Origin of the sequence: Microvirga sp. (assembly GCF_014699075.1) — a bacterium.
Taxonomy (GTDB): Bacteria; Pseudomonadota; Alphaproteobacteria; order Rhizobiales; family Beijerinckiaceae; genus Microvirga.
In genome coordinates this window covers 1-55,218 of sequence record NZ_JACXAB010000023.1, presented here as the reverse complement: position 1 = coordinate 55,218, position 55,218 = coordinate 1, and the positions used below count along the sequence as shown (strand labels likewise).

Genomic DNA, 55,218 nt, shown 5'->3' with positions numbered 1-55,218 from the left:
CGAGGCTGACGTGCACGACGCGGTCTCCGCCGCCAAGCGAGCCTTCTCGAGCTATTCCCGCACCAGCCGCAAGGAGCGGATCGACCTCCTCGAATCCATCCTCAGTGTCTACAAGAAGCGCTACGATGACATTGCGCTGGCAATCTCACAGGAAATGGGCGCCCCGACATCTCTTGCCAAGCAGGCGCAAGCCGGGGCTGGGCTGGGGCACATCCAGCAGGGCATCGCGGCCCTGAAGACGATGGAGTTCGAGGAACTCATCAACACCACCCTGGTGGTGCGCGAGCCCATCGGGGTCTGCGGCCTGATCACGCCCTGGAACTGGCCGCTGAACCAGATCTCCTGCAAGGTTGTGCCAGCCCTGGGTACGGGCTGCACCATGGTGCTGAAACCTAGCGAGGTTGCGCCGATCTCGGCGATCGTGTTCACCGAGATCCTGCACGAGGCCGGCGTCCCGGCTGGCGTTTACAACCTGGTCAACGGCGACGGTCCGACGGTGGGTCATGCCATCTCCAGCCATCCCGGCATCGACATGGTGTCGTTCACCGGCTCGACCCGGGCCGGCATTCAGGTAGCCAAGGCGGCTGCCGACACTGTTAAGCGCGTGCACCAGGAACTCGGCGGGAAGTCGCCCAACATCATTCTCGACGATGCCGATTTCGAGGCGGCGATCACCCATGGCGCTCGCGGCTGCTTTCTCAACAGCGGCCAATCCTGCAACGCCCCGACCCGCCTCCTCGTCCCGCGGAACCGCCAGCAAGAGGTGGCGGCCATCGCCCGGCGCATTGCGGAAACAACCGCCGTCGGCGACCCGCGTTCACCCGAGACCACTATCGGCCCCGTGGTGAGCGAGGTCCAGTTCAACCGCATCCAGGATCTTATCGCGGCGGGCATTAGGGAAGGTGCAACCCTTGTCACGGGCGGCCCGGGGCGGCCGGAGGGGCTGAACCGCGGCTACTATGTCCGCCCCACCGTCTTCGCCGACGTGACGAACGACATGACCATCGCGCGCGAGGAGATCTTCGGGCCCGTGCTGTCGATCCTGCCCTACGAATCCGAGGACGAGGCCCTCGCGATCGCCAACGACACCATCTATGGCCTGTCGAGCTACGTGACCTCGGGAGACCCGGAACGGGCACGCCGCATCGCGCGCGACATTCGCGCGGGCATGGTTCACCTCAACGGCGCGGGCGGCGACCTCGCCGCCCCGTTCGGCGGCTACAAGCAGTCGGGCAACGGGCGCGAGTGGGGCCGCTACGGCTTCGAAGACTATCTCGAAGTCAAGTCCATGTTCGGCTACAACCCCGCGCAGAAGGCATCCTGAGTGCGACGGCTCTGAACAAGCGGCCCGCTTCGTAAAGCGGCGGCCGCGTCTTCCCCAGGACGATGCGCCGGTCGGATGACGGCGCGTCGTCCTCCAAGTCACGACAACAAGGCACAAAAGGCACAGACCCCGCGAGCGGTGTCGAAGGGAGCAGGACATGCAGCAAGCCGACATCATCATTTCCGGAGGCCGCATCTTTTCGGGACTGGCGGAAGGATTCGTGGATGCGCTCGCAATTGGCGGTGATCGCGTGCTGGCTGCGGGCCCTGCCGACGAGGTCATGTCCCTTCGCGGTGACGGCACGCGCTTGATTGACCTCGACGGCCGCGTCGCCATCCCTGGCCTGAACGACGCTCACATGCACCTGTTGCTGCTGGGTCTTGGCATGAAGGAGGTGAACCTCCGGGCCGAACAGGGCGTGCGGAGCATCGACGAGCTTCTGCGGCGCATTGCCGACGATGTGAAGACCAAGAATCCGGGCCAGTGGGTGGTCGGTGCAGGCTATGACCACAACGAGCTTGCGGAGCGTCGGCATCCCACAGCGGACGAGCTCGACCGGATCGCACCGGACAATCCCATCTACATCAAACGGACCTGTGGCCATATCGCCGTCGTCAACGCGCAGGCGATGCGGGCGGCAGGGATCGGGCACAACACCCCGAACCCGGACGGAGGGTTGATCGAGAGGCGGGACAACAGGCTCACCGGCCTGTTGGCGGAATCGGCCATGCGCCTAGTCGTCGCCGCGATGCCGAAGCCCTCGAAGGCCGAACTCGTCACGGCCATCGAGCACGCAGGCCAGTACATGCTCGCGCAGGGCTTCACCAGCGTGATGGATGCCGCCGTGGGCATGGCGGCCGGGATGGATGAAATCGAGGCTTATGAGGAGGCTGCCCGATCAAACCGCCTTCCGGTACGCACGTGGGTCTGCATCTATGGCAATCCGGACGGGATCGCGGATGTCGCCCATGCGGCCGGCCATCGCTTCGGTCGGGAGGTCGGCCGGCTGCGCTATGGCGCGATGAAGGTCTTTGCCGATGGCAGCGCCGGCGGCCTCACTGCGGCGATGAGCGAGCCTTACAGTGCCGGAGAATCGGACAACCGGGGCCTTTTCTGCTTCTCGGAGGAGGAAATGCACAGGCTCCTAGCCCGTTACCACGACCTTGGCTATCAGCTTGCGATCCATGCCATTGGCGATGCCGCGATCGAGCAGGTTCTGTCTGGCATGGAGAAGGCCGCTTCGGCGGAGAAGCCGATCCAGGGACGCCGCCATCGGATCGAGCATTGCGGCTTCCTGAGCGATGATCAACTCGCCCGGATGGCGGCGGCCGGCATCGACCCTGTGCCCCAGCCGATCTTCATCTACGAGTTCGGCGACCTCTACATCCACAACCTCGGCCAGGACCGCGCCGAAGCGAGCTACCCGATGAGGCGATGGCTGGACGCAGGCTTGCACCCAGCTGCCAGCTCGGACGCACCGGTCTCCGCGACCGACCCCTTCAAGAACCTGTTCACGATGGTCACCCGCAAGTCAAAGAGAGGCACCGTGATTGGAGAGCGGGAGCGCCTGACGATGGAAGAGGCCGTCCACGCCTACACCTATTGTGGAGCCTTCACGCAATTTGCGGAGGGCCAAGTGGGACGCCTAGTGCCCGGACAGGCAGCCGACATCGCAATCCTGTCCCACGACATCTTCGCCGTCGAGCCGGAGGTCGTAGAGACGCAGGCCCGTTGCGACATGACCATTCTCGGTGGAGAGATCGTTTTCGACCGGTTGGGGCAATTCGCGAACGCTGCCGCGTGAGGGGTGAACCGGGCCTGCCCCTGAACAGCAGGCGGCGCGCATCTCAAGCGGTGCGGAGCGCTAGCGCCGCACCGGAGTGCGCCTCCCCTCGCTCGCTCCCGGTCCGGCTGGAGCAGCGTTCGCCAACACCAACATTGAGGCAAGTGAGAATAAGATGAACGGTGCCGACCGCCTGTGTGACGTACTGCTGGCCCATGATGTTGAGGTGTGCTTCGCCAATCCAGGCACATCCGAGATGCACTTTGTGGCGGCCCTCGACCGCAAGCCCCAGATGCGTTGTGTGCTTGGGCTCTTTGAAGGCGTCGTCACCGCCGCCGCTGACGGCTATGCCCGCATGGCCGACAAGCCGGCGGCGACCCTTCTCCATCTCGGTCCAGGCCTCGCGAATGGCCTCGCCAATCTCCACAATGCGCGGCGCGCCCGCACGCCGATGATCAACATCGTGGGCGACCATGCAAGCTATCACCTGCAGCATGACGCGCCCTTGACCAGCGACATCGAGAGCCTAGCCCGCCCCATGTCGCACTGGGTCGGACGCGCCGCCAGCCCGGACGATGTCGGCCCGGCCACGGCGGCAGCCTACCGGGCGGCTATGTCGCTCCCCGGCGTCGCGACGCTGATCCTCCCGGCGGACGCCGCCTGGGGCGAGATTACGCCGTCGGCCATCGAGCGCACCGAGGCGCCCGCTCCGGCACCGGTCGCGGCAGACGCGACCCGCGCCGCCGCCGCCGCAATCCGCTCGGGCCGTCGCACCGCCCTGCTGATGACAGGCCACGCCCTGCGCGCCGAGGCCCTGGAGATCGCAGGTCGCATTGCCGACACCGCCGGCGTGCGCCTCCTCGCTCCGATGTCCAATGGACGCATCGAACGGGGCCTCGGCCGGGTTGCCATCGAGAAGGTCCCGTATCCCGTCGACGAGGCCCTGGAAGCACTGCGAGACATCGACTGCCTCATCCTGATCGGCGCGCAAGTCCCGGTGGCGTTCTTCGCTTATCCTGGAAAGCCCGGGCGCCTCGTTCGGGATGATTGCGACATCATCGAGTTGGCGCGCCCCGGCGACAACGCCAGGCACGCGCTCGCTTGGCTCGCCGACGAGGTCGGCGTGACACCCGGGACCCCGGCACCCGTGGTGCAACGCGGGACCCGGCTCGATCACCCCCGCTCAGGACGCCTGACGGCGGATGCCATTTCGATCGCCGTCGCCGCCCTGATGCCGGAGAACGCCATCATCTGCGATGAGGCGGTCACATCGGGCCGTCGCTTCTTTCAATCTTCCCGGCACTCAGCCCCACATGACTATATACAGCTCACCGGTGGAGCCATCGGCATCGGCATTCCGCTCGCGGTCGGTGCCGCCGTGGCCTGCCCTGATCGCAAGGTGATCGGCCTTCAGGCGGACGGGAGCGGCATGTATACCGTGCAAGGACTATGGACCCAGGCCCGTGAGAATCTCGACATCGTGACGATTGTCTTTGCCAATCGGTCCTACGCAATCCTGCAAGGCGAGATGCGCAATGTCGGCGTGCAGAACTTCGGGCGCAATGCACAGCGCATGCTGAACATCGACGATCCGTCCCTCGATTGGGTGTCGCTGGCGAATGGCACGGGGGTTGAGGCGGGACGCGCCGAGACAGTCGAAGATTTCCTGAGGCTCTTCGAAAGCGCGCTCTCTCGCCACGGCCCATTTCTCATTGAAGCCGTCATATGAGGCACCTCGACACCATCGGCCCCACAGGCGGCCGCCACGTTTCATGTCCGCCGCTTGTCGTTTCAAGGGATGCTACATCCCGAACTCCTCTTCTGACGGCACTTGCGGTGGCGCTCATTTCCCACTCTTACTGACCACCAAAGGAGTCTTTCCGTGAACGACCTGGAGCGGCGCATTCAGCGTCTTGAGGACATCGAAGACATCAGAAGGCTGAAAGCTCTCTATTCGAAATACGCGGACGACAAATATACCGATTCCCACGAGAGAAAGCCCGAGGCGGAACTTGAGGAACTGGCGCGCCGGCAGGCCTCGCTGTTCACGGAGGATGCGGTGTGGGACGGCGGCGCACATTTCGGCGTTCATCACGGGCGGGAGGCAATCTACCGCTACGTCCGCAAGGGAGGCTGGACCTTCGCGATGCACTATTTCGTCAACCCGATCATCGAGGTTGACGGGGACTATGCGCAGGCGACGTGGATGCTCTGGCAGACATCGACGCTCACCGAAGGTGAGGTTCCGGTGTTTATGGCAGCGGTGGAGGACGACGAGTATGTCCGGACGCCGGAAGGCTGGCGCATGAGCCGCATGAAGTTCACGCTCAAGTTCATGACGCGGTTCGACGTGCCATGGTCGGACGTCCGCAATATGCCGTTTTCGCTGCAGCAATCCACGAAGACCAGTCCATCGCGCACCTGACGGAGCCGCCTGTCTCTTCAAGCCATGGCGCGGGAGATCGGAGGAGACCCGGTCGCTGCGCCGTCGCAGCGCTGTCCCAATCAGGAGACTTCGAGATGACCGAACCGATCTTTTACATTGTCGAAGTCGAGATGCCCGACCACGGTCTCAAGGAGTTCATGGAGTGGTATGCGGGCGTTCACGCCGCTCATCTTTACGAGGCGGGCTTTACGACCTGCGCATCCTATAGGGCTGTGGCCGGCGGTCTTCCGATCGTGGATGTCTACCAGGGCCCGAGTTGGGATATCTTCGAGCGTGAGAGCTTCAACCGCTACCGCGGGATTGCTGCCCAGGATTCCTATCGCCCGGAGTTCCTGACGTCGGCTCGAAACGTGCGGACGGTGTACACGCACCACGGTTGGTCGAGCGCTGCCGCAGCAACCGCGTCGCGCCCGCTCAACGCCGATTGGCTGACGGTCTGGCGGTTCTCCGGGGATGGGGAGAGTGGAGAACGGGTAGCCGACTGGCTTGCTCGTGAGGGGGAAGCCCGACTGCTCGACCTCGGAATAACGCAGATCAGGCTGATCCACAGAGCGAAGGACGCTCCGACGGGGCAGTCGCCCCGCCCCTCCTGGGCGCTGATCGGCGAGTGGAATACGCGCCCCCCTGCGAATGCCCATCCGGACATCCTCCTCTCGGGGTTGGTTCCGCCGGTTGCTGACGAGGAGATGTTTATGGGCTTCCGCCTCTATTCCTGGGCAGATGATCGCGCCGTGCGCGTCGCAGCTCTCCAGATGGCGAACGAGCGCGCTCGTTCGCCTAGGACCTAAGCCGGACTCCAGGGGGAGCATCCGCGCGGCAGGAAGGCGCGCAGGCACCAGCGTTGTTCCGGGTCAGATCTGTCCGACGTTTGCCGAAATTCTCGTCGCGCTCCAGCCTCCATCCACCCTCAGCACCTCTCCCGTGATGAAGGAGGCGTCCTCCGAGCAGAGGAATGCTGCCGCTCCCGCGATGTCGTCCGGCTGACCGGGACGCCCCAAGGGCGTTCCGCCCAGCATGAGATTGCGGTAGACGGGATCCTCCAGTCGGGATCGGGTCATTTGCGTCTCGATCAGCCCGGGCGCGATCGCGTTCACGCGGATCCCCTGCGGCCCGTAATCGGCTGCCATCTGGTGCGTCAGGCCGATCAGCGCCGCTTTCGAGGCAGCATAGGCCGCGGTACCGCTATAGCCGACGATGCCGTAGATCGAGCTGATGTGGAGGATGACACCCGACTTTCGGGGCAACATGTGGCTCAGCGAGGCGCGAGACAGCCGGAAGGCCGCACCGAGGTTGACGTCCAGGATGCGCTGCCAGCTGGCGTCGTCTGTCACGGCAACACTGCGCGCGCCGCCGACACCTGCGTTGTTGACCAGAATATCCAATTGGCCAAAGCGCTCCAGAGCCTCATGGATGGCATGATCGGCGGCCTCGGGATGAGCGAGGTCGCAGCTCAGATAGGCAGCTTGCGGTTCCCGGAAATCCGCTGTCGTCCCCGGCTCCGGCCGGTCCTGCTGGTCGACCATGAGGACCCGGCACCCGTCCCGCAGGAAGCGCCGTGCGATCGCCGCCCCGATGCCGCGGGCCGCGCCCGTGACGATAGCGACCCGCCCTGTCATGCCAGCCTCCCCCCGTCGACAGGCAGCGCAACGCCGGTGATGTAGCCGGCCGCAGACGAAGCCAGAAATGCAATGGCCATGGCCACCTCTTCTGCCGTGCCGAGCCGTCCAAGCGGATGGAGCGCCGCCATCGTCTGGCGTTGCGCCTCCCGATCCTGATCCGTGAATGTGCTCTCAAGCATGTCGCCGTCGATGGAGCCTGGGCAAACCGCGTTCACGCGGATGCCTTTGCCGGCTGTGCTCAAGGCCAGGGAGCGCGTCATGGAGGCAACGGCAGCCTTCGACATGGCGTAGGCCCCTAGGCGACGGGAGCCGACCAGACCCGCGGTTGATGCGACGTTGACGATGGAGCCCCGCCCCGCGCGCTCCATGATCGCCACTGCCGCGCGGCAGCAGAGAAAGGTTCCTTTGACATTGATTGCTGTAATGCGATCGAAATCGTCGGCGGAGCAGTCCTCCAGCGGGCCTACATGCCCGATTATGCCCGCACTGTTGACCAGGATATCAAGGCCACCGCCCGCCGCGATAGCGTCAAAGGCGGCCGAAACGTCTTGCTCGCTGCTGATGTCACAGACACGACCCCAAGCGACGCTCTCGGCCCGCTCCAGGCTGTGGCAGGTGGCTTGGAGGCGACCGGCATCGCGGTCGAGCACGACAAGGCGGGCGCCCCCCCGGGCCAGCACCTGCGTCGTGGCGAAGCCGATCCCAGACGCTCCCCCCGTGACGACCGCCGTGAGGCCGGCAAATGGCTGATCCGCGAAAAATTGCGTCATTTTCGATTCCTGTGGCGGCGGGGAAGACACGCGACCGCTCAGGCCTGCGCTTTGCAAGAGCGAGGCGCAGCTCGCTTGTTCTCAAGCCGGTGACGGCCGTTGGAGTGGCGACGCCCGGGCCCGGGCGTCGCCATCAGGCACTAGCCCACCTTGCGCGCCCGCCGGTAAGTCTCGTTCACGCCGATCGCAGAAACAACGGTATCCGTGAAGCGCTTGTCGATCAGGGTCGGGAAGTCGACCTCCACGAGCCATGCCATCGGGACCTCATCAGTCAGGATCTTTTGGACCTCGCTGTAGGCCTTCTGGCGCTCCGCATCCGACAGAGCAGAGGCGCCCGCGGCGAAAAGCTCGTCGACGCGAGGGTTCGTGTAGCCCGTGTTGTTGCTGTAGGCGACGCCCTTGCGGATGTTGCTGGACACAAAGAAACGAGCGACGCCCAGCGCCGGGTCGCCGAACTGGTAAGGATAGTTCGACGTCATCTGGAAGTCCCAGTTCGCATAGCGCGAGGTCCAACCTGCAGGATCGGCCGACTCGATCTCGACAGCGATCCCGACCTTGGCCAGCGACTGCTTCACATATTCCGCGAACCGGGCCCAGGACTCGCCCCAGGGCAAGCGCAGGAACTTTACCTGCGTGCGCACGCCGTTGGCGCCCGGCTTCAGCCCCATGTCGTCGAGCAGGGCCTTGGCTTTCTCCAGGTCAAAGGCGTAGCGCGTTACATCGGCATCATAGAAACGCGTCTTGCTGTTCAAGGGGCCGGTTGCGACGCGCCCCTGCGAGAAGAAGATCGTGTCCAGAATGGCCTTGCGGTCCAGAGCATAGTTGACGGCTTGGCGGAAGCGCTTGTCGTCGAACGGCTTGACCCGTGTGTTGAACTCGATACGCGCGACCGGTGCATAGAATTCATAACCCTTCGTGATCAGCTGGATGTTCGGCAAGCTGGCCAGGCGCTGCACGTCGAAAGGCTCTAGATCCTGGAACTGGGTCTGCTGCACGCGTCCCTGTTCCAGAGCAAGAGCGCGGGAGCCCGCATCCGGCAGGATATGGAAGTACATCTCATCGAGGTGCGGCTCGCCCTCGCCATGATAGTCCGGGTTGCGGACGAGGCGGATGAAGGAGCCCTTCTGCCATTCGGCGAGCTTGAAGGGACCCGTTCCAATCGGCTTCGCGTTGTTCGGATTGGTTCGATAGTTCGTCCCCTTGTAGAGGTGGGCCGGAATCATCGGCGCCGTCGACATTTCAAACGCCATCAGGAACGGAGCGAACGGCTTTTTGAGGGCGAACCGAACGGTGTGAGGATCGAGAGCCTCGATGGTCTCGCAGTTCTCGAAGATCACGCGAGCGCGAGGGTGAACCTCCATCAGGAATTCCTTGGTCGTGAAGACCACATCGTCCGCCGTGAAGGGCTTTCCGTCATGCCACTTGGCATTCTCCTGCAACTTGAACGTGTAGGTCCGGCCATCGGGCGAGATCTCCCACGATTTGGCGAGGCTCGGCCGCGGAGTGAAGTCGAAATCGTAGGTCAGGAGGCTCTCGTAGATCTTGCCTGCCACCGTCTGGGTTGAGCCGTTCTGGTCGAGACCAATGAAGAGCGTCGGCGGCTCCGGGAACGCGATGACATTCAAGACCCCGGCTCCCCCTGCGGCCAGCGCGGGTCCGGGCAGCAGGGAAAGCAGCGATGTGGCGGAAGCTCCTGCCAGCAGCGTGCGACGGGTGAGTGCTAGATCTTTCATGTGTCCCTCTTTCTTCTTGTTAGGCAAAGCTTCTCGTCGTGGAATCTCCGCCGGGTGAATGGTGCCATTCACGACCCGGCACGGCATCGATCAGGCTGCGCGTGTAGCTGTCACGCGGATTCCGGAACACGGATGTCGTCTCGCCGCTTTCGACCACCCGCCCCTTGTGCAGCACGAGGACGCGGTGGCAGAGCTGTGACGCGATGCGCAGGTCATGGGTGATGAACAGCATGGCGAGTTGAAACTCCTCGCGAATATCGCGGAGCAATTCGAGCACCTGCGCCTGGACGGACACGTCGAGTGCGGAAACGGCCTCGTCCGCCACCAGGAGATCCGGTTCGACAGCCAGCGCCCGCGCAATGCCGATCCGCTGGCGCTGTCCCCCCGAAAACTCGTGCGGAAAGCGATCGGCGGCCGCCTCATCGAGGCCGACCCGGATCAGGAGACGGTTCATGCGCTCACGGGCGGTCTTTGCATCAATCCCATGGGCCAAAGGCCCAGCCATGATGCTCTGGCCAACCGTGTGGCGGGGGTTGAGCGAGGCGTAGGGATCCTGAAAGACAATTTGGATCTTGGAGCGGAACGGCCGGAGCTGCGAACGCGACAGCTTGGCGAGGTCGGTGTTCTTGTACTCGATGGATCCGCCATTCGGGTCGATGAGGCGCACAAGGCATCGCCCCGCAGTCGACTTACCGGAGCCGCTCTCTCCTACCAAGCCCACCGTCTCGCCGCGACGGATGTCGAAGCTGATATCATCAAGGGCCTTGAACTCCCTGACGGGCGTAAAGAACCCGCCCTGGGTGACGTATGTCTTGTTCAGGCCACGGACCCGAACCACGGGCTCGGCTTCCGGTGACGGCGGCAGCGGCTTCTCCCGGAACTGCGGCACGGCCCGGATCAAGGACTGGGTATAGGCGTCCGCTGGTTGGTCGAGCACCTCCCGCGCCGGGCCGATCTCAACGATGCGGCCGTGCTGCATCACGGCGACCCGATCCGCGATGTCGGCAACGACGCCGAAGTCATGGGTGATGAATATCACGCCCATTCCTTGAGACCGCTGAATCCCACGGATCAGTTCAAGGATCTGGGCCTGGGTTGTGACGTCGAGAGCTGTCGTCGGCTCGTCCGCAATCAGAATCTCGGGTTCGAGCGCGAGCGCCATGGCAATCACGACGCGCTGCCTCTGGCCACCCGACAGGCGGAAGGGATAACGGCGCGCCAACGCCGCGGGCTCCGGCAACCCGACAGCGTTGAGAAGCGACAGCACCCGTCCCGGACGATCCGCCTTCGGGATGCCGTGCGCCTCCAGAACTTCCTCGATCTGATCGCCGACCTGCATGACCGGGTTGAGAGCGGTCATCGGCTCCTGGAAGATCATGCCGATCCGAGATCCGCGGATGGTGCGAAAGCGCTCGTCGCTCATCTGCAGGAGGTCTTCCCCCCGAAACAGGATGCGGCCCGATTGCACCTTCACGCCCGCGTCAGGCAGCAGTCCCATGATCGCGGAGGCGGTCATGGACTTACCGGAGCCGGACTCGCCGACGATGCAGAGGATCTCGCCAGGGTTGAGGTTGAAGCTGAGGCCCTCCACCGCATTCACCCGGTCGCCTGCGGAGGGAAGCGCAATGGTAAGGTTCTCAACCGACAGAAGCCGTTGGCTCATCATGCCCGCCCCTTTCTGGCCAGTCGTGGGTTGAGCACATCGTTGAGGCCCTCGCCTACGAGGTTGATCATGAGCACGACGAGCACGATGACCAACCCGGGAAAGAAGCTCATCCACCATGCCTGCCTGATGACCGTCCGCGAGGCGCCAATCATGTACCCCCAGCTCATCATGTTGGGATCGCCCAAGCCCAGGAAGCTGATGGCTGCTTCGGTCAGGATGGCCGACGCCACCATCAGGGAGCCCATGACCAGGACGGGCGACAGTGTATTCGGCAGGATCTGCCGCAGGATGATGTGGCGGTCGCTCTCACCCAGCGCGATGGCCGCCTGCACGAACTCGCGGCCGCGCAGGCTCGCGAACTCTGCCCGCACCAGTCGCGCCACGGGCGGCCAACTCACGATGCCGATCGCCAGGATGATCGACAGGATCGACGGGCTGAGGATCGCGACCATGACCAGGGCAAAGATGAAGGTCGGGATGGTCTGAAAGAATTCCGTGACCCTCATGAGCGCGTCGTCGGCAAGTCCGCCGTAATAGCCGGCGATGCCGCCCAAGGTGACGCCGAGCACGATCGCGCAGGCGGTCGACACGATCCCGACGATGAGGGACACGCGAGCCCCATAGGCCAGGCCCGCCGCGATGTCCCTCCCCATCATGTCGGTGCCGAGCGGGAATTGCGGATCTGTAAAGGGCGGGAGGAACGGGCGGCCCGCCATAGACCATGGATCCTGCGGATAGAGCACGGGAGCCAGCGCGGCCACGACCACAACCGCGACCAGGAGCGCAATGCCGATGGCCGCACCCGGGTCCTTGAGAAGCCGCCATAGATTCGAGTTCATGATGCTACCTCGATCCGCGGATCAGCGATGCGATAGGCCATGTCCGTGATGATGTTGAACACCACCACCATGACCGACGTGACGAAGAAGACGCCAAGCAGCACGGGATAATCCCTCTGCAACAGCGCATCGAAAGCGAGGCGTCCGATCCCCGGCCATGCGAACACCGTCTCGGTCAGAACGGCTCCACCGACAAGCTGGCCGGCTTGGATGCCGGCGAAGGTGATCACCGGCAGCATGGCGTTGCGTAGGATATGGCGGCGGACGATCAGGCCGTGCCGCAGACCCTTCGCACGGGCCGTCCGCACGAAGTCCATATCCTTTACTTCCAGCATCGAAGCGCGTGTCAGGCGCGTATACACGGCCACATAGAACAGACCTAGCGTTCCCGCGGGGAGGATGAGGTGGTGAGCGATATCAGCCGCTCGGGTCCAACCAGCATATCCGGCGCCGACACTCTCCATCCCAAAGGACGGCAGCCAGCCCAGCCATACGGAAAACAGCATGATCGCCATCAGGCCGACCCAGAAGAGCGGAGTGGCGTAAAACAGAAGCGCAAACAGCGAAATCAGCCGATCCGTGAGCCGCCCGACCCGCATGGCCGACGTGACCCCCATCAGGACGCCGAGACCGAGCGCGACGATGAAGCCGCTGATCGTCAGCAGCAGGGTTGCCGGGAGCCGGTCCAGGATCAGTTCAACAACCGCCTCACGCTGCCGGTAGGAATAGCCTAGGTCGAGCCGAACGACGTCCGCAAAGTAGTAGGCGAGCTGCTGGTAGAGGGGCCGATCCAAGCCGAACTGCTCTCTCAGCTGGGCCATGAATGCCTCGTCCGCCGCGCCGGCCTCGCCCGCCATTGCGGCCGCCGGATCACCGGGCGCAAGCCTAATGAGCAGGAAGTTGAGAACGATGATCGTTGCGATGATTGCGATCGACTTCAGCAGACGACCGATGATCGGGCGCAGCTTATCCATAAAGGCAACTCCTCGTCACACGACACCCAGATTTTGGTTCCAGACGCGCAACACGGGCGGTGCCGCTCTTTGCAACCCAGGAAACCCGGGGATCCGCCTGCATGATGTCTGGATGAGCAATCCGAGTCCTCCAGGTCCGTATCGATATACGATACAAACGTGTTGCATAACGAGCCTACTTACTCGTATAAGGTTCGTCAACGGGACCATGCTGCAGGATTCATCGATGACCAGCGACACTCCGTCCGGCAAGCAGGCCAAGAGCCCTAGGAATGGCGGCGATCAGCTTCTTGAGGTCGATGATCGCCTGTTTCTGCAATCCGTTGCGCGGGCCCTTTATGTTCTCGAAGCGTTCGGGCGTGATGCCAGACCCATGTCTTTGAGCGAAATCGCCGCAAGCGCCCGGATCACGAAAAGCGCCGCTCAGCGCGCGGCCCAAACCCTGTTGAGCCTCGGATACCTTGAGCGCTCGTCCGACGGCGGATTGCTGCCCGGCAGACGCCTTCTCGATCGGGCCTTTGACTATCTCCGGTCCAATCCATTGATCGAGCGAGCCACGCCGATCCTGATCGAGCTCCGCAAGAACTCCAGTGAGCGCGTCGACTTCAGTCTCTTTGACGACCTCTCCATTCTTTACGCCATCCGGCTGCAGAGCAAGCGCGAGACGTTTTTTGCCACTCTTGCGGGCCGGAGAATCCCAACCTTCTGCTCGTCAGGCGGACGCGCGATGCTGGCGCATCTGGACGACGCTGCTATCGACGACATTCTTCGCCGCTCGGAGCGCAAAGCGCTGACGCCCAAAACAATCACGGACCTGGACAAGATCTGGGACAAGGTGCGGGAAGCCCGCCGCGAGGGATATGCCTATGCGGTCGAGGAAAGTCTGCTCGGCGAGGTTGTTTTGTCTGCCGCCGTGCTCGACGATCGACGTCAGCCCGTTGCAGCGGTGCATATCGCCGGCTCGCTCAGCGAGTGGACCGTGGACGATTTCCGCAAACGCTTCGCGCCTCTGGCCATCGAAGCGGCCCGGGCCCTGAGTTATTGAGCTGCATCAGGTCGGCCGGTTCCGACGCTCAAGGCACCATCGCCGGGGCCTGGATTTTATTTTGAACATGATGGGTATTTTATTGAACAAAAAAGTTGCAAGCCACCGCGATATGAAGAATAAATTTCTGGGTGCCGGCTGGAGCCTTGGACGACACCGCATCAACCGATGCACATCTGCCTTAGAGGACTCTCTGTATTCTGGAGCACGACGCGGATGATGCGAGTTTCACCTGACGACGCTACGCATCGCGCATGCGCTGTGAAGATCGACGGTCTTCACAAGAGCTTCGGTCAGTTGGAAGTTCTGAAAGGCATCTCGCTCGAAGCCCGCGAGGGTGATGTGGTGACGCTGATCGGGTCGAGCGGCTCCGGCAAAAGCACCCTCCTGCGCTGCATCAATCTTCTCGAGGTTCCGAATGCGGGCACGCTCAGCGTCGGCGCTGAGGAGATCCAGTTCACGCCGTCCAGAGGAGGTCGCCCGCCACGGCTGAACCCTCACAAGGTGCGCGGGATCCGAATGCGGCTCGGAATGGTGTTCCAGAGCTTTAATCTCTGGAACCACATGACGGTTCTCGAGAACATCATCGAGGCTCCGCTCTTCGTGCACGGTGTTGCGCGCGCTGAAGCGGTGGAGTTCGCCGAGCAGTTGCTCGCGAAGGTCGGGCTTTACGAGAAGCGCGACGTCTATCCTGCATTTCTGTCGGGCGGCCAGCAGCAGCGGGCTGCCATCGCCCGAGCCCTAGCCATCAATCCGCGGGTCATGCTGTTCGACGAGCCCACGTCGGCATTGGATCCCGAACTGGTCGGGGAGGTGCTGAAGGTCATTCGTGACCTCGCGGATGAAGGACGCACGATGATCCTTGTCACTCACGAAATGAGCTTCGCCCGCCAGGTGTCAAGCCATGTGGCCTTCCTGCACAAAGGGATCGTGGAGGAGGAAGGTCCACCGGCGAAAGTCTTCCACAATCCCCAGAGCGAGCGGTGCCGCCAGTTCGTCTCTGCCCAGCATGCTCTTGCCTGATGGCGAGCAGGGGATGAATTCAAGCTGCAAGCAAGCGGCGGTATCGGGAGGAAACAATGAAAGCCTTTAGATTGTTGTCGCAGATTTCGGGAGGCCTGCTGGCCATCGTGCTCAGCACCGCCGCGGTTTCGGCCCAGGACGTCGTTCGCGTCGGCCTCGACCCCGGTCCCTTCCCGCCCTTCACCGACAAGAAAGCCGACGGCAGCCGCTTCGGCTTTGAGCCCGACCTGCTCGCATCGTTCTGCGCAAGCATGAAGGTGAAGTGCCAACTGGTCGAGATCACCTGGGATGGCCTGATCTCCGCCCTGAACAACAACAAGATCGACATGATCTACAACAACATGACGATCACTGAGGAGCGCAAGAAGCGCGTGGACTTCAGCAATCCTTACTATGACACCCGCGTGGTGTTCGTGGGGCCGAAGGGCGCGCCGGTTCAGCCGACCAAGGAAAGCCTCAAGGGTAAGATCATCGGCGTCATCAGTGGCTCGGTTCATGCCGCCTATGCTCAAGCCCGCTTCGGCGACAGCGCCGAAATCAAGATCTTCCCGCGTCAGGACGAAGTCACGTCGGACCTTCTGGCCGGACGCCTTGACCTGATGATCTCCGATGCGCTCGCCATGGAGGAGTTCCTGAAGACTAACGAGGGCAAGCCTTACGAAATCAAGGCCGAAGCTCCCAAGGATCCGCTCCTCGGCGGCGGTGTCGGCGCTGCGTTCCGCAAGGGCGATCCTCTCCGCGACAAGATGAACGCGGCCCTGAGCAACATGGTCGCAAGCGGCGAGTACGATAAGATCCAGAAGAAGTACTTCAAGGTCGACGTCTCTCCCCGCTAGACCGATCCTGGGATCCGGCTCTTCATGGCCGGATCCCGCACAGGCGCATCAGTCATGACCAGATACAACGGCATCGTCGATCAGGTGGCGCATGGGCCCTGGCGCATTGTTTGAACCCCTCATCGGCACTGTTTCCAGCTGGAAGGGCGTGCTCCTCCAGGGAGCTCTGCTCACCGTGCAGATCGCCGCCGGATCGTTTCTGGTCGGCCTGCTGCTCGGCATGACCTCCGCCGTGGCAAAGCTCTGGGGCGGCCCGGCCACGCGCGCGGTCGCCAGCGCCTATACGACGGTCTTTCGCGCCATCCCCGAACTGCTGCTCATCATCCTTCTCTATTATGCGGGCTCTTCCGGCTTGAGCGCACTGCTCGCGGCGCTGTGTTTCGGACACGTTGAAATCAACGGCTTTGCGACAGCCGTCGCGGTGCTCGGCATCGTGCAGGGTGCATATGCCGGCGAAATCTTCCGTGGCGCAATCCTTGCAATTCCCACCGGGCAACTCGAGGCGGGACGGGCGTTTGCGTTCACGCCTTGGCTGTTCCTCAGGCGCATCATTCTGCCTGCCATGCTGCCGGTGGCTCTCCCGGGACTCGCCAACCTCTGGGTCGTGCTGATCAAGGAGACGAGCCTCATCAGTGTGATCGGGTTCAGCGAATTGCTGTCCAGCGCCAAGTCTGCGGCCGCCTCCACGAGGATGTACTTCACCTTCTACTGCGTGGCAGGTCTGATGTATCTCGTCATGACCTTGGCCTCCAACCTTCTGTTCCAATCGGTCGAGCGGCGTTTCCGCCGAACGCAGCAGGTGATTTGAGGAAGCATCCATGGACTTCTCTTGGGTGAGCGAATTCTGGCCAATCCTCCTCGGCGGACTGTGGCGCACGCTTCTTCTTCTGGTTCTCGGGGCGCTGTTCGGCTTTGCCCTGGCAATTCCTGTGGCCGTCGCCCGGGTCTCCCGCAATCCGATCCTGTACTATCTTAGTGGCACGTTCACGACAGTCATCCGCGGCACCCCTCTGCTGGTGCAGATCTACATTCTCTACTACGGCGTCGGCTCGCTCCTCGCTGCCACTCCGGAAGTCCGCACAAGCATTTTCTGGCCCTATCTGCGCGACGGTTTCTGGTATGTGGTTGTGTCCCTTGCGATCAGCGTGGCAGCTTATGAAGGCGAGTTGCTGCGGGGCGGCCTGCTGTCCGTCGCCAAGGGTCAGCTGGAAGCGGCCCGCGCATTTGGAATGTCGTCGGGGCTGATGTTTCGCCGCATCTGGCTGCCGTCGGCGTTGCGAATGTTGCTCCCGACCCTCGTCGGAGACACCGTTCTGCTGCTGAAGTCGACCGCCCTGGCCTCAACCGTCGCGGTCGTAGATCTCGTGGGGGCGGCGAACCAGGTGCGCACGCACACGTTCCTCGTGTACGAGCCCCTGCTGACCGTAGCACTCGTCTATTTAGTCATCACGGCGATGATCACATCAATTGCAGGCCTGATCAGCCAGCGCGTTCCGCAGAAGGCTGTGTGACATCCCGCATGGCGTTGTCACAGATGGGTAGAACCTGAGCTTAACCTGCCCCAATCAAGGTGTCCGAGAGGATTATGAGCATGTCACTTCGAGGTGGTCGGGAATTCTTGATGATCCCGGGTCCGACGACAGTTCCGGATGAAGTCCTGAGCGCCATGCACCGGCCGGCGGTCGACATCTACTCGGGCCCGCTGGTCGACGTGACCATGTCGTGCCTGCGCGATCTTCGCACGGTGTTCAGAACCGCCGGCGATACCTACATCTACGCGGCCAACGGCCATGGCGCCTGGGAGTCTGCCCTCACCAACACCTTGTCGCGCGGCGACCGGGTTGTCGTGCTCGAGTCGGGTCTGTTCGCCCTTGGATGGGCGGAAATGGCCAAGCGCCTTGGAATCGATGTCATCATTCTTCCAGGTGCTTGGAGGCGGGCTGCGGACCCGGACCAATTGCAGGCCTTTCTGAGAAATGACCGCGAGGGCCGGGTCAAGGCCGTTCTGCTGACTCAGGTCGACACCGCTTCGGGTGTGCTCAACGATATCCCGTCGATCCGCCGTGCCGTGGACGAGGCCGGGCACGACGCGCTGTTGATGGTGGACGTCATCGCATCGCTGGGAGCGATTCCGTTCGAGATGGACGAGTGGGGCGTCGCCGTCGCCGTCTCGGCCTCGCAAAAAGGCCTTATGATGACGCCGGGCCTGAGCTTCGTGGCTGCCAGCCCGAGGGCCAAGCAGGTGCATCCCGAGGCCGATCTTCGGACCTTCTACTGGGATTGGAGCTTCCGAGATGGTCCGGAGCATTATCAGAAATATTGCGGCACCTGCCCGGAGCACCTCATGTTCGGCTTCCGCAAGGCGCTCGACCTGATCCTCAGCGAGGGCCTGGACAATGTTCATCAACGGCACCGCCTCTTGGCCGAAGCCACCCGCCGGGCCGTCGCCGAATGGGCCAAGGGCGGCGCGATCGATTTCAATATCCTGCAGCCGGACCAGCGCTCGGATTCCGTGACAGTCCTGGCGATGGACGAGGCGCATGCCACGCCGCTGTTGGATTACTGCAGGGATGTATGCGGCGTTGTGCTCGGGATCGCAATCGGCCCGGCCTCTGGCCATGGCTTCCGGATCGGGCACATGGGCCACATCAACGCGCCCACCCTGCTTGGGACCTTGGGCGTCATCGAGATGGGCTTGGCTGCGCTGGGAATCCCGCACGGCTCCGGCGGCTGCAGCGCAGCAATTGCCTACCTGGCCGAGAAAACAGACCGCACGTCCGGCTGAGGGCAGTCTCAGCCTCGCGCTTGCCGCGCCCGCTTCTCACGAGGCTTGCAGGATGTCGGATCAAGCGGGTTCCCGCGGCCGTCAAAGCAAGCTGCCATCTGTTTTGAACGCCGCCGAGGTGCTACACCCCCGCCGCCCGAGCTGCCTGCACGTAGGGGGCTGACGCGCGCTGCGGCTCCAGCCTGATCCTGTGGGGTGCCGCCGCATCGACCGCTTCCCGCGAGTACAACATCGGCACATACTGACCCGCTGCCCAGATGGGCGCGAGATCCCTGTAGTGCGGCGAGCGCGGATCGCCCGATTGCCCCGGAGCATTGATCCAGCGGCTCTCGTCCCACGCTCCGACATCAACGACCATTCGAACCGAGGCGCCTGCGATCGTGCGGAAGTCCGATGGGCGATAGCCGGTATGCATCGGCGTGACCGAACTGCCGCCGTGCGGGAACGGACCGATGTTGAAAGCCTCGTTGCCATGCTCGATGGACGCGAGCGAATGCTCGAATAGGGCGTGATGCAGCCTGCCCCAGGCCCAAGTGGAGGTGTCCTCGCCGAGCCGATCGGCGCAATCCCGCCAAGCCGCCGCGAGCGTCGTGCGCAGCAGTGCATCCCGCCCAGCCGCAGGGCTTGCGCCGAAACGCTCATCCGGTGTTTCAAGCGCACGGAGAATGCCCTCGATGTCTCCTGGAGCCAGAAGCCAGCGCAGTTTGTCGTCTGGGACCAGTGCCTCAAGAAGCCCTGTCTTCAGGTGCTTAGCCCACCACAACTCAAACAGCGCAGCAGGTCCACTGTCGACCGCTAACGCATGATCCCAGCCCTTGAGATAGGCGAGCGCGGCTGCCGCATCTCCGTCCGCTTCGAGGCCGTCCAACAGGCTGCAGACCCGCCGCGCCGGCATAGACACGACGTCGGTTTGCAGCCGGCACGCATCGTCGACGGAATGCTGCGGCGATCGGTGGAGGACCTCGTGAATGCGGGTCGTGCGCGAATTCTCGATCCATTCGTAGCCGACGGCATGAGGATAGTCGGGCGGCAGGTTCATCTCGTTCGCCGTTGCAAAGAAGCCTTTCTCCGGGTTCACCACTCTGGGAAGCTTCTCGTTGTCGAGGAAACCGTCCCACTCATACCGACCGTCTCCGGGAACCGGCATGAGGCCGTCCCAGTTGGGGCGCACTGGCGTCCAGCTAGCTGGCACCCAGGCGATCGTGCCCTGCACGTCGGCAAAGACGTGGTTCGACGAGGGCACACCCCAACCACGCATCGCATCGCGGAATTCCGCAATGGTCCTGGCACGCATGGACGTGAGGCTCCTCAGGTAGGGCGCGGACCCCGGCGTGGACCACACCGACCTGACGGCGTAAGCCTTTTGCCGCTCGGGCTGCTCGAACAGCACCGGGCCGTGCCGGGTGAATTTGAGGGCCATCACCTGGTCGGGCGCGCCCTTGACGGCGAATACCTCTTCAACAACCTGCATCTCCTGCCACGAATCCTCGTAGCGGTAGCCTGTCGGCTCGCCCTGTTTCGTCTCATAGACGTAGAGATCCTCCTGATCGGCATAGAAGATCGTGAGGCTGAAGGCGATCTGTCCATTGTGCCCGATCGACACGCCAGGAACGACCGGCTCGCCGGCCCCGATCACATCCAGCCCAGGCGCACTCAGATGCACCAGATAGCGCAAGGCCGGGACGGCGTGGTTTCGATGAGGGTCGCTTGCCATGAGCGGCCGTCCCGTGACCGTATGAGCCGCATCGACCACCCAGTTGTTCGAGCCCTGCATGCCGACTTCCGCGACAACATCGCCGAGATCGGTCACCTTTGTCCACTTCCAGGCCTCCTCGAGAGAAGCCGCGAGACGCTCGGGCGAGAACATCACGGCTGCCGTACCAAGCTTGTAGGCGGTCAGAACCTCCAACGGGACGGGCGACCGATCAAGCCCTTCGGGGACGGTCGGAACGACTGACGGCTCCAGCACCTTCCGAAGATCGTCTGTTGCTTGATCCGCACCTGTAAGGACATGGGTGCGGAGCACCTCGGACAGGATATTGCGGGTCATCGCATGGCTTCGGATCCGGACAACATCCTCTGGCTCCCATCGCGCAGGCTTCGTGCCCATCTGTGCGAACTCGGGGGGAAGCCTCTCGGGCTCGCGCTCCGTCAATGTGATGTACGCGTTGATGCCGGCGACAAAGGCTGTGCAGATGTCTTTCGCATCGGGCGCGTAGGTTGCCCATTCGGCATCCATGTCCCCGCGGTAGAGGAAAAGCCGGGACGCGTAATCCTGCGCCAAGTACCCCGGTCCGAAATCGGCCGCGAGCAGACCGAGGCCCCTTTTGCGCCAGAGATCGAGTTGCCAGAGACGGTCGCGCGCCGCGTTGAAGCCCTGCGCAAAGAACAGATCGTCGAGCGAGTCCGCCCGGATGTGGGGAACGCCCCATGCGTCGACGAGGATCTCCGCAGGCGCATTCAGGCCTTCAACAGACTCAATCTGGATGGTGCTCGTCATGGCTAGGGAGCTCTGTTGCTTAGCGTTGGAGATGGTGCGGCCGATGGCTTTGACATCCTTCCGGAGGGAATGGGATGCAATAGGCCTGAAGCGCCGGCGAACTTAAATACTCACCAGCGGGGCGAGCACGATGATGCGTCGGGCCGACGATCCTTCATGCCCGCAGCGCTTCAGCCGCAGCGCGGGTTCGGAACCTCTCGGCAGCCTCTTCCATCGTGAGGAAATGGGCGCCGCGTTCGAGAAGCGAGCAGATCAGGCGCTCGAGCACGATCATGCGATGCCCGCGACCGATGACGAAAGGATGGAACGTGTAGGTGAGGCACCCCCACTCTTCGGTGCGTGCCATGTACTCGAAATCATGGACCCAGTTTTCGAGAACCAGTGCCGCATTCGCCAGCCCTGGGAAGACCACGTCCTTGAACCGCATGAACTCGAAATGCGGAAAGTCGTCGAGCGACCAGCTGACGGGCATTTCGACCAATGTGGTCGTCTCGCCGAATTGGATCGGCTCTTCGTCCGGCACAACATCGTTGCGGCGGGCGAAGTAGGGATGATGGTCATGCCCCATCATGCTGCTGTCGTAGAGAAAGCCATGCTTGAGCAGCAGGTCGACCGTCACAGGGCTGAGATCCCAGGCCGGAGACCGGTAGCCCCGCGGGCTGCGGCCGGTCACCTCGGCGATGGCCTCACTGGCACGGACGAGGTCCGCCTCCTCTTTCTCTGGGGCGAGGCTGGCCGGAGTTGCATGGGTCCAGCCGTGATTGGCGATCTCATGTCCGGCCCCGATGATCCGGCGACAGTGATCCGGATAGGTCTTGACGACGGTTCCTGGAACGAACCAGGAGGCTTTGATCCGATATTTGTCCAGGAGCGCGAGAATCCGGGGAACGGCAGCGGCCCCGAATTCCCCGCGTGAAACGGGTGTCGGACTCTTGAGCCCGCGAGCAACCATAACGGACATCGCGTCAAAATCGAACGTTAGGCACACGGCATGACGACTCATGATTTCCTCTTGGATCAAACAAAACGGGGTACCTTACATGTCAGCGGGGACGACTGCGTCCCGAGACATCATGCCCCCTTGAGTTCCGCTGCAGATGGCGCACCCCGTGGCGAAGAAAAACGCGGATACGCCCATCTCCATTCCAGTATGTACACTAAATTCGTATCGATATGCGATACTATCGAATTGATTATTGATGATGCACCCAGCATCGCTCAACTGTCAAGCGAGGGCACCGTCAAGTTACTAGGAAGGGACGCCACGATCTAAGGTTCATTTCTGGATCAGGCGAGCGTCGCAGCGTCGGTTACCTCATTCCAGGCCTGGAACGCACGAGCGCGGGTAAGGCGATGATCAGCAGCGCTGGGGTTGGCTACACGGCGGAAGAGGTTTGAAACCTGATCATGAACCGAGAGGAAACGCTGGGCCTGGCCGGCTAACTTGAAGCGCTTCATGATGCGCTCGCGCCGTCGGGTCGGCTGATGGCTGTTCTCGGCTCTGTTGTTCAAACCGTGGTGCTGCCGGTGCTCAATATCAGGCATCACAGCCCGTGTGACTGCGGCATAGCTGGCCAGTTTATCGGTGATCATCACACGAGGAACTACGCCCTGTTTCTTGAGCAGCTTGCGCAGCAGGCGCTTGGCTGCTTTCGCATCACGGCGGCTCTGAACCAGAATGTCGAGCACGAGTCCGTACTGATCGACAGCGCGCCAGAGCCAATGCTTCTTGCCGGCAATGCTGATGAGAACTTCATCGAGATGCCACTTGTCTCCGGGTGTCGGAAGACGCCGGCGGATCTGGTGGGCATAACTCTGACCGAACTTCAGCGCCCACTGCCGCACCGTCTCGTGGCTGCCCAGGATTCCGCGGGCAGCAAGCATCTCTTCCACCATCCGGAGGCTCAAGGGAAAGCGAAAGTAGAACCACACGACATGGCCTAAGACTTCAGCTAGGAAACGATGGCGGGCATAGCGAGAGTGGCGAGGTGATTTCATCCATCACCTATGCTCCGATCCGGTCACCCCTCGGTTAATTTGACAGTACCATGGCGGGCACGTCAGGATGGTTTGCAGGATCAAAGGGAAGCCTCGGAAGTGCCCAACCTCAACCATGATGCAGAGGCCAAGGCGCAAGCCGAAGAGGCAATGCGGCAGATGATGGCGAAAGCGTCAGGAAAGCGGCGTTAACCGGACGATCTGAATCCTATGAAGGTGGAAAATAGGTACGTCATCATCGACGTCGAAACTGCGCAATCCTAGGATCACATCATCTAAATTGCCGCTGTCGAGGTATCGGCGCGACAATCCCCTCTCGCTTGTTTGTCCAAGGGGGCAAGCCCCGGTCAGCGACGAGCCCATATTGCAGCCCGGAACGGCAACTGGATCGGAGGGCGCTCGTGTTCCGGCGCGGGCTTCAAGAGGAGCTTCAAAATGAACCTGGCTAGATCAGCGGACTCAATCAATCACCGTTAGCGAATTGTATTTTACTGATATCAGCTCCTGCTACAATTGGAGGCTGCCTGGAAGCATCGGAATGGAATTCGCAGCCCGGGAATTGGGCATAACCTCCCTTGCCTTATGAGAAAAGCTCATGTTAGCCTTTCCCATAGGTCAGGTTCAGGAGCTTACCAGAGTCCTGGCCCGAGCCTGACCCCCACGTTCAAAGCAGGCTCATGTCGCTCATGGCATCCGCAGATCCTCAGGTTATCTTCATCTCTTCTCCTCTCGAATATGAACACGTCGAGCGCATTGGCGAAGTGGCGCCCCGCCAAGTCGAGGTCATCTACGAGCCGGACCTCCTTCCTCAGACTCGCTACATCGCCGATCACAAGGGTCGCGAAGGATTTCGGCGCACTGAAAGTCAGGAACGGCGCTGGCGTGAAGGCTTGGCGCGGGCAACGATCTTGTGGGATTTCCCTTCACGTCCGGAAGGAACCCAAGGGCTTGCTTTATCACCCCACGTGAGATGGGTGCAGACGACAAGCTCCGGCGTGGGTCAACAGGTCGTCAGCATGGGTCTGGACAAAAGCGATGTGATCGTGACGACCGCGCGCGGCGTGCACGCCGATGCTCTCGCGGAATTCGCTCTGCTGGTCATGCTCGCGCATGTGAAGGACTTGCCCCGCCTTCAGCGGGAGCAGCAGGCCCATCGGTGGGAGCGCTATTGCTGCAGCGAACTCTCCGGCAAAAGCCTCACCATCATCGGAGCCGGACAGGTGGGCGCGCGCGTCGCGAGCCTGGCGCGCGCCTTCAACATGGAGGTCAATGCGGTCGTCAACAGGCCCTCGCCTGAGCGGCGCGCGGAGCTGTTTGCCAACGATATCTTCGGGCAAGCCGACATGAGGGTGGCCGTGAAGCACGCGGACTACATCGTGCTGGCAACCCCTCATACGCCGCAGACGGAAAAGATGATCGACGCGGAATTCTGGGCCGCTACGAAACCGGGCGTGGTGTTCATCAACATCGCTCGCGGTCAGGTTGTCGACGAACCGGCTATGATCGCCGCGCTCGGCAACGGCCAGATTGGGTTTGCAGGCTTGGACGTGGCGGCGAAAGAACCGCTCCCGCCCGGATCACCCCTGTGGTCCATGCCGAACGTGCTCATCAGTCCGCACTCGGCCAGCACAGCGCCGAGCGAGAACCGCAAGATCACCGATATCTTCATCAGAAACCTGCGCCACTACATCGATGGCAATCCGGACAAGATGATCAACGTGCTCGACAAGGCACGAATGTACTGAAGGCACGCACCGCGTGCCGACCCATGCAAGAACAACAAGAGCTGTCAGCATCCCCACGCGAGCGGGGATGAAAAAGAAAACAGACGGAGACCTTCCATTAAGGACCAGAGGAGAGCAACCATGAGATATTATGCGAGCGTGGCGGCAGCAGCAGCCCTAACGGCCTCCGCGTTCATTCCGGCCTCGGTCAGGGCCCAGGATGCGAAGCCCCAATACGGCGGCGAACTCGTGCTGACGGGGCAGTTGGACAAGACCATGTTTCCGGGCCGCAACACGGATGCGGGCGGCATGGATGTCTACCTGAATGCGTGCGAAAACCTGGTCACCATGGCAGCGGACCGGACGATGAAGCCAGCCTTGGCCAAGAGCTGGTCCCTGTCGGACGATCAGAAGACCATCACCTTCCAGCTCAATGAAGGCATTCAGTTTCACGACGGAACGCCATTCAATGCAGAAGCGGTCGCCTTCGTGTTCAATGAAGCGCTGGCCAAGAAGTTTCTCTATGTGAGCCTGCTCGAAGGCCTTGAGAAAGTGGTGGCGGACAGCGAGCACCAGGTCTCCTTTAAGCTCTCCAAGCCTTCGGCGGCGCTAATCCCGAACCTGGCTTACCGCACCATGTGCATCTTCAGTCCAACCGCCTACAAGGCCGTTGGCGAGGAAGGCCTGGGCAGCAAGATCATCGGCACCGGCCCATTCGTGGTGGATTCCTACGTCAAGGGCGAGCACGTGCGCTTCAAGCGTAACGAAAATTATTGGCAAAAGGGCAAGCCCTATCTTGACAGCATCCGAATTCTGTTCGTTCCTGATGTCACCACCCGCCTCGCCATGCTGGAAAGCGGCGATGTGGACCGCGCGGCAGGCGTTCCGGACTTCGACATCCCGCGCCTGTCGTCCGAGGAGAACCTGAAGGTCTCCACCATTCCGAGCCTTCAGCAGAACTATGTCGTCATCAACAACCTGAAGAAGCCGTTCGATGACCCACGGGTGCGGCAAGCTCTGAACTATGCGGTCGATAAGGCCGGTATCGTGAAATCGGTCTTTGCCGGAACCGGCGCGACCCTTTCCCAGGCCCCCACCCTCACGCCTGGCGTGTTCGGCTTTGCCGATATGCGCGAGCCGGGCAAGAACACGATCTTCGCCTATGACGTGGAGAAGGCGAAGGACCTGCTCAAGCAGGCGGGTTATGAGGACCGCAACGGCGACAAGGTGCTGGAGAACGCACAGGGCGAGCCGCTGTCGCTGAAACTGTGGACCCGCAAGACCGGCAAGGGCGAGTACCAGATCGCGCAGCTGATCCAGGCCTTCCTGGAAAAGATCGGCATGAAGGTCGAGCTGACGGTGCTCGAGAGCGCGACCTTCAGCGCATCTCTGTCGCTCGGGCCGCAGGATGCCAAGTACGATCTCGCTCTGTTAGCATGGACGGTGCCCACAGCCGATCCCGATGAGCCGATGATGTACATGACGCACACGAAGGCCTGGAAGCCTGCGGGCGCGAACCGCATGTTCTTCTCCCACCCGGAGACCGACCGCCTCGCCGAGCTGGCCCATGCGGAGCCGGATCAGAAGAAGCGTGCCGAATACGTACGCCTTTGGATGGCCGAGCTGCTCAAGCAGGCTCCTGTGATCTATCTTCCCACCGTGAACCTGACGGAAGCCTACCGGACCTATGTGCATGGCGCGCAATACATGCCGGCAGGCACCTACGACGCCACCATGGCTTGGATCGACAAGGCGGCCAAGAAGGAGCAGGGCATCTCCCGCTAGAGCATGAGAACACGGCCGCAGGGCTCCATCCTGCGGCCGTCTTACTTTCCAGGGATCTCATTGAACGGCCCCGACCAGAAAGCTCCATCGTGAATCGGCTCCACCCGTCATGCTGAAACTCATCCTCAACCGCTTGGCCTTCATGGTGGTCGCAGGTCTTCTGCTCCTGACTTTTTTGTTCTTTCTCTTTCATGCCATTCCCGGCGACCCCGCGCGCCTGATTGCGGGAGACAGCGCCCCCGAGACTCTCGTCGAAAGCATCCGCCAAGCCTATGGCCTCGATCAGCCGCTGGTCACCCAGTACACCACCTATATGAGACGGGTTCTGCAGGGCGATTTCGGTCTCTCCAACTTCTCGCGCCAGCCCGTTCTGCAGATCGTCGGCCCTCGCCTTCTCAACACCGCCAAACTGGCCGGCTGGTCCATGCTGCTCGCCATGAGCGTCAGCCTTCTTCTGGGCTCCCTGTCGGCCATGTACTGGGACCGCCCGCTCGATCGCGGCATCACGGCGTTTTCGCTGGCGGGCATCTGCACCCCCATCTTCGTCACCGGCATCCTGGGCATCTACTTCTTCGGCGTCCATCTGCGCTGGCTGCCCATCGGCGGCATGAGCACCTGGAAGCACTACATCATGCCTGTGATGACCCTAGGGCTGGCGCAAGCCGCCGGGTTCACCCGCATGGTGCGCGCCTGCATGATCGATGCCCTGGGCCGCGACTTCATCACGACAGCACGCTCCAAAGGCGTGCCGGAGCGCACCATCGTGTTCAAGCACGGGCTGCGCAATGCGCTCTTGCCGATCATCACGTTCTTCGGGCTGGGTCTCGGCCATACCCTCGGCGGCGCCGCGGTGGCGGAATCCATTTTCAACTGGCCGGGTCTCGGCCGCCTCATGGTGGACTCGATCCTCACGCGCGACCTGCCGCTCACCCAAGGCTGCATATTCTTCTTCGCCATGGTGTTCATCCTGGTCAATCTCATGGTCGATCTTCTCTACCGCTGGGCCGATCCGAGGCTCGCCAATGATTGACCTCCCCTCTTCCCGTTGGAGCTGCCGATGATGGACATTCTCAGGCGCTACGCCCGCGACCGTGTCGGGCTGTTCTTCGGCATCATGCTGCTGGCTTTCTACTTCGTCGCCATTACGGCCCAATGGATTACACCGCAGGACCCGTTCGAGACGAATTTGAGCGAAGGCCTTGAGCCGCCCTCCGCAGCCCATTGGCTCGGCACGGATCAGTTCGGGCGCGATACCCTGTCCCGCGTCATCCTCGCCACGCAGGTCACGGCCAGGATCACGACGATTTCCCTCCTGTTCTCGCTGCTGATCGGCGTGCCGATCGGCATGATCGTAGGCTATATCGGCGGACTGCTCGACGCGGTGGTGATGCGGATCACCGACATGATGCTGATCTTCCCCACCATCATGATCGCCATCATCATCGTGGTCGTGGTCGGCCCGTCCGAACATGGCGTGGTGATCGCGCTGGGTTTGTCCCAGCTTCCCAACTTCATCCGCATTGCCCGCAGCGCGGCTCTGTCCGTGCGCCGCGAGCTCTATGTGGAGGCGGCTGTGGCGGCGGGCGCAAGTTGGCCGGATATTCTGCTGCGCCATGTGCTGCACAACATCTCCAGCCCGATCATCGTGAAATCCACCCTCGCCCTACCCGGCTTCGTTCTCGGCGCTTCGTCCTTGAGCTATCTCGGCCTCGGTGTGCAGCCGCCGACGCCGGAATGGGGGCAGATGTTGCATGAGGCCAAGGATTTTCTGACGAGCGCCCCTCACCTCATCATCGGACCGGCCATTGCGCTGTCCCTCTTCGTGCTGTCGGCCAACATGACCGGAGACAGCCTCAACGAGAGCCTCGACCCGAAGCTGAAGGGCCGCCGCATCAAGCGCATCGTCCCTCGCCTTGCGCCATGGTTCTTCCCGCGCTTCTGGAGCAGGCCGATATCGCCATGAAGAACCTTCTCGACATCAAGGATCTGCGGGTCAACTTCATGACAGAAGCAGGCGTGGCGCAAGCGGTGGATGGCGTGGATCTCTCCATCGCACCGGGCGAGACCCTGGCCATTGTGGGCGAGAGCGGCTGCGGCAAATCCGTTACCTCTCGCGCCATCATGGGCCTTATTCAGCCGCCCGGCTGGATCGAGAGCGGAGAAATCTGGTTCCAAGGCCGCAACGGCGCCGTCGATCTGGCGCGCTTGCCCCCTAACGGACGCCAGATCAACGCCATTCGGGGCTCCGAGATCAGCATGATCTTCCAGGAGCCGATGACCGCGCTCAACCCAGTGCTTACCATCGGTTCGCAGCTCATGGAGCCGCTTCTGCTTCATGAGAAAATCTCGAAAATGGATGCAAAAGAGCGCGCCATCGCAGGGCTTGCAGCCGTGGGTATCGCCTCGCCGCGTCAGCGCTTCGACGAGTATCCACACAACCTTTCCGGCGGCATGCGCCAGCGCGCCATGATCGCCATGGCGCTAATCTGCAATCCCTCGCTCCTAATTGCCGACGAACCGACCACGGCTCTCGACGTGACAATCCAGGCTCAGGTGCTCGACCTCATGAAGGATCTGCGCCGGGATTTCGCCGGCGCGATCATGTTCATCACCCACGATCTCGGCGTCGTCGCCACCATGGCCGACTGGGTGGTGGTGATGTATCTTGGTAAGGTGGTGGAGCGCGCCGCCGTCCGCGACCTCTACCGCAATCCGCTTCATCCTTATACGCAAGGACTTCTGCGCTCCGTGCCATCAATCACCGGCGGCAGCACCAAGCGGCTGGCGACGATTGAGGGCGCGGTGCCACGGCCAACCGACCGTTTGGAAGGTTGCGCCTTCGCGGCCCGCTGCCCGCATGCGATGCCGGTCTGCCGCCAGGCAGTTCCGGCCTTGATCCCTGTTGAGGGAGATCATGCCGCCTCCTGCTATCTTCATCACACGACTGCCGAAGGGAAAGCCCATGCCGCTTGACGATGTGCTGCTGCAGGTCAAAGGACTGCGCAAGCATTTTCCCATCCGCAAGGGCATTCTGAAGCGAAGCGCCGGAGCTGTGAAAGCCGTAGATGGCGTCGACCTGACGATCCGCAAAGGTGAGACGATCGGCCTCGTGGGCGAGAGTGGCTGCGGCAAGAGCACGTTAGGCCGGTCCATTCTGCGCCTTATCGAGCCCACCGATGGTGAGATCCTGTTCCGGAGTCAGGTGCTGGCGGATGAGGCGGGTGAAGCCATGATCGATGTGGCGCAGCTGCGTCCTGCGAAGATGAAGCGCCTACGTCGAGAGATGCAGATCATCTTTCAGGATCCCTACTCCTCCCTCGATCCGCGCATGAACGTGGGCGACATTGTCGGCGAGCCCCTGCGGATTCAGGGTACTCTCAACCGCAGCGAGCGCCATGATCGGGTGATGCGCCTTTTGGATGCCGTCGGCCTCGGGCCCGACCATGCCAAGCGCTTTCCCCATGAATTCTCGGGAGGCCAGAGGCAGCGCATCGGTATTGCCCGCGCGCTTGCGCTCAATCCCCGCTTCATCGTGGCTGACGAACCCGTTTCGGCACTCGACGTTTCGATTCAGGCGCAGGTGGTCAATCTAATGCAGGACCTCCAGGCGGAACTGGGATTGACCTACCTGTTCGTCGCGCACGACCTCTCCGTAGTGCGGCACATCAGCAATCGAGTAGCCGTGATGTATCTGGGGCGCATCGTGGAAATCGGCGACTGTGAGGCGATCTTCTCCCGGCCGCAGCATCCGTATACAGAGGCGCTATTGTCTGCAGTTCCGATTCCCGACCCGGATTCCACGCGTCAACGGATCCGACTTAGGGGCGATGTTCCGAGCCCAAGCTCACCGCCGTCCGGTTGCCCGTTTCATCCCCGCTGCGCTTATGCGACGTCGCTGTGCCGCGAGCATGTACCTCATCTGCGAGACGCAGGTCGGGCTCAACAAGCAAGCTGCCATCGGATTGAGGAACTCAATCTCTCAGGCGTATCCTGACCACGAGTGGCTGCTGAATCCACAGGCCGTATGTTGTCATGCAACAATTGAAAGAGCATTCGCGGTGAGCGCGATTTCGACAAAAGTCGTCGCTGGTCATTCCCGCCGCGCGGCGGGCAGTCGGCGATGTTCAACTGCACCCTACCAGGAGATGCTTCCATGAGATTGGCCCAATCGACCTATGTAGAAGTTGCCGAATACCTGACCCGCTCGCGGGGAATCATTTTGCCCACTGGCTCCACGGAGCAGCACAGTCCCATGGGAGTTATGGGGACGGATCACATCGATGCCGAGACAATCGCATGGCGAACGGGTGAAGTGTCTGGCGCGTTGATTGGCCCCACAATCACGCTCGGCGTCTCCGAACATCACATGATGTTTCCCGGATCGATCACGCTGCGGCCCTCGACCTATATAGCAGTCATGAGTGACTACATCCTATCGCTCGTCGATCACGGCTTCGAGCGCTTCTACATCCTCAATGGCCATGGCGGGAATACCGCAACGCTTAATGCCGCCTTTGTAGAAATTTACAATTATCTGCGACGCGTTCGCGGCACCGGCGCTCCCGACATTCGCTGCAAGGCGGCGAAATGGTTCGAGAACGAAATCTGTGAGAAGAAAGCGCTCGAACTCACTGGACACACGGCAAGGGGGCACGCTTCCTGCGCCGAGGTTTCAGTCGCCCAATTCGCGGACCCGGCCAATATCCGCTCCGTGAAGCTCGAACCGGAATATGGCCCTCTCGACCACACCTTCTACAACGCCGAGGATTTCCGTCGCCGCTTTCCTGACGGGCGCATCGAATCCAACGCCGAGAAAGCCAGTCCCGAAATCGGCCGCGCATTGGTCGAAACAGCGGCTGAGTACCACGCCGCGCAGTATCGCGCATTTCTCGCTGACTAAGGCGTGTGGACATTCATTTAAGGGCGCCGTTGCATTAACCTTGGCCGTATAATGGGGGGCGGTCAATCGAGGAGCCGTTCTGTTGTCTCTCTTCGAGCACCGTCGCTTCCCACCCCAGATCATTGCCCATGCAGTTTGGTTGTACTTCCGATTTCCTCTGAGCCTCCGGCTCGTCGAGGAGATGCTGCTCGAGCGCGGTGTCGTCGTCTCCTACGAGACGATCCGGCGCTGGGGTAAGAAGTTCGGACCGGCTTATGCCCGGCGCCTCCGCCGCAAGCGGCCAAGTCCTCATGACGTCTGGCATCTGGATGGGCTCTGTCGCGAATTTTGGATGAGGACAAAAAGAGGACCATTTCGTCCGAAGTCCTTACGCAGCCAAGATGTTGAACTGCTCGGAGAGGGAGAGCTGTGAACGGCAGGCATACTTCGCCTGTCCTTTCCGCATGATGTGAACCATCTCAATCCCACTCAGGATCACCCGAGCGGATGCCATCGACTTGAACCCGAGCATGGAGCGGATCCGCCGCTTGATCGCGCGGTGATCCTGCTCAATCCGGTTATTCAGGTAGCGGCTCTGCCGAATCCGGATCGGCTTCAGCTTGCGTCTTGACCGAGCTTGGAGCCGGTCTGTTGTGTCACAGGACAGGATCGCTTCGCGATTGGTTTGACTGCCATCAATGACGATCCGCTCAGGCCGGCCATGCCGCTTCATGGCTCGGCTCAGGAAGCGTTTAGCAGCGGTGAGATTGCGGCGCTCACTGAACCAGAACTCGACCGTCTCGCCGTTACTGTCGATCGCCCGGTACGGATACAGCCACTGGCCTCGGACTTTGATGTAGGTCTCGTCGACATGCCACCTTCCGGTGACAGGGCGCTTGCGCCGATTGAATTGCTCAAGCAGGAGCGGAGCATAGTGGACAGTCCAGCGGTGGATCGTAGCGTGATCGACCGAGATGCCGCGCTCCGCCATCATCTCCTCAAGGTCACGTAGGCTCAGGCTATAGGCTAGGTACCAGCGGACGCACAGCAGGATCACTGAGCGATCGAAGTGGCGGCCTTTGAACATCTGAACTCCGGAGTTTTGCCGGAGACGTAGATCGAACTGAGTTACTGAACCGTTTGCGACGGAGCCCTATAATCTCGACGATTATGATCCCGCCTCCTTGATCGATCTGGTTGATCGGATCGAGTTCAGGTACCGAGCTGCTTTTGCGAGTCCGTACTGGGCCCCCTACCCTAGGGTCATGGTCATCGCCAAGCTGACGCGCCGCAATCTGACAGCATATCCGAAAGTGAGGATCGTCTACCAGCGACGAGAGCAGATGATTGTGACGGTACTCCCGCTGAAGCTGGACTCGAACCGCCGAAACAAGCTCAAGACCCTGACGGTGTAAGGCAAGTTATTTTGGTTCTCGTGTTCGGCCGAGAATTCGGGCCACAGCAGATGGTTGGCTTGCGGAGTTTTGACAAGTCAGCAAATCGGGCTTTGGGCGCCCCCTAGCCGCGACGCGAACACTGAGAATCAACTGACGCAGTCCCAATCAACCTAAAGGCTTTTTAGACAGGCACGACCGCGTGACGCGCAATGTCCTCCCAAACGTCCTCAGGCCCTTTCCGCTCAAGGACGTCGATGATGGATTGCGCTAGTGTTTCGGTATCAGGAGCGATGAACGTGTGGCCATTGAGCTCAAGGAAATCGACGAAGGCGATGAAGCCAGTCCGCTTGTTGCCTTGTGCGAACGGATGGTTCCGGCCAATCCCAAACAACAAGGCCGCGGCGAGCGTCGTTAGGTCCGTCTCGCCGTAGGCCCAAAGTTGCCGCGGACGCGCGCAGGCACTTTCAAGCAAGCCATAATCGCGCAGATGGAAGGGCTCCATCGTCTCGGTTACGGCTGCATAGTTGAAGTCAATCACATCGTGTGGGGAAACCCACACAGGCTCACTCGGCAAGGCGAGCCATCGTCTTGGGGAAACGCGCCATAATGGCCTTAGCGCGCGCGGAAGCGTCCCGCCGGCCGTCGCTGTCCTTGCCGTCAGCCGCCCTAGGCAGGGTCTTTTGGTTCTTGCCTTTTACAACGTACTTAGGAACCGTAGCCATCGGTTAACTCCACCTAGGCAACAATGTTCGGAAACGTGCTTCGTTCCAAAATTGCGCCAAGGCCTTAGGAAGCCTTACCAACATAAGGAGCAGCCTTACAAAAGGCAAGTTTGGCTCGGCACGGACCAAGTACGCTCAAGGAGAGGCTGGGGTCTGAGCCTTCCCGGCCTCTCCCCGCCTGATCCCGAACGCCGATCGGAGCAGCCATACCTTAAGTCGGGAGAATGATAGCAGGCTTCACACTGCCCTACTTCACGAGCTTTGCCCTAGCCTCGGCGGAAGGAAATCGGACGAGGGCAACTGTCTGACGAGCGGTGAGGCGGCCGCTGTCGAGGCGCGCCAGAATGTCGATCCGGTTGAGTTCTCGTTTGCTCATCCGGACCGCGACCATCAGATCTGCCGCCTCCGTTCCTCGATCCCAGAGGGCAAGAGACTGACATTCTGACTTCTGCTCAGTGCTGACAATCTAACTCTGCGCCTACACTATCTAAGGAGATAACATTTCTCATAACAAACAGTATGGAACCGGCTACGCTGGACTGATTTACCCTCACCCGTGTTATCTGAGCGGAGGAAGGTGTGGCCATGACCCACGCTTCGAGAGCAGAGCACCGTACGAACTGGCTCCTGGCAGCTCTGGAGCCTGAGGACTTTGCGGCTCTGCAGCCCCACCTAGAGGTGGTCGAGCTGACCCGTGGGCAGGTGCTCTACGAAGCCGGGGATCGCATCCGCCACGCCTACTTCCCTCACCACGCCGTCGTGTCGCTGGTGAATGTGCTGGAGGACGGCCAGACGGTCGAGGTGGCTCTGTTCGGGCGTGGTGGCGTCGCGGGCCTGCTGAGCGCTCTCGTGACCCGTGAGGCTTTTGGACGGTATGTGGTGCAGATGGCCGGCACCGCCTCGCGCATTGCGGTCGAGCACCTGGATGAGGTGCGCAACGTTCGCCCCAAGCTGCGGCAGCTGATCGCCAGCTACGGCGAACTCCTGCTCGGACAGACGTTCCAGATCCTCACCTGCAACGCCGTTCATCCGGTGGAGGCCCGCTGCTGCCGCTGGATCCTCATGATGCATGACCGGGCGGAGCAGGACACTCTGCCGCTCACTCACGAGTTCCTGGCCGAGATGCTGGGCGTGCAGCGCTCGACCGTGAGCGTGGTCCTGAGGACCTTGCAGACGGCGGGGCTCATTCAGCAGGGGCGTGGGAGCATCACGGTGACGGACCGGGCCGGTCTCGAGGAGACGGTATGCGAGTGCTATGGCCGGATCCGACGCATCGCCCAGCGCGTGATGCCGGGCCGTTACCCGCTCCCGAAATCGGGCCCGTAAGTCTGTTCAGCAATTTCGCATAAGGCATGTTAGGGACCAGACTGGATACGGCCTTTCCGGAGGGCAAACGCGGGTTCAAAAATCGCTGTCGGGTTCGGCGGAAGGATTGCACAGAAGGTTGAGTAATCCATCCCGTAACCGACCATGAAGCGGGTATCCCCGCACCAATGTCCCCCGCCTGTTTCACCTGTGTCCCCGGGCAGAGCGCGATACTGGATCGTGTAATCCGGCACAGCGACCCAGGTTCCGTTGACGAGCATTAGAGCGTCGGACGATTACACGGACGCATATCCGGCGGCCTTGAGGAAGTTCCAGCATTCGTGCGGCTCAAACAAATTGCAGATGTCGCCGAGCGCTCGCCAGAGCGCGTTGAACGTTCGGGCCTCGGCCTTGCGCAAGTGCGCCTTGATCTTGGCGAAGGCCTGTTCAATTGGATTAAGATCGGGCGAATAAGCTGGCAGGAACAGGAACCAGGCGCCTCGCCGTTTCAGACACTCGGCAGCCTTCTTGCTCTTGTGAACCGCCAGATTATCGAGGATCACCACGTCGCCTGGGTGCAGCGTCGGCGCGAGCTGCGTCTCGATGTAAGCCTCAAACGCTAATCGAGTGATCGGATCATCAATCACCCACGGGGCGCTCAGCTCGCTGCACCGCAGCCCTGCGATGAACGTGTGGGTTTTCCAGTGTCCAAAAGGAGCTTTCATGTGCAGCCGCTGGCCGCGGCGAGAGCGTCCGCGCAGGCGCGTCATCTTGGTGTTGACGTAAGTCTCATCGAGACCCGAAGGGCCGCGAAGCGAAACACCAATCGGTGCGGCTGCTGGCGCATGCGAGGCTGACGGTGGCCTCTCCAAACCCGACGCTCCTCACGCACGTCGACGCGTGCGCACTCCGCCGCCATCAGAGATTTTTTTATATGAGAAGCCACGCCGGCACAGGAAGCGCGAGAGCATCGCAGGGGCTGCCACGACCCCGTGTTCCTCCCGCAACCGAGCGGCCAGTTCGGGCATGGTGATGGCGGGCTTGGCCTCGACGGTCTGGATCAGGAAGCTCTCATAGGGCACCAGCTTGCCGCGTCCCGGCGGGCGGCCCTGACGGGCCGGCGCCAGTGAGCCAGAGTGCCGCTGGCGCTGCATGAGCTTGATGGCGCAACTGTCACTGACCCCGAAGTGGCGGGCCGCCGCCCGGCAGGGATGGCCCGCCTCGACAAAGGCCGCAATCCGCACGCGCAGATCCAAGGAGAAGCTCTGGGTCATGATCCACCTCCTGTTCTCACAAGAGAATCACACTTCAGCCCAGGCTGAAACCTCTTGAATCTACCTTTCAGTCCGATGCTCTAGCACTCCGGTTGGCGTCACCCGATAGGGTGCGGGGCGACAATCCTGCTCGTTGCAGCAACTGTTACCCAGCCTGTCCTTCAGGTGCGAGTAGATGTCATGGGCTTTGGCGGGCGGCTCAAAACTGATCAGGAGGATGGCCGCACAAAGGTCCAGCTTGAGAGACATGGCCGCTCTCCCTCATAACGGGCTGGCGGCGCTCATTAGAGCGTCGGGAACGCTGCTCCTGTCATTTTTCTCCCGAATGAGGGCCCTGTCGCGCCCGCCCGTAAAGCCAGGCGCAATTTCGCATAACCCGCAGTATGGAACGCGATTTGAAGTGTTCGGGAGGTCTTCGTGCGGGCTTATGGAATGCCGCGCCGACTATGCAGTAGAACTGGCATATCGGACGCCATCAGCGTCAACGACTATACTCGCGAATGCTTGGCGACCGATCAGGCAAAGAAAAGCCTCCCCGCCCGCCATTGCCAGTGGGTGAGGAGGCCTCCTAGTCCATGAAGAAGGCAGGATGCGTGACAGCCTTCGTGGCGAACAACTGCTCCAGGCGGGAACGGTTTCAGCACGGCCATAGAAAAAGCCCCTCACGGTGGGCCCCGAACATATCGTAGAAGGGCAACCCTGATGGATGCCGGGTTGTCGGGGCAGCCGGGCTGAACATCCAGCTCAAAGGCGCCGAATACGTGCATGAGGGAGTCTACTATCGGTCGGAGAGGAAGGTTATAGGGCGCGGCCGCATCCCTGCCCGCGTCAGCGGATGGCGGGGTGTGCCTGGTGCTGGAAGAAGCCACGAAGACGGCAGCAACGGTCACCGTTCGGGAGAAGCACGGTGGTAAGTGCGGTGGCGCCCCGGAGACGACTCCGCGTCGGTTCACCATGGAAATCGACTTGGAGACCGGGGCGACTCAATGGGACAACAACGAGGAGATGGAGATGAAGCCCGTCGCTTGAGACGCGGCAGGATCTGACAGCCTTCTGTGGTCTTGCGTCATAAGTCCGGGAGGGCAGGCTGCACTTGCCCGGTTCTGTCGCAATTTCCGGCAATCGACACGAGAGATGCCAGGGTGAACGGTAGGTGCTTATGCGGCGAGCATCTCGAACTGCTCCGCAAGCGAAAGGCCTGGATTGGAGGCATACTTCGCCTGGCCCTTCCGCATCATGTGGACCATCTCGATGCCGCCAATGATCGCACGAGCACTAAACACTGATTTGAACCCGAGCATTGGGCGAACCCGCCTTTTCACGGCGCGGTGATCCTGCTCAATGCGATTGTTCAAGTGGCGACTTTGCCAGATACGGATCGGCTTCAACTCCCGTCGTGATCGGTCCTGCAGCCGGCTCGTCGCGTCACATGACAGGATTGCCTCGCGGTTGGTTTGGCTGCCGTCGATCACGATCCGCTCGGGACGGCCATGCCGTTTGAGAGCCTTGCTCAAGAACCGTTTGGCGGCAGCCAGATTGCGCCGCTCGCTGAACCAGAATTCGACCCTGTCGCCTTTGGTGTCGATGGCTCGGTAAAGATACATCCACCGCCCGCGCACCTTAATATACGTCTCATCGAGATGCCATTTGCGGCTGACGGGACGTTTGCGCCGATTGAACCGCTCCAGGAATTCTGGTGAGTAGCGGACGACCCAGCGCCCGATGGTGGCGTGATCGACGGAGATGCCCCGCTCGGCTATCATCTCCTCCAAGTTTCTCAGGCTCAGGTTGTAGGCCAGATGGCTCTGTCGCAATCTCTGACTGCGGACAGAAAGATCTAAGCGCAGTTCGTACTCGCCTATGCCACGAGCCGCTCGAACTGCTCAGCGAGTGATGGTTGCTGGGCGCAGGCATATCTCGCCTGTCCCTTTCTCATCATGTGTACCATTTCGATGCCGCCCAAGATAGCACGAGCGCTGTTCAGGGACTTGAAGCCGAGCATCGATCGTACGCGGCGTTTGACGGCACGATGGTCCTGCTCGATGTGGTTATTGAGGTATTGACTCTGCCGGATCCTGATCGGTTTGAGCCTGCGTCTTGAACGGTCCTGCAGCCGGCTCTCGGCGTCACACGACAGGATCGCCTCCCGGTTGGTCTGGCTGCCGTCGATGACGATCCGCTCGGGCCGACCGTGGCGCTTGAGAGCCTTGCGCAGAAACCGCTTGGCCGCAAGGAGGTCCCGTCGCTCGCTGAACCAGAACTCGACCGTGTCGCCGTTGCTGTCGATCGCCCGGTAAAGGTACATCCAGCGGCCTCTCACCTTGATGTAGGTCTCGTCGACGTGCCACTTTCCGGTCACGGCTCGCTTGCGTGCGTTGAAGCGCCTCAGAAGTTCGGGCGAGTACCGGGCAACCCATCTGTGAATGGTCGCATGGTCGACCGAGATTCCGCGCTCAGCCATCATCTCCTCTAGGTTTCTCAGGCTGAGATTGTAAGCCAGATACCACCGAATGCAGAGCAGGATCACCGATCGATCAAAATGTCTGCCCTTGAACACGCCGCCACTCCGTCCCTAAACCGAGGGAGCAGTAACTGAAACTCTGAAACAAAAGGTTTGCGACAGAGCCTTGCGATGTCGTCCTGACCACGTGCGAGCAGATTGACGGAGAAGCGCCCGCTCTCCCGGATCGGCTCATGTGCACTCGCCCCGGCGTTGATGCAGATCAGAACCGTTGGCGGATCCGCCGAGACAGAGCAGACGGCGGTCGCAGCCAACCCGGTCCGGCGTCCCTCGTGCTCTGTCGCGATGATGGTGACTCCCCCAGCCAAGGGGCGCATGGCCTGCTTGAACTCATCCGACGGCACCATGGCTGTCTCGCGTTGCCCTTGCATCCCGGTGGCGGCTACTCGGCCGCATCCAGGCTCTGCCTGAGCCTGCGATAGGAAGCGCCCGGATGTGTGTCAGGCAGGAGCGCCTGTCCCGGGCCGAACAGCTTCTCGCGCAACGTGCCCTCAGCATAGTCCCGCTTGTAAATCCCGCGCTCCTGCAGGATCGGCACGACGAGGTCAACAAAATCCTCCAGCGTCTCCGGCGTCACCACGCGGCTGATGTTGAAGCCGTCCACGCCGGTCTCTTCGACCCAGGACTGAAGCTCATCAGCGATCTCCTCGGCGGAGCCAACCAGAGGCGGGTTGCGGGCGCCGAGACCCTTGTCGAAGATCTTGCGCAAGGTCCAAACCTGCGAGGTGTCGCGGGTGAAGGCCTCGAGCATCGACGCCATCGCATCCGTCTTCTGGTACTGAAGCGGCTCATCAAGATCCTGTTTCGAGAAGTCGATGCCTACCGTGCTCGAGAAGTGCGCCAGCGCGCCTTCTTCACGAGCCACCCACCTTTCGACCATATCGTCGTCTCAGCCGCGCAGACTCCATATGGGCCTGTTAGGACGTTATCACTGGAGGACGCCCGCCAAGCCATGGAAAGCAAGTTCTGGGGAGCATACCGGATCGCGCGCGCAGCAAGGATTGCGGATCGTGGTTCGCTCACCTTCATCTCCGGCTACCTTGCTGAACGACCCTCGGAAACTTCCGTCCTGCAGGGTGCGATCAACGCAGCGCTAGAAGGCTTGCGACGTGGCCTTGCCCTCGAACTCTCGCCGCTCCGCGTGAACATGGGGTGTTCGGGGAAGCGGGTATGTCGGCTCGGCTGATTGCCGGACAGGCCTTCGGGCTGACCAACCCGGTCAGGACTCAATCTCCCCTGTTCTATGTCCATGGTGAATTGCAACCTGGCGGTCGGATCGGCATCCCGAGCGAGTATCCAGAAAGAGCCGCTTACGTAGTCGCAGGGCGCGTGGAAGCGGACGGGTGGGACTATGGCCCAGGGCAGATGCTGGTCTTCGCCGGACGCTCGGATCCGGTTCTGACGGCGCTTGAGGCCTCGACGGTTATGCTGCTGGGCGGGGAACCCTTGGGACCACGGCACATCTGGTGGAACTTCGTGTCCTCGCGCCAGAACAGGATCGAGCAAGCCAAGGCCGACCGGCCATGTGGCTCCTTCGCGCCTCATGGATCGAGCCCACATCAAACCCATCACAAGGCGGATGCGGACTCGTTGGGCTTAGCGTTTGAGATCTTTGGAGTCTTTGGCAGGGTAAACATTGGGACCTGCGGGCGGGTTCGATGAGCCGGTTGTTCCCGTCGTTGTCGATTCTGCGGTCGTTCCCGCTGCCGTCCGGTTCACTCCAGCCACACCGGAGGCTGTTGTCGCGCCTTGTTTCTTCTTCATGAAATACCAGATCGCAGCACCGATAATCGCCAGCAGCACCAGAAGCCACAGCCAGCCTAGCCCACCGCCAGCATCCGTCGCTGGAGGCGGTGTCGTGGTCGCTGGCGTCCCGGTGGTCTGCGCATAAGCGACTGAGGACACAAACAGGAAGACCAAGGCGGGAATGCTCTTCATTGGATTTTCCTCCGCACCAGCAAGATAAACGAACTCTGAGCACTGCATCGCACAACCGCTACCGGCGCTCGGAGGCTGACAATCTTTCACGAGTGTGCTCCTCACTCGGGTGCGTGAGGAGCTTGATTTTGAAAGGGGCAATAACCTGTCCAAAACCTTGCGGATCAGAGAGGCGCAGCCTCGTAGAGACTAGCCGCTCTGCTGGAGACGCTTAGCCAAGAGTTGCTTAGCGCGGTCAGCCCGCTGCTTTTCTTGCTGTTGAGCTTCGCGGAAGAAGGAGGCGAGATCCTGATCGCCTCCAGCATCGCTGGCATACTGCTCGTACAGGTCTGCTCCTTGGAGAGCATGGTATAGGACGCTAACGAGATTGTAGGTGGCGTCTTTAGTGCCAGTCGTGTCAGCCATAGCAAGCCTCCTCTAGTGCGAAGATACTGGCGCAATACTTGGCTGCCAGGAAGGTTCCCGTACCATCTGGATTACGTTGGGTCAGAGGTCCCGAATAGCTCTTCTATAGTCAAGCACCTGGGAGAGGCAGCATCCTTTACTAGGGTTCATGACACATAAGTAAGAAGGGGGTTGGCCCCTTCCTCAATCCTTCTTGAAAGCGTTTTTGACGGAATCCTTGATGCCGCCGATGGTGTTCTGGATCTTACCTTCGGCCTGATCTGCCTTGCCTTCGGGTTGCATCTTGGAGTCACCGGTCACATTACCGATACCTTCCTTGACTTTGCCACCGATGTTCTTGGCGGAACCGTCAACGCGATTTTTATCAACCATAACTTTCTCCTCAGTTGCTGATTCAACGTGCAGTGAGTTGAGCTGTTCCTGCGGCATAAAACGCTAACGGGTGCATATGACCCGGTGCCGGAAAGATCCTTCAACACGGTCACCGAGCGTGGGGAGTTCATCGCACGGGAGCCAACGAAGGAACTATGATGCTCTGGCTTATGGCTCCCATGCCCGTTCTGAAGAACACTCAGACGAAGCCGAACAAGTTTTTCATGTTCGTGATAGAGAAGGGAACAACGGTAACGGGGATGTCCAATGCTCTATCTATCCGTCATGTGGACGGTCATCGGCCTTGCTGCCATTGCTCGCTCCTACATCCTGCTCATGGGGGAGAATACCCCTGACGCGCGCCGTAAGACGGCCACGACCACCCGTGTGGCTGGTTTTACCCTGATCGTCGTTGGCGCGATTCAGATGCTGGTCTGGGTGTTCACAGCCTGAAGCAGGTTAATGTCGTAGCAAGGGAGGTCTGATGCCGCCCCTCACCTATAGCGGACATCTCTTAACTCGCGCTCCTTCGCCCGCGAGGAGATAATCCAGACTGCATGGACGATGCCGGGGATGTACCCAAAGATCGTCAGCAGGATGTTGATCCAGAAATGCAGACCTAAGCCGACCGTAAGCAGAACCCCTACGGGCGGCAGCAGGATCGCTAAAATGACGCGGACAATGTTCAATTTAGGTCTCCACGGCGCTTGGGGCGGATGTTCCCGTCTGGATACTAATCAAGGCAGACCAATTGACGTTCCGCAGAGCGGCTGCGTTTGGGAAGGAACTCTCCACTGAACCAACACGATCCCAAGTGCACGGCCCAGTTCACCGACGTTGAAAGGACCAGCCGCCCTCCCCCGGACCGCCTGCCTATGATGCGAAAGCTCACGATCATACGTGGTGGAAAGGGCTGATCCCAAAGGTCCAGCCGACTGGACGTTCTGTTCACAGTTGGCACAATGCCATATGAGGTCAAAAAAAACCCGGCTGCTTTTGCCAAGCGCCGGGCTCGAGAAATGTACATCTCGTAAGTCTTAGACCCGTCGCACAAGGGGAATGCGGGGGATATGACGGGTCCGCATGTGTTCACAATCCGGAGAAACCCAACAGGTTCCAGAATTCCGTAAGTTTTCTTGCTGGATTGTTTCGCGCATAGACTCGTATCAATTTGAAGATGCGGAGTGTGATCGCTCCCTGGGTATATGTATTACTTCTTTATCTCGCCGGAACGGGTGCCTGTCGAGCCCGTGGCCTTGACGGAGAATGCCTCTTTCAGTTCACGAGCCGCAAGGTCTTGCGCCTTGTCAGCATCCGCAACGGCGGGAGCCATACCGAAAAACTCATGGGTTGCACCCTCATAGTTCTGATAAGTAACCTTTGAGCCTGCCGCCTTCAGCTTCTCAGACAACGTTTTTCCCTCAGACATGAGCGGATCAATCTCTGCCGTAATAACGGTCGCATCTGGCAGGTTCTTCAGGTTCGCCTGAACGAGGTTGAGCCTCGGGTCCTTTAGGTCGGCCTCAGACTTGACCGTGTTCTTCGCGAACCACTCCATTGCCTGCTTGCTTAGCGGGATCGCGTTTGCATTCTCTTTGTAGGAGGCGGTGGTCATGTCAGTGCCTGCCACAGGGTAGATGAGGAGCATATGGGCAGGTTGCTGAAACTTGCCCTCGCGGGCTGCAATTGCAACGTTGGCAGCAAGATTACCGCCTGCTGACTCGCCTGCCACTGCAACATGGGTGGGATCACCACCAAACGATTGAGCGTTCTTAAGCACCCAAGAGTAGGCTGCAATGGCGTCCTCATGGGCAGCCGGAAATTTGTGCTCTGGTGCATGGCGATACTCAACAGACACCACCATAGCATTGGCTTTCTTGGCGAGAGCCATCGCAGAGGCTTCATAGGTGTTGATGTCCGCAATGACCCATCCACCACCATGATAGAAGACCACCACTGGCAGTGGACCCTGAGCAGCTTCCGGCTTGTAGACGCGCGCAGGCAGATCGCCCGAAGGTCCTGAGTAGGTAATGTCCTGCTTGGCTACCTTCATCTGCGCCATTAGGGCATCCGGGTCCTTACCCTCATCCTTCAGAAGGGCTTTGACAGCATCAGCAGGAGTCGGGCCTTTCCGGGTTTCTTCAACAGATTGGGTGCCGAGGGGCTTAGCGCCGAGTTCCTGAAGCTTGGCGATGACACGGCCCATGTCGTTGTCGGCGCGCTTCATGGTGCCAGAGTCGTCCATCCTGGCGGCTCCTTGAAGAGCCGTATTGTCCATCTGCATCGCTGGCGCAGCAGGGGAGGACTGAGATTGGTTCTGCTGCGCGATGGCCACGGAACTGAGTGCCAGGGAGCTTGCAAGGGCAAGCAGAGATACAGCGGCGAGAGCCGCCTCTCGGGTTATGGCCATGTCGGAGTCCTTTGGTGGAAGCTGCCGAGATCAACCTCTGTTAACGTCGGCCAATGTCCGACAACGAGCCCACGAACTCGGTGTTCCCGGTATTACTTTGAAGGCAGAAGTTAGCAACGGAAAGGACCGGAGCGGGCGAGTACGAATCCAATGCACGAACCATGCCGAATCCGGAACCTGTCCGGACCCGAAGACGCACTATCTTGACACTATCGAGCAAGAGGTACTGGCCCTTCTCCGAGGGGCTTTGCAGAAACCGGAGCGCGTCCAGAAGTTCGTTGACGAGTACCAGAAGGAGCGTCGGCGGCTAATGGGAGCGTCCATCAGCGAGCTCTCCAAGGTTGGGCGGCGGCTCGGTGAGCTTCACCGCACGATTGATCGCGCTACCGAAATGATGCTCGATGGCCAGGGCGATCAGCGGGTCTTAGACAAGAAGATCAAGGCGGCGGCGGCTGAAAGGGATCAGCTAGAAGCTAGGCTTGAGGCCCTGGAGGAACAGGCCCCGGACCTTAAGATCGAGTCCCACCCTACTTTGATTAAGCGACATATCGACATCCTGGGGAGGCTCCAGCCGCTATTGGAGCAAGGTGCTCATGCCGATGACCCATACTCATTAATCGTCCGTGAACTCGTCGAGCACGTGATCGTCAACCCGGATAAGACGCTCAAGATCGTAGGGCGTCTCGATGCCTTAACTGGTGCATTTAAGGAAATAGGTGCTCCCGCCGAAAATGTGTGGGGAGCGATGGTAGCGGAGGTCCGTTTCAGCCAATCCCCCCGACACCAAGGAGTCTTGTTCTCATTCAGATCGGACTGAAGAAGGGTTCGGTTGCAGCCCAGACCAGCAAGCACCGATAACGTGCAAACAGGCAGTTGTGCCCACATTCCACAGGCCAAGAAAATTATGGTTAACGGCTCCCTACTCGCCCCTTTCTCAGCCGAATCGCGGCTTCCAATCAGGAGAGGCAGCAGGTTGGGAGGCGGCGATGGGAAGCGAGATCGGCCTTGGCAAGCAGCATCTAATTGTTCCTGATGCGGAACTGTTGCGCCGGATTGCTCATGATATGCGCTCCCTCTATGCCGAGGTGATCAGGCAACCCCTGCCCCGCAACATTGAGGTCGCTCTGTCGCGCATCGAACGGGAGCAGAGCCGTGCCGCGTATAAGGTGCAGCGGCTTGGGGTTTGACGCCCCGTCTGACAATCTGATTAGAGGGTTGCCAGAAGCGCGAGTGCCAAGAAAATGGACCCCACAACGACCGCAGCGCCAGTCCAAGCAGACCCTCGGGGACGGCTGTGGAAGTTAACTGCCTGGGGAACCGCCATCCCTTGCATCCTATGGCTAAGGAATACTGTGGCCTGATGGCAATTTAATCCAACTCCCGAAGGGCGTATCGCGGGAAAAGGGAATGCTACCAAAGAGCCTGATCAGGTTGGGTGACCTTCCGTATCGTCGATCCCAGGCGACTGCTCAACGGGTATCTGCTGATCCGGCACCTTTGCACTCTCGGTTGGGTCGTGCTCCCTATTCTGGTGGGCGGGGTTGCCGGTTCCGTCTTCCTTCGTACCGCTGCGGCGGCTGCTGTTGACGCTGAGGTTCTCCAGCCCTGTGTCCTGGTTCGGTTGCTTGGGGCCTGCCATAGCTATCTCCTGCGGTTTCATGCTCTCAGGAGAACGGTGATCGCGGTGCTCGGTTCAGGGCCTACTTTGGCTGCTACCTTATTCGTGCCGTCTGAGTTCAATGCGCCCCCCTCACCGTGCCGACGAAGCGCCGCTCTGCCTTGTAGAGGCACCATAGCAAGCTGCATCACCTCACTGAACGAACCTCTCAGAGACCAGCCAACCGATGATGCACAGGATTGAGAGCCCTGCCGTTAGCAAGCCCAGTGCGGTCCAGCGATTTACCCGCTTTTCCCAAACGTGAGTCAGGTGTTTCACCTCCTCAGACAGGGGAGCCTTCAGGAAGGTCCGGAACTTCGCACCAGCGTACCAACCCCCGACGAGACAGCTGATCGCCAGCCATCCTGCGATCAGCGCAACAATCCATAGCAGATCACTGATTGATCCTGTTGCCACGATAGCCTTTCACCTATCGCTCCGGAGACAATCCGAAGGGAGCACAGCTCTCTGAGCACGAGGCTTCCATTGTTAATCTCACTTAGGCCGCTTCCCCAGATCGCGGCTGTGGCTCTTTTTGTGGCTCATCCAACCTATAGGTTTTCAAGTCCTCTTCCAGGATGTCACGGAGCCGGATCAGGGTGTCGCGGTGTCGGACCTCGATCTTGGGCGAGTTTACCCTCTCGTCGAGCAGCCTCAACAGCGAAAGAATGTCAGCTTCAGGCATGATCCAGCCACGCGTTCTCTGCCGCATGAATGCCCCCAGGTTCTCCTGGCCGGAATGTGGATGGCCAATCTTGGGCGTTCAAGGTGCTGGGCATCCACTGCTGCAAGTCTGCCCGACGAAGGTTCGAACAGAACATGCACAGGACCAGCAGAGGAACTGACGTTACCACTCAATATCCTCTGTTCCTGTCGGCTGTTGAGAGTCATGCTCTCAGTCAAACTGAAGGGACAACTATCATGCGCACGATAGTGATTGTAGCAGCCGGTGTGTTGATCGTCAGTGGGCTCGGGGTGCTGGCTCAGCAGGGTGACCCGATCTCTCAGCGCCAAGCCCTGATGAAGAACAATCAGGAGCAGTTGCGGGCGTTGACCGGCATGGCCCGAGGACAGGCTCCTTTCAACGCAGCGATGGCGCAAGCGTCCCTCCAGCAGATCGAGCAGAACGCCCGACAAACCCCCGCCCTGTTCCCGGCAGGCTCGCAGCAGGGCAAGACCGACGCCCTTCCGGTGATCTGGGAACGCAAGGCCGACTTCGATGCCCGTGCGAGCAAGCTCGAACAGGATGCCAAGGCCGCTCAAGCTGGAATCACGGACCAAGCATTCTTGCAAGCGGCGGTGCAACGGGTCGGCCAGAACTGCGGCGGCTGTCACGAGACCTACCGCAGGAAAGAAAGCTGATAAAGCGACCAGGGGCGTGAGGCGAACAGAACCCTTCTCTGGGAGGGGTCGCAATGCGGTATCTCAAGGCTCCCTGGCTCATCCCGGTTGTTGTTACCGGACTTCTGACCCTTGCTCCCGCATGGCGCTCCGCTCCTGTCGAGGTTGATCTGGCCCTCGTGCTGGCGGTGGATGTCTCCACTTCCATGGACCCAGACGAACAGAACCTGCAAAGGCAGGGCTATGTGGAAACCTTCCGCTCGCCCCTGGTCCATCAGGCCATCCGCACCGGCATGCTTGGACGCATTGCGGTCACTTACGTGGAATGGGCCGGGGCTCATACTCCAGGCTACCAGAGTGTCATCGTACCCTGGACCGTCTTGGAAACTCCGAACGAGAGCATCGCCTTTGCTGAGCGTCTGGCCCGTGCTCCCACGCGCCGCGTATCGGGGACCTCCATCTCCAAAGCCATTGACTTCAGCATGGCTCTCTTCTCGTCCAGTCGCTTCCTGGCTGCACGGCGGGTGATCGACATCTCCGGGGATGGCTCGAACAATCAAGGACGTTTGGTCACGGATGCTCGCGACGAAGCGGTTGCGCGGGGTGTCACGATCAATGGCCTGCCGATCATGCTCAAAGGGCCTGATCGGGGAGAGAATGCGACCTTGGACGCGTATTACCACGACTGCGTGATCGGAGGGGCGAACGCGTTCTTAATCCTGGTGCGCGAGCGCAGGCAATTCCTGAGCGAGACCAGGGCCAAGATCGTCCGCGAGATCGCAGATTCGGCTGGACCAGATTTACTAATGCAATCCGTAAGAGGTCGGCCTCTGACAGACTGCGACACCAGTGAGAGCGTCTGGGACGATTTTGCGCCGAACCATCATGGGCCAGTGATCGGTTCAGAGCGGGACCTGTAAGAGGTTTACCCATCAGTGCTGGTTCCGATTAGGGGGCTGGCCAGCCGGACACTTTGCGAGAGCACAAAGCTGAAGTTGGATGCGAAAGCTCGGAAACCCAACATCTATGGATGACCCTCGTCACTAGATGTTTGGTGGCGGAACGTTGTTGGGATCAGGTGTGTTGCGCGATCGAAGACTATGCTTGGCGCTTTGACCACCTCCGACGCCGAGCCCCTCGCCGCAGGAGGAACTGATGCGGTGATGTTACATCAACAGGGAATACGGTTCTGTACTCGTCAAGAAAAACTTGCGTGTCGAAGAAGATCAGCGACTTGGCCTGTACAAAAGCTAGCCTGACGGCCTCCTCAACGCCTACACTCAGATAATGTAACATCCTCAGCTGATATTCTAGGAGGCTGTCTGACGTTCCTGTAACCGGGCCGGTCATGCATGCGCCAAGCGCATGAAGTCCCTGCTTCGAAAGCTCCGCCTTCTTTCCTGAGGCTCGCAATAGGGGCTGTTCAACTTTTTACGTTTGCGCGCACTGACGGGAAACTTTCTATCTCGTATGCGCCTTGAAGCGTAAACGAACGAAAGGGACGCCCATGAAACGTCGTGCATTCCTCCAAGCTGCAACATTCGGCGCTGCATCGACCGCCGTTGCCGCTCCGGCTATCGCCCAATCGAACCCCGAAATCCGCTGGCGGCTGACCTCGGCCTTCCCGAAATCTCTGGACACCCTGTTCGGGGGCGGTGAGACGCTCGCCAAGCTCGTTTCCGAAGCGACCGACGGCAAGTTCCAGATCCAGCCCTTTGCACCCGGCGAGATCGTCGGCGCGCCTCAGGCACTTGATGCCATCGCGGGCGGAACGGTGGAGATGGGCCACACCTGCTCCTACTACTATGTCGGCAAGGACCCGACCTTCGCCATTGGCACGACCTTGCCCTTCGGCCTCAACTCGCGCCAGACCAATGCATGGCTCTACCATGGCGGCGGCAACGACTTGCTGAACGAGTTCTACGCCAAGCACAACGTGTATGCTCTGGTGGCGGGCAATACCGGCGTGCAGATGGGCGGCTGGTTCCGCAAGGAGATCAAGACCGTTCAGGACCTGCAGGGCCTGAAGATGCGCATCGCCGGCCTCGCAGGCCAGATTATGGGCAAGCTCGGCGTCGTGCCGCAGCAGATCGCCGGCGGCGATCTCTACCCGTCGCTCGAGCGCGGCACCATCGACGCCGCCGAGTGGGTGGCTCCTTATGACGACGAGAAGCTCGGTCTCAACAAGGTGGCGCCGTACTACTACTATCCCGGCTTCTGGGAGGGTGGCCCCGCCATTCATTTCTACATCAACCTGCAGAAGTGGAACGAGCTGCCGAAGACCTATCAGGCGGCGCTTCAAGCCGCTGCCGGCTATGTCAACGTGGACACGCAGGCGAAGTACGACGCCCGCAATCCGGCAGCCCTGCGCAGCCTCATCGGCGCCGGGGCGCAGTTGCGTCCGTTCTCGCAGGAGATCATGGAGGCGGCTTACAAGGCGGCCAATGAGGTCTACGACGAGACCTCAGCCAAGAACGCTGACTTCAAGAAGCTTTATGACAGCTACAAGGCGTTCCGGAACGAGGAGTATCTCTGGTTCCAGGTGGCTGAATATGCCTTCGATACCTTCATGATCCGCGCCCGCGCGCGGGGGTAATCGCACGTCGATCAACTTTGAAAGGGCTATACGCGGCTTGCCCTTTCAACCCTTCAGGGCAGGAATCCGACGTTGGGCAGTCGATCAGGCAAATCGGGAGAGTGACCGCGCCTGACCCTTGTGCCCAGGTCTGGTGTTTATTTCCTGCCGGGCTGCCCTATCCGAGAGGATCCGGAAAACGCTGCGTTTGCTGATGCCCACCTGTTGAGCGATCTTGCACTTTGCAAGACCAGTTGCAGCAAGACGCTTGACCTCGTCTGCTTTGGCAAAAGCGGTGGGCGTTCTGCCCTTGAACTTCCCTTCCGTCTTGGCTCTTGCAATGCCTTCGCGCCACCTCTCGAGTATGATCTGTTTCTCGAATTGAGAGATCGTAAGCATAGTATCCATGATGACTTGGCCTGTGTCATAACGTGTGTCGAGGCCAAGGTTCAGAACTCGAAGGTGCACACCCTTGTCGGCAAGACGTCTCTGAACTGCGACAACATCTGCCACACTCTGACCCAGTCCTGACAGATCGGTCACAGTAAGAGTATCACCTTCACGTGCGAACTCAATTGCAGCTTCCAGCTGGGGGCGCGCTCTCACGGAGGTTGTTTGCTCGCAGAATAGCTTCTCAACACCCGCGGACAGGAGATCGCGCTTTTGCTCCTCCAAACCTGCAATCACATTCAGGAGCGATGCTCGTGCCAGACCGATCAGCATTGTTGTTTGCCTCCTACAACAATCAATGAAGTGGATGTAGGTTGCGCAATTCGAAGCACTCTTGAATGACATCCGGAGGTGCTGAACAAGGTTTCCAACTGTGGCTTAGGCTTGCCAATATGCTCGTGATAAAAGGTGCGAACAGGCCATACCGTTCGCTCTCGTTGATGCCAGCCGCTGCCGTCAGCAGACCGCACATTCTGGTCTGTGCAAGCAGATTGGCCGACTTGCGCATGGTCAACCTGAGGCTCCGCTGGCCGGCTGGCATTTCCCCAATGGTGCCTGACCACATAAAAAGCTCACCTGTGCAGTTTGCATCCGTACGCTTTTCTCCAATGAGGTTGAGGCGGACCGCCGTTCCGGCAAGGAATCGGCTGTGGATCTGAAGACAGCCTAATCAGGTCCGCCTGCCCCACAGCGGATGTGAGCGCTCGTCGGGCGTATCAGCGCTGGCGGGGGCTCAAGGATCGGGCGAGCTCCCGAATGACGCTGTCCTCGATCTCAAGATCATCCTGATCGTCCTCGTTCTCTGCTTCGTCCTCAGCCGGTTTCGAAGGAGCGACAGGCTGAGGAGCCACCGCTTGCGGCTGATCGGCTCCCAAGCGGCCCTCCAGGGCATCGAGCAGGCTGTTGAGTGCCGCGTCCGTGAGCTCCACCTCAGGCACTGACGACAGTCCATTCAGAGCTATGGTGCGGCCCTGGTAGGCAGGGTCTCCCGTGACCTCCGGACCAAACCAGATCAGCGGCTGAAACTTGCGGGCCCGTTTGCCATGCTCGAACGTGACGGTGAGCAGATCCAGCTGTTCTGGTGTGAGGAAGCGCCGGAGCATGGCTGTTTGGGACCCGATGGTCAGGCTGACCTCCAGGTAGTCCACCTGTCCGGCGGTGAGCTCAAGCAGAGCCTCGGCCTGTGAGCGAGGAATGTCCGTAGCCTCCTCGACAGGGCCGTTTGGTTGATTGACGACCAGGACGAGCCGACCTGTCTCCTCCTCCAGCTGCACGTGGGTGCCCCGATCCGGTCGATTCGGGAAGTAGCCCTGCCGGACACGATGGCCTTCCCTCTCCTTCTCGATCAGCCGAGCCAGGGAGGGCGCAAGCAGAAAAACACGGGCGGTGCTCATCACATATCAGCCTTCCACAAAGGGTGACGCTGGTCGCGCCAGCTGCTTGTAAGGTTACGGTGTGACGATGGACGGGGAAAGAGCGTTCGTCACCGTCTCGCCAAGGGCAGGTTGACGGTTAACAGAGCGGCCCAAGCCATCCCCATGACAGCTGTCAGACAACAGCTTGGTGACAGCCGGCAATAGGTCCTGATGTCGGGTTGTGCTATCATTGCTCACAGGCTGGTGCCCACATGAGGCGACCCTTCCGCGCCTTCGTGAGAGGAGGCGGACATGTCCTTCAATGATCTGCTGCTCATAGTCGGGAAAGACACGGCAGCCGGCGAGCGGTATGCCCTGGAGCTGGCTCGGCTCAGAGGTGCGGCATTGACGGTCACATCGTCAGGGGCAGCTCCCAGCCTGCCTGCGCTCATCCGCTCGGAATTGCCCAGTAATCTCCTCGATCACATGCGCGAGGACGTGGAGAACACGGCAAGAGCCGCTCTGGAGGCTTTCGCCAAGAGAGCAACGGAGGTGGGGATCACCGTCGAGACGGTGATGCTCGACCTCTCGACGGGACACGTCAGTGGTGAGGTCATCTGTCTGGCCCGGTACTTCGATGCCACCGTGCTTCAGCAACCTGACCCTGCAGAAACGGACACAGCCAACCTCATCGAAGCGGTTCTGTTCGGATCAGGACGTCCGGTGTTGATCGTTCCCGCCCACCAAGGAGATGCACAGCTCAGAACTGTCCTCATCGCCTGGGACGAGGGGCGCCCCGCGGCTCGGGCTGTTGCCGATGCCTTGCCCCTGCTCGCCATGGCCGAGCGTGTCGAGGTAGTGATGATCGGCGACCGAAGAGGAGACCGAAACCAGCACGGCGGTCGCTTAGTGCGCCACCTGGCTCGGCACGGCATTGAGGCGCATATGACGAACCTCATGCGCAACCACGGGGGTGTTGCCAACATCCTCCTGTCCCATGCGGTCGATGTGAAGGCCGATCTGATCGTGATGGGTGGCTATGGCCATTCGCGGCTGCGGGAGATCGTGCTTGGCGGTACGACCCGCAGGATCATCCAGACTATGACTGTACCAGTGCTGATGGCCCATTGATCTGACGACAGAGCGAGCATCGCTGCCCAGGAGATCAACCATTGTCGCTGCTGCATACGACGCGAAGCCCTCTAGGCTTGTGGCGCTCAAACGCCTGGGAGTGCTCGCAGGTACGAGCAGGTCCGTCCTGCACGCGTCGAGCGGTCGTGATTGGCTCGACTTCAACATTGGTGACGCGCACAATGCACCTTTGGCTGGCACAAGAGTGTTTCTTTCATCAACGAGGGAGGCCTGCATGTACAAGAACATTCTGATTGCAACCGACGGCTCATCCTTGTCGGCCCGTGCCGTCGAGCATGGAACCAACCTGGCAAAGGCTGTGGGAGCGACGGTCCTGCTGCTCACTGTGGCGGAGCGCTTCCATGTCTTTGCACTTGAGGCCGAACAGCTTGAGGAAACATCGGCGTCGTTCAGGGAGCATATGCAAAAGCACGCCGAGCGCACCCTGGCGGAAGCCTCCGAGATCGCGCGCAAACTTGGTGTCGATGCCACGACCCTTCACATGGAGGACGCCGCGCCCTACCAAGCGATTATCCGCACGGCGGAAGGCCAGCGCTGTGATCTGATCGTGATGGCGTCGCACGGACGCAGCGGGGTCTCGGCCCTTTTCCTCGGGAGCGAGACCATGAAGGTGCTCTCCCACTCGAAGGTTCCGGTCCTCGTGGTGCGCTGAGTGAACTCAGGCTCTAGCCCTGAACGGAATCTAGATAGGCGCGCAGGTCGTTGATCTGGGCCGGATCGAGCTTGAACTGGGTCATGGTGGGGTGGCCCGTTGTGATGCCTTCTGCCAAGTCCTCTACAGGATAGCGATTGTCCACCGCCCGGAAGAGCGGCACCTGAAATGGGTTTTCTGAGAAGCATATGTGGAACAACCTTCAGCTCGTGCGCAGGATCACACGAAAAAAGTTGAGGTAGAATTGTCTATACATAGTAAAAGCTCCTGAAGGCCGCATTCTAAACGTAAACTTCTGCAACCGTGCTCAAGAGGAAATAAACAACAATTAAGTACAAGTTGTTTCCGATTTGGCTCGCAAGGCTGGGATTATGCGTACTTGTATTTATCAGTATCAGGATTATTCATATGTCTGTCGTTAATAATACAAACAATCAGGCGAACGACCGTGCTAAAGTTGCGGGTGAACACAATCGCGACAACGCAGAGAAGGCACAGGACGCCATGCGGTCTGGCTTGAACTCTGCTTCTGAGAACACCCGGCGCTTCACCGATCACGTCACTCAGGCTTATGGCATCACGGGCGAGGGCCGCGAGGAGCTCACCCGTCAGGGGGCCCAGAGCCTTGAGATGATGACGCAGGCCAGCACCATGCTGACGCGTGGAGTGCAGGACCTCTCGCGCGAGTGGTTCAGCCTTACGCAGGAGCGGTTGCAGAAGAACGTCGAGGATTTTGGTGTGCTGGCACGCTGCCAGTCGCTCCCAGACTTCATGGCAGCCCAGAGCACCATCATGCGGCACAATCTTGAGCAGACCATTGAGGGCACCCGCCGGATCGCCGAGGTTGCCACACGTGTGGCGAATGAGGCCGGCCTGACACTCAAGGCTGAGACGAAGAACGCCAGCCGCGCTGCCTGATGCGTTGCGACACCTCGTGCTGAGAAAATCAGAAGAGAGCCGAGGCAACACCTCGGCTCTCGTCCTATGGTTGATCAGGCTCTTGCGAACCTCATTGGCATGGCTCGGGAGGAGCACTTGCCTCAGCAGTGCAGGGCCTTGCGGTTACATCGAAGGCCGTGTTCGTTCATTGAGGATGCGGCTCTTGGAAGAGACATGGATTTTCCGGCACCCACATCCTCCCAGGGAGGACTGATGATCAAAGTCGCAATCACTGTCGGGTTGTTGGCCCTCGCCATCCCAGCAACAGCACAGGAGGCCCCGCCATCGACCTGGCGCGACCCAGATACCCGGTGCGTGTATCTCAAGGTGGGAGATGCCCTGAGCCTGCGCTACCGTCGTGACGGCACACCGGACTGCGCGAGCGTTCAGCAGGACAGCACTGACGCGTCGATCACCCGCGGTGACCTGCGGGAAGCGACGCAACAGATTGTTCGCTCGATCGAGGAGTTGCGCCGGGATATTGGCGCAGTGCGGCGTGAGATGGAACATACCCGCAATGAGCTGGAAAACATCCGCCGCGAAACGAGGCAGCCCCGGGCGCAGTAGTCTGGCCAGCGCCCCTTAGAGCTAGTCTGTAACAGGACAGATACGCTTTGTCACTGACACGTTCCTCCTCTTGCAGCTTCCGCCCAGCGGCGAGAGGCGTTGAGATGAGAGTAGTGTGGTGAAGGTTCTGCAAATCGCCTGATCGGGGCGGTCATGGCAGGATGGTGATGTCCAAGTCACCCTCCGGGAGGAGCCCCACCATGACCAGCACCAAGGATAAACCTGCCGCTGCCGCCATCAAGGACCTTCTGAGCCAGAGCCCGGACGGGCTGCGCGAGATTGTCCGCGCCGTCATGCAGGAGATGCTCGAAGCCGAGATGAGCGATGCGCTCCAGGCTGAGAAGGGCGAGCGTACCGCTGCCCGCCTCGGCTACCGCTCCGGCTACTACAGCCGCACCCTGGTGACCCGCGTGGGTAAACTGGAGCTGCGGGTGCCGCAGGACCGGGATGGCCGCTT

At 60.7% G+C, this 55,218-nt stretch carries 59 protein-coding genes and 3 pseudogenes (1 of these 62 only partly in view); 35 read left to right on the top strand and 27 right to left on the bottom strand.

All coding sequences use genetic code 11. From position 1 onward, the window contains the following. The 5 genes from IC232_RS22005 to IC232_RS21985 all read left to right on the top strand — a co-directional run. Window positions 1-1,324 carry the 3' portion of an aldehyde dehydrogenase family protein gene (locus IC232_RS22005; RefSeq protein ID WP_190847091.1) on the top strand. Its footprint begins 119 nt before the window's first position, so only the last 1,324 of its 1,443 coding nucleotides appear in the window; its start codon lies off the left edge, out of view; it ends in the stop codon at window positions 1,322-1,324. 157 nt (window positions 1,325-1,481) lie between these two features. Beyond that, the gene (locus IC232_RS22000) at window positions 1,482-3,128 is read left to right on the top strand and encodes an amidohydrolase (protein ID WP_190847090.1); all 1,647 of its coding nucleotides are present in this window, start codon (window positions 1,482-1,484) and stop codon (window positions 3,126-3,128) included. A gap of 154 nt (window positions 3,129-3,282) precedes the next feature. Continuing rightward, window positions 3,283-4,836: an acetolactate synthase large subunit gene (locus tag IC232_RS21995; RefSeq protein ID WP_190847089.1), complete on the top strand. Its 1,554-nt coding sequence runs from the start codon at window positions 3,283-3,285 to the stop codon at window positions 4,834-4,836. Between the two features lie 153 nt (window positions 4,837-4,989). Continuing rightward, window positions 4,990-5,532 carry a nuclear transport factor 2 family protein gene (locus IC232_RS21990; protein ID WP_190847088.1) on the top strand — a complete coding sequence of 181 codons (543 nt, stop codon included), beginning with the start codon at window positions 4,990-4,992 and terminating at the stop codon, window positions 5,530-5,532. Window positions 5,533-5,627: 95 nt separating this feature from the next. Next, on the top strand, window positions 5,628-6,341 hold the full coding sequence (locus IC232_RS21985) for a hypothetical protein (protein WP_190847087.1): 714 nt from the start codon (window positions 5,628-5,630) through the stop codon (window positions 6,339-6,341). A gap of 63 nt (window positions 6,342-6,404) precedes the next feature. Here IC232_RS21985 and IC232_RS21980 read toward each other — a convergent pair whose 3' ends face one another. The 6 genes from IC232_RS21980 to IC232_RS21955 form a co-directional block, all read right to left on the bottom strand. Continuing rightward, on the bottom strand, window positions 6,405-7,169 hold the full coding sequence (locus tag IC232_RS21980; RefSeq protein ID WP_190847086.1) for an SDR family NAD(P)-dependent oxidoreductase: 765 nt from the start codon (window positions 7,167-7,169) through the stop codon (window positions 6,405-6,407). Next, the gene (locus IC232_RS21975) at window positions 7,166-7,942 is read right to left on the bottom strand and encodes an SDR family NAD(P)-dependent oxidoreductase (protein WP_190847085.1); all 777 of its coding nucleotides are present in this window, start codon (window positions 7,940-7,942) and stop codon (window positions 7,166-7,168) included. Before IC232_RS21975 ends, IC232_RS21980 begins: the two co-directional genes overlap by 4 nt. 140 nt (window positions 7,943-8,082) lie before the next feature. Beyond that, window positions 8,083-9,675 carry an ABC transporter substrate-binding protein gene (locus tag IC232_RS21970; protein ID WP_190847084.1) on the bottom strand — a complete coding sequence of 531 codons (1,593 nt, stop codon included), beginning with the start codon at window positions 9,673-9,675 and terminating at the stop codon, window positions 8,083-8,085. Between the two features lie 19 nt (window positions 9,676-9,694). Continuing rightward, window positions 9,695-11,338, bottom strand: a complete 1,644-nt coding sequence (locus tag IC232_RS21965) for an ABC transporter ATP-binding protein (protein ID WP_190847109.1) — start codon at window positions 11,336-11,338, stop codon at window positions 9,695-9,697. Further along, a complete protein-coding gene (locus tag IC232_RS21960) occupies window positions 11,338-12,180 on the bottom strand; it encodes an ABC transporter permease (protein ID WP_190847083.1) in 843 nt (280 codons plus the stop codon). The genes IC232_RS21965 and IC232_RS21960 overlap by 1 nt, the downstream gene beginning before the upstream one ends. Further along, complete coding sequence (locus tag IC232_RS21955; RefSeq protein ID WP_190847082.1) at window positions 12,177-13,154, bottom strand: ABC transporter permease; 978 nt, start codon at window positions 13,152-13,154, stop codon at window positions 12,177-12,179. Before IC232_RS21955 ends, IC232_RS21960 begins: the two co-directional genes overlap by 4 nt. A gap of 226 nt (window positions 13,155-13,380) precedes the next feature. Here IC232_RS21955 and IC232_RS21950 point away from each other — a divergent pair, with 226 nt between their 5' ends. The 6 genes from IC232_RS21950 to IC232_RS21925 all read left to right on the top strand — a co-directional run bounded on the left by IC232_RS21950 (window position 13,381) and on the right by IC232_RS21925 (window position 18,843). Beyond that, window positions 13,381-14,199 (top strand): IclR family transcriptional regulator, encoded by an 819-nt coding sequence (locus IC232_RS21950; protein ID WP_190847081.1) that lies wholly within the window; start codon window positions 13,381-13,383, stop codon window positions 14,197-14,199. A 216-nt stretch (window positions 14,200-14,415) separates the two neighbouring features. Then, on the top strand, window positions 14,416-15,222 hold the full coding sequence (locus IC232_RS21945; protein WP_281413412.1) for an ABC transporter ATP-binding protein: 807 nt from the start codon (window positions 14,416-14,418) through the stop codon (window positions 15,220-15,222). A 56-nt stretch (window positions 15,223-15,278) separates the two neighbouring features. Then, complete coding sequence (locus IC232_RS21940) at window positions 15,279-16,058, top strand: transporter substrate-binding domain-containing protein (protein ID WP_190847080.1); 780 nt, start codon at window positions 15,279-15,281, stop codon at window positions 16,056-16,058. A gap of 91 nt (window positions 16,059-16,149) precedes the next feature. Next, window positions 16,150-16,866, top strand: a complete 717-nt coding sequence (locus tag IC232_RS21935) for an ABC transporter permease (RefSeq protein ID WP_190847079.1) — start codon at window positions 16,150-16,152, stop codon at window positions 16,864-16,866. A 10-nt stretch (window positions 16,867-16,876) separates the two neighbouring features. Continuing rightward, complete coding sequence (locus tag IC232_RS21930; RefSeq protein WP_190847078.1) at window positions 16,877-17,569, top strand: ABC transporter permease; 693 nt, start codon at window positions 16,877-16,879, stop codon at window positions 17,567-17,569. An 80-nt stretch (window positions 17,570-17,649) separates the two neighbouring features. Then, the gene (locus IC232_RS21925) at window positions 17,650-18,843 is read left to right on the top strand and encodes a pyridoxal-phosphate-dependent aminotransferase family protein (protein WP_190847077.1); all 1,194 of its coding nucleotides are present in this window, start codon (window positions 17,650-17,652) and stop codon (window positions 18,841-18,843) included. Between the two features lie 121 nt (window positions 18,844-18,964). On the opposite strand, the gene IC232_RS21920 is transcribed toward IC232_RS21925, so the two are convergent. The 3 genes from IC232_RS21920 to IC232_RS21910 all read right to left on the bottom strand — a co-directional run bounded on the left by IC232_RS21920 (window position 18,965) and on the right by IC232_RS21910 (window position 23,341). Beyond that, the gene (locus tag IC232_RS21920) at window positions 18,965-21,343 is read right to left on the bottom strand and encodes a penicillin acylase family protein (RefSeq protein ID WP_190847076.1); all 2,379 of its coding nucleotides are present in this window, start codon (window positions 21,341-21,343) and stop codon (window positions 18,965-18,967) included. A 154-nt stretch (window positions 21,344-21,497) separates the two neighbouring features. After that, the gene (locus IC232_RS21915; protein ID WP_190847075.1) at window positions 21,498-22,346 is read right to left on the bottom strand and encodes a polysaccharide deacetylase family protein; all 849 of its coding nucleotides are present in this window, start codon (window positions 22,344-22,346) and stop codon (window positions 21,498-21,500) included. Window positions 22,347-22,630: 284 nt separating this feature from the next. After that, a complete protein-coding gene (locus tag IC232_RS21910; protein WP_190847074.1) occupies window positions 22,631-23,341 on the bottom strand; it encodes an IS6 family transposase in 711 nt (236 codons plus the stop codon). Window positions 23,342-24,357: 1,016 nt separating this feature from the next. On the opposite strand from IC232_RS21910, the gene IC232_RS21905 reads away from it, so the two are divergent. The 8 genes and pseudogenes from IC232_RS21905 to IC232_RS32530 all read left to right on the top strand — a co-directional run. Continuing rightward, window positions 24,358-25,086: a D-2-hydroxyacid dehydrogenase gene (locus IC232_RS21905; protein ID WP_190847073.1), complete on the top strand. Its 729-nt coding sequence runs from the start codon at window positions 24,358-24,360 to the stop codon at window positions 25,084-25,086. A 120-nt stretch (window positions 25,087-25,206) separates the two neighbouring features. Beyond that, window positions 25,207-26,850, top strand: coding sequence for an ABC transporter substrate-binding protein (locus IC232_RS21900; protein WP_190847072.1), 1,644 nt, complete (start codon window positions 25,207-25,209; stop codon window positions 26,848-26,850). A 109-nt stretch (window positions 26,851-26,959) separates the two neighbouring features. Next, window positions 26,960-27,880 (top strand): ABC transporter permease, encoded by a 921-nt coding sequence (locus tag IC232_RS21895; protein WP_190847071.1) that lies wholly within the window; start codon window positions 26,960-26,962, stop codon window positions 27,878-27,880. A gap of 27 nt (window positions 27,881-27,907) precedes the next feature. Continuing rightward, the gene (locus tag IC232_RS21890; RefSeq protein ID WP_190847070.1) at window positions 27,908-28,813 is read left to right on the top strand and encodes an ABC transporter permease; all 906 of its coding nucleotides are present in this window, start codon (window positions 27,908-27,910) and stop codon (window positions 28,811-28,813) included. Then, window positions 28,771-29,823: an ABC transporter ATP-binding protein gene (locus IC232_RS21885; RefSeq protein WP_246812332.1), complete on the top strand. Its 1,053-nt coding sequence runs from the start codon at window positions 28,771-28,773 to the stop codon at window positions 29,821-29,823. Before IC232_RS21890 ends, IC232_RS21885 begins: the two co-directional genes overlap by 43 nt. Further along, the gene (locus IC232_RS21880; RefSeq protein ID WP_409564952.1) at window positions 29,765-30,844 is read left to right on the top strand and encodes an ABC transporter ATP-binding protein; all 1,080 of its coding nucleotides are present in this window, start codon (window positions 29,765-29,767) and stop codon (window positions 30,842-30,844) included. Before IC232_RS21885 ends, IC232_RS21880 begins: the two co-directional genes overlap by 59 nt. Window positions 30,845-31,003: 159 nt before the next feature. Then, window positions 31,004-31,750 (top strand): creatininase family protein, encoded by a 747-nt coding sequence (locus IC232_RS21875; protein ID WP_190847069.1) that lies wholly within the window; start codon window positions 31,004-31,006, stop codon window positions 31,748-31,750. A gap of 79 nt (window positions 31,751-31,829) precedes the next feature. Continuing rightward, window positions 31,830-32,060 (top strand): annotated as a pseudogene (locus IC232_RS32530) (IS6 family transposase); the annotation flags it as partial. Between the two features lie 57 nt (window positions 32,061-32,117). Here the strand turns inward: IC232_RS32530 and IC232_RS21870 are convergent. Then, on the bottom strand, window positions 32,118-32,816 hold the full coding sequence (locus IC232_RS21870) for an IS6 family transposase (RefSeq protein ID WP_190847068.1): 699 nt from the start codon (window positions 32,814-32,816) through the stop codon (window positions 32,118-32,120). Window positions 32,817-32,913: 97 nt separating this feature from the next. Here IC232_RS21870 and IC232_RS21865 point away from each other — a divergent pair, with 97 nt between their 5' ends. Then, entirely contained in the window at window positions 32,914-33,144 is a 231-nt protein-coding gene (locus IC232_RS21865) for a hypothetical protein (RefSeq protein ID WP_190847067.1), read from the top strand. A 163-nt stretch (window positions 33,145-33,307) separates the two neighbouring features. On the opposite strand, the gene IC232_RS21860 is transcribed toward IC232_RS21865, so the two are convergent. From IC232_RS21860 to IC232_RS21850, 3 genes are all read right to left on the bottom strand, one after another. Next, window positions 33,308-33,700: a type II toxin-antitoxin system death-on-curing family toxin gene (locus tag IC232_RS21860; protein ID WP_246812331.1), complete on the bottom strand. Its 393-nt coding sequence runs from the start codon at window positions 33,698-33,700 to the stop codon at window positions 33,308-33,310. Continuing rightward, window positions 33,690-33,848: a hypothetical protein gene (locus IC232_RS21855; protein ID WP_190847066.1), complete on the bottom strand. Its 159-nt coding sequence runs from the start codon at window positions 33,846-33,848 to the stop codon at window positions 33,690-33,692. Before IC232_RS21855 ends, IC232_RS21860 begins: the two co-directional genes overlap by 11 nt. Window positions 33,849-34,095: 247 nt before the next feature. Then, complete coding sequence (locus tag IC232_RS21850) at window positions 34,096-34,239, bottom strand: hypothetical protein (protein WP_190847065.1); 144 nt, start codon at window positions 34,237-34,239, stop codon at window positions 34,096-34,098. Between the two features lie 194 nt (window positions 34,240-34,433). Here IC232_RS21850 and IC232_RS21845 point away from each other — a divergent pair, with 194 nt between their 5' ends. Then, window positions 34,434-35,174, top strand: coding sequence for a Crp/Fnr family transcriptional regulator (locus IC232_RS21845; protein ID WP_190847064.1), 741 nt, complete (start codon window positions 34,434-34,436; stop codon window positions 35,172-35,174). Window positions 35,175-35,449: 275 nt separating this feature from the next. On the opposite strand, the pseudogene IC232_RS21840 reads toward IC232_RS21845, so the two are convergent. After that, window positions 35,450-36,427 (bottom strand): annotated as a pseudogene (locus tag IC232_RS21840) (IS630 family transposase). Window positions 36,428-37,279: 852 nt separating this feature from the next. Here IC232_RS21840 and IC232_RS21835 point away from each other — a divergent pair. Continuing rightward, window positions 37,280-37,456 carry a hypothetical protein gene (locus IC232_RS21835; RefSeq protein WP_190847063.1) on the top strand — a complete coding sequence of 59 codons (177 nt, stop codon included), beginning with the start codon at window positions 37,280-37,282 and terminating at the stop codon, window positions 37,454-37,456. 128 nt (window positions 37,457-37,584) lie between these two features. On the opposite strand, the gene IC232_RS21830 is transcribed toward IC232_RS21835, so the two are convergent. The 4 genes from IC232_RS21830 to IC232_RS32525 all read right to left on the bottom strand — a co-directional run bounded on the left by IC232_RS21830 (window position 37,585) and on the right by IC232_RS32525 (window position 39,828). Next, on the bottom strand, window positions 37,585-38,274 hold the full coding sequence (locus tag IC232_RS21830) for an IS6 family transposase (RefSeq protein WP_190847104.1): 690 nt from the start codon (window positions 38,272-38,274) through the stop codon (window positions 37,585-37,587). Between the two features lie 11 nt (window positions 38,275-38,285). After that, window positions 38,286-38,984, bottom strand: coding sequence for an IS6 family transposase (locus IC232_RS21825; RefSeq protein ID WP_190847062.1), 699 nt, complete (start codon window positions 38,982-38,984; stop codon window positions 38,286-38,288). Beyond that, the gene (locus IC232_RS21820; RefSeq protein ID WP_246812333.1) at window positions 38,951-39,265 is read right to left on the bottom strand and encodes a flavin reductase family protein; all 315 of its coding nucleotides are present in this window, start codon (window positions 39,263-39,265) and stop codon (window positions 38,951-38,953) included. Before IC232_RS21820 ends, IC232_RS21825 begins: the two co-directional genes overlap by 34 nt. A 65-nt stretch (window positions 39,266-39,330) precedes the next feature. Then, on the bottom strand, window positions 39,331-39,828 hold the full coding sequence (locus tag IC232_RS32525) for a hypothetical protein (RefSeq protein ID WP_246812335.1): 498 nt from the start codon (window positions 39,826-39,828) through the stop codon (window positions 39,331-39,333). On the opposite strand from IC232_RS32525, the pseudogene IC232_RS32520 reads away from it, so the two are divergent. Beyond that, window positions 39,799-40,095, top strand: a pseudogene (locus tag IC232_RS32520) (SDR family oxidoreductase); the annotation flags it as partial. The gene IC232_RS32525 and the pseudogene IC232_RS32520 sit on opposite strands and share 30 nt — an antisense overlap. Before the next feature lie 23 nt (window positions 40,096-40,118). Continuing rightward, complete coding sequence (locus IC232_RS33345) at window positions 40,119-40,610, top strand: pirin-like C-terminal cupin domain-containing protein (RefSeq protein WP_190847059.1); 492 nt, start codon at window positions 40,119-40,121, stop codon at window positions 40,608-40,610. Here the strand turns inward: IC232_RS33345 and IC232_RS21805 are convergent. The 3 genes from IC232_RS21805 to IC232_RS21795 all read right to left on the bottom strand — a co-directional run bounded on the left by IC232_RS21805 (window position 40,545) and on the right by IC232_RS21795 (window position 41,663). Further along, complete coding sequence (locus IC232_RS21805; protein ID WP_190847058.1) at window positions 40,545-40,886, bottom strand: hypothetical protein; 342 nt, start codon at window positions 40,884-40,886, stop codon at window positions 40,545-40,547. The genes IC232_RS33345 and IC232_RS21805 overlap by 66 nt on opposite strands. 189 nt (window positions 40,887-41,075) lie before the next feature. Beyond that, entirely contained in the window at window positions 41,076-41,291 is a 216-nt protein-coding gene (locus IC232_RS21800) for a hypothetical protein (RefSeq protein WP_190847057.1), read from the bottom strand. 183 nt (window positions 41,292-41,474) lie between these two features. Beyond that, entirely contained in the window at window positions 41,475-41,663 is a 189-nt protein-coding gene (locus tag IC232_RS21795; protein WP_190847056.1) for a CsbD family protein, read from the bottom strand. A gap of 267 nt (window positions 41,664-41,930) precedes the next feature. On the opposite strand from IC232_RS21795, the gene IC232_RS21790 reads away from it, so the two are divergent. Continuing rightward, window positions 41,931-42,116, top strand: coding sequence for a hypothetical protein (locus tag IC232_RS21790; RefSeq protein WP_190847055.1), 186 nt, complete (start codon window positions 41,931-41,933; stop codon window positions 42,114-42,116). Window positions 42,117-42,157: 41 nt separating this feature from the next. Here the strand turns inward: IC232_RS21790 and IC232_RS21785 are convergent, their stop codons facing one another. Further along, complete coding sequence (locus tag IC232_RS21785) at window positions 42,158-42,352, bottom strand: YqaE/Pmp3 family membrane protein (RefSeq protein ID WP_190847054.1); 195 nt, start codon at window positions 42,350-42,352, stop codon at window positions 42,158-42,160. 521 nt (window positions 42,353-42,873) lie between these two features. After that, window positions 42,874-44,073, bottom strand: a complete 1,200-nt coding sequence (locus tag IC232_RS21780; RefSeq protein ID WP_190847053.1) for an alpha/beta hydrolase — start codon at window positions 44,071-44,073, stop codon at window positions 42,874-42,876. Between the two features lie 310 nt (window positions 44,074-44,383). Here IC232_RS21780 and IC232_RS21775 point away from each other — a divergent pair, with 310 nt between their 5' ends. Together IC232_RS21775 and IC232_RS21770 are read left to right on the top strand one after the other, a co-directional pair. After that, window positions 44,384-44,890, top strand: a complete 507-nt coding sequence (locus IC232_RS21775; RefSeq protein ID WP_190847052.1) for a hypothetical protein — start codon at window positions 44,384-44,386, stop codon at window positions 44,888-44,890. A gap of 169 nt (window positions 44,891-45,059) precedes the next feature. Beyond that, the gene (locus IC232_RS21770) at window positions 45,060-45,260 is read left to right on the top strand and encodes a hypothetical protein (RefSeq protein WP_190847051.1); all 201 of its coding nucleotides are present in this window, start codon (window positions 45,060-45,062) and stop codon (window positions 45,258-45,260) included. A gap of 239 nt (window positions 45,261-45,499) precedes the next feature. On the opposite strand, the gene IC232_RS21765 is transcribed toward IC232_RS21770, so the two are convergent. Further along, the gene (locus IC232_RS21765) at window positions 45,500-45,712 is read right to left on the bottom strand and encodes a hypothetical protein (RefSeq protein WP_190847050.1); all 213 of its coding nucleotides are present in this window, start codon (window positions 45,710-45,712) and stop codon (window positions 45,500-45,502) included. Between the two features lie 939 nt (window positions 45,713-46,651). Here IC232_RS21765 and IC232_RS21760 point away from each other — a divergent pair. The 3 genes from IC232_RS21760 (at window position 46,652) to IC232_RS21750 (ending at window position 49,667) form a co-directional block, all read left to right on the top strand. Then, the gene (locus IC232_RS21760) at window positions 46,652-47,092 is read left to right on the top strand and encodes a c-type cytochrome (RefSeq protein ID WP_190847049.1); all 441 of its coding nucleotides are present in this window, start codon (window positions 46,652-46,654) and stop codon (window positions 47,090-47,092) included. Between the two features lie 53 nt (window positions 47,093-47,145). Further along, the gene (locus IC232_RS21755) at window positions 47,146-47,991 is read left to right on the top strand and encodes a DUF1194 domain-containing protein (protein ID WP_190847048.1); all 846 of its coding nucleotides are present in this window, start codon (window positions 47,146-47,148) and stop codon (window positions 47,989-47,991) included. A 587-nt stretch (window positions 47,992-48,578) separates the two neighbouring features. Then, entirely contained in the window at window positions 48,579-49,667 is a 1,089-nt protein-coding gene (locus IC232_RS21750; protein WP_190847047.1) for a TRAP transporter substrate-binding protein, read from the top strand. 84 nt (window positions 49,668-49,751) lie between these two features. On the opposite strand, the gene IC232_RS21745 is transcribed toward IC232_RS21750, so the two are convergent. Next, window positions 49,752-50,369 carry a recombinase family protein gene (locus IC232_RS21745; protein WP_190847046.1) on the bottom strand — a complete coding sequence of 206 codons (618 nt, stop codon included), beginning with the start codon at window positions 50,367-50,369 and terminating at the stop codon, window positions 49,752-49,754. A gap of 443 nt (window positions 50,370-50,812) precedes the next feature. Next, entirely contained in the window at window positions 50,813-51,490 is a 678-nt protein-coding gene (locus IC232_RS21740; protein ID WP_190847045.1) for a hypothetical protein, read from the bottom strand. A gap of 273 nt (window positions 51,491-51,763) precedes the next feature. Here IC232_RS21740 and IC232_RS21735 point away from each other — a divergent pair, with 273 nt between their 5' ends. Next, entirely contained in the window at window positions 51,764-52,582 is an 819-nt protein-coding gene (locus tag IC232_RS21735; protein WP_190847044.1) for a universal stress protein, read from the top strand. 235 nt (window positions 52,583-52,817) lie between these two features. After that, window positions 52,818-53,255, top strand: coding sequence for a universal stress protein (locus IC232_RS21730; protein ID WP_190847043.1), 438 nt, complete (start codon window positions 52,818-52,820; stop codon window positions 53,253-53,255). 13 nt (window positions 53,256-53,268) lie between these two features. Here IC232_RS21730 and IC232_RS21725 read toward each other — a convergent pair whose 3' ends face one another. After that, window positions 53,269-53,418 carry a hypothetical protein gene (locus IC232_RS21725; RefSeq protein ID WP_190847042.1) on the bottom strand — a complete coding sequence of 50 codons (150 nt, stop codon included), beginning with the start codon at window positions 53,416-53,418 and terminating at the stop codon, window positions 53,269-53,271. 353 nt (window positions 53,419-53,771) lie between these two features. Here IC232_RS21725 and IC232_RS21720 point away from each other — a divergent pair, with 353 nt between their 5' ends. The 3 genes from IC232_RS21720 to IC232_RS21710 all read left to right on the top strand — a co-directional run. Then, window positions 53,772-54,173, top strand: coding sequence for a phasin family protein (locus IC232_RS21720; RefSeq protein WP_190847041.1), 402 nt, complete (start codon window positions 53,772-53,774; stop codon window positions 54,171-54,173). A gap of 234 nt (window positions 54,174-54,407) precedes the next feature. Further along, window positions 54,408-54,761: a hypothetical protein gene (locus tag IC232_RS21715; RefSeq protein ID WP_190847040.1), complete on the top strand. Its 354-nt coding sequence runs from the start codon at window positions 54,408-54,410 to the stop codon at window positions 54,759-54,761. A gap of 200 nt (window positions 54,762-54,961) precedes the next feature. Beyond that, window positions 54,962-55,218: transposase (locus IC232_RS21710; RefSeq protein ID WP_190847039.1), on the top strand; the 257-nt coding region annotated here is incomplete at its 3' end.

Coding starts and splice junctions, on each gene's coding strand:
- IC232_RS22000 (WP_190847090.1), top strand. CDS start 1,482: ATGCAGCAAGCCGACATCATCATTTCCGGAGGCCGCATCTTTTCGGGA.
- IC232_RS21995 (WP_190847089.1), top strand. CDS start 3,283: ATGAACGGTGCCGACCGCCTGTGTGACGTACTGCTGGCCCATGATGTT.
- IC232_RS21985 (WP_190847087.1), top strand. CDS start 5,628: ATGACCGAACCGATCTTTTACATTGTCGAAGTCGAGATGCCCGACCAC.
- IC232_RS21980 (WP_190847086.1), bottom strand. CDS start 7,169: ATGACAGGGCGGGTCGCTATCGTCACGGGCGCGGCCCGCGGCATCGGG.
- IC232_RS21975 (WP_190847085.1), bottom strand. CDS start 7,942: ATGACGCAATTTTTCGCGGATCAGCCATTTGCCGGCCTCACGGCGGTC.
- IC232_RS21970 (WP_190847084.1), bottom strand. CDS start 9,675: ATGAAAGATCTAGCACTCACCCGTCGCACGCTGCTGGCAGGAGCTTCC.
- IC232_RS21965 (WP_190847109.1), bottom strand. CDS start 11,338: ATGAGCCAACGGCTTCTGTCGGTTGAGAACCTTACCATTGCGCTTCCC.
- IC232_RS21960 (WP_190847083.1), bottom strand. CDS start 12,180: ATGAACTCGAATCTATGGCGGCTTCTCAAGGACCCGGGTGCGGCCATC.
- IC232_RS21955 (WP_190847082.1), bottom strand. CDS start 13,154: ATGGATAAGCTGCGCCCGATCATCGGTCGTCTGCTGAAGTCGATCGCA.
- IC232_RS21950 (WP_190847081.1), top strand. CDS start 13,381: ATGACCAGCGACACTCCGTCCGGCAAGCAGGCCAAGAGCCCTAGGAAT.
- IC232_RS21945 (WP_281413412.1), top strand. CDS start 14,416: ATGATGCGAGTTTCACCTGACGACGCTACGCATCGCGCATGCGCTGTG.
- IC232_RS21940 (WP_190847080.1), top strand. CDS start 15,279: ATGAAAGCCTTTAGATTGTTGTCGCAGATTTCGGGAGGCCTGCTGGCC.
- IC232_RS21935 (WP_190847079.1), top strand. CDS start 16,150: ATGGGCCCTGGCGCATTGTTTGAACCCCTCATCGGCACTGTTTCCAGC.
- IC232_RS21930 (WP_190847078.1), top strand. CDS start 16,877: ATGGACTTCTCTTGGGTGAGCGAATTCTGGCCAATCCTCCTCGGCGGA.
- IC232_RS21925 (WP_190847077.1), top strand. CDS start 17,650: ATGTCACTTCGAGGTGGTCGGGAATTCTTGATGATCCCGGGTCCGACG.
- IC232_RS21920 (WP_190847076.1), bottom strand. CDS start 21,343: ATGACGAGCACCATCCAGATTGAGTCTGTTGAAGGCCTGAATGCGCCT.
- IC232_RS21915 (WP_190847075.1), bottom strand. CDS start 22,346: ATGAGTCGTCATGCCGTGTGCCTAACGTTCGATTTTGACGCGATGTCC.
- IC232_RS21910 (WP_190847074.1), bottom strand. CDS start 23,341: ATGAAATCACCTCGCCACTCTCGCTATGCCCGCCATCGTTTCCTAGCT.
- IC232_RS21905 (WP_190847073.1), top strand. CDS start 24,358: ATGGGTCTGGACAAAAGCGATGTGATCGTGACGACCGCGCGCGGCGTG.
- IC232_RS21900 (WP_190847072.1), top strand. CDS start 25,207: ATGAGATATTATGCGAGCGTGGCGGCAGCAGCAGCCCTAACGGCCTCC.
- IC232_RS21895 (WP_190847071.1), top strand. CDS start 26,960: ATGCTGAAACTCATCCTCAACCGCTTGGCCTTCATGGTGGTCGCAGGT.
- IC232_RS21890 (WP_190847070.1), top strand. CDS start 27,908: ATGATGGACATTCTCAGGCGCTACGCCCGCGACCGTGTCGGGCTGTTC.
- IC232_RS21885 (WP_246812332.1), top strand. CDS start 28,771: ATGGTTCTTCCCGCGCTTCTGGAGCAGGCCGATATCGCCATGAAGAAC.
- IC232_RS21880 (WP_409564952.1), top strand. CDS start 29,765: ATGCCGCCTCCTGCTATCTTCATCACACGACTGCCGAAGGGAAAGCCC.
- IC232_RS21875 (WP_190847069.1), top strand. CDS start 31,004: ATGAGATTGGCCCAATCGACCTATGTAGAAGTTGCCGAATACCTGACC.
- IC232_RS21870 (WP_190847068.1), bottom strand. CDS start 32,816: ATGTTCAAAGGCCGCCACTTCGATCGCTCAGTGATCCTGCTGTGCGTC.
- IC232_RS21855 (WP_190847066.1), bottom strand. CDS start 33,848: ATGGCTACGGTTCCTAAGTACGTTGTAAAAGGCAAGAACCAAAAGACC.
- IC232_RS21850 (WP_190847065.1), bottom strand. CDS start 34,239: ATGGTCGCGGTCCGGATGAGCAAACGAGAACTCAACCGGATCGACATT.
- IC232_RS21845 (WP_190847064.1), top strand. CDS start 34,434: ATGACCCACGCTTCGAGAGCAGAGCACCGTACGAACTGGCTCCTGGCA.
- IC232_RS21820 (WP_246812333.1), bottom strand. CDS start 39,265: ATGCGCCCCTTGGCTGGGGGAGTCACCATCATCGCGACAGAGCACGAG.
- IC232_RS32525 (WP_246812335.1), bottom strand. CDS start 39,828: ATGGTCGAAAGGTGGGTGGCTCGTGAAGAAGGCGCGCTGGCGCACTTC.
- IC232_RS33345 (WP_190847059.1), top strand. CDS start 40,119: ATGTCGGCTCGGCTGATTGCCGGACAGGCCTTCGGGCTGACCAACCCG.
- IC232_RS21805 (WP_190847058.1), bottom strand. CDS start 40,886: ATGAAGAGCATTCCCGCCTTGGTCTTCCTGTTTGTGTCCTCAGTCGCT.
- IC232_RS21800 (WP_190847057.1), bottom strand. CDS start 41,291: ATGGCTGACACGACTGGCACTAAAGACGCCACCTACAATCTCGTTAGC.
- IC232_RS21795 (WP_190847056.1), bottom strand. CDS start 41,663: ATGGTTGATAAAAATCGCGTTGACGGTTCCGCCAAGAACATCGGTGGC.
- IC232_RS21790 (WP_190847055.1), top strand. CDS start 41,931: ATGCTCTATCTATCCGTCATGTGGACGGTCATCGGCCTTGCTGCCATT.
- IC232_RS21780 (WP_190847053.1), bottom strand. CDS start 44,073: ATGGCCATAACCCGAGAGGCGGCTCTCGCCGCTGTATCTCTGCTTGCC.
- IC232_RS21775 (WP_190847052.1), top strand. CDS start 44,384: ATGGGAGCGTCCATCAGCGAGCTCTCCAAGGTTGGGCGGCGGCTCGGT.
- IC232_RS21770 (WP_190847051.1), top strand. CDS start 45,060: ATGGGAAGCGAGATCGGCCTTGGCAAGCAGCATCTAATTGTTCCTGAT.
- IC232_RS21765 (WP_190847050.1), bottom strand. CDS start 45,712: ATGGCAGGCCCCAAGCAACCGAACCAGGACACAGGGCTGGAGAACCTC.
- IC232_RS21760 (WP_190847049.1), top strand. CDS start 46,652: ATGCGCACGATAGTGATTGTAGCAGCCGGTGTGTTGATCGTCAGTGGG.
- IC232_RS21755 (WP_190847048.1), top strand. CDS start 47,146: ATGCGGTATCTCAAGGCTCCCTGGCTCATCCCGGTTGTTGTTACCGGA.
- IC232_RS21750 (WP_190847047.1), top strand. CDS start 48,579: ATGAAACGTCGTGCATTCCTCCAAGCTGCAACATTCGGCGCTGCATCG.
- IC232_RS21745 (WP_190847046.1), bottom strand. CDS start 50,369: ATGCTGATCGGTCTGGCACGAGCATCGCTCCTGAATGTGATTGCAGGT.
- IC232_RS21740 (WP_190847045.1), bottom strand. CDS start 51,490: ATGAGCACCGCCCGTGTTTTTCTGCTTGCGCCCTCCCTGGCTCGGCTG.
- IC232_RS21735 (WP_190847044.1), top strand. CDS start 51,764: ATGTCCTTCAATGATCTGCTGCTCATAGTCGGGAAAGACACGGCAGCC.
- IC232_RS21730 (WP_190847043.1), top strand. CDS start 52,818: ATGTACAAGAACATTCTGATTGCAACCGACGGCTCATCCTTGTCGGCC.
- IC232_RS21715 (WP_190847040.1), top strand. CDS start 54,408: ATGATCAAAGTCGCAATCACTGTCGGGTTGTTGGCCCTCGCCATCCCA.